This window comes from Leucobacter sp. CX87, from assembly GCF_018682295.1.
Classification (GTDB): Bacteria; Actinomycetota; Actinomycetes; order Actinomycetales; family Microbacteriaceae; genus Cx-87.
Genome location: NZ_JAFIRI010000002.1, coordinates 283,583 through 338,901 on the forward strand (window position 1 = coordinate 283,583; position 55,319 = coordinate 338,901).

A 55,319-nucleotide genomic window follows, 5' to 3' on the forward strand; every position below is an offset into this window, starting at 1 on the left:
CTCCGACGGTGAGGGAGAACTCCCCGACTGGCAGACCGGGGGTGACGTTGATGTACGAGGCTTCGCGTTCAGGCAGCCCGCCCCAGCCCACAGCCGTACCGATGAGGTGACGGACGGGGTCAACCTCGTCCTTCGTTCCGAAACACCGCTCGAGACCAGACAGGCCCCGGCCCAGTTCAAGCAGCGCCTGTCGCGTGGACATCAACGATGCCTCGTCGTAGCTGGGCAGCTCGAAGGGCCGCGCCGAGTTCGATTCGATGCGCAGTTGACGTTGCAGGTCGTTCACGATCGCGACATCTGCCGGGTCCTCCGGATCAACCAGAATGCGCGCCGCAAGCATGACGTACTCGGTATCGAAATCCGCGAGCCCCAGCTCCACCGTCCCCGGGGAGTGGAACACCCGGTTGATGTAGTGGTCCTGGTTGACGACCATGACCGAGACGTACCGGTCACCCGTGTCGGGAATGGTGAGCGTTGCTCCGGCTGAGATGTCCACGACCGCGGCGCTGTACAGCGTGTCGCGGTTCATCCGAACGATCGTCTGCTCGTCGATCGGGGTTGGGGCGAACCCGTGCGCCCAGTTGCCATCGCCGCCGCCCTGGCGAACAATCGCGGCGAACATGCGGTTGCTCTCGACACGCACAAAGTTGTCTACCGAGACTTTCTGGTCATTCATCAGCGCCCCCTTAAACCGGCAATTTTCCTCTCCCCATCTTCTCGACTGCTCTCGCTCGCACCCTCATCACCGATTGATGATTATTGACGCGAGGCCCCACGAACTTTGGCGGCGCACTCGGCGATACCCGGTCCGTGTGTCAGCCTCGAAACGAGACCTCGGCGCTCTCCCACATGGACTGCCGACACGTAGAGAGGCGCAACCGATGCACACACTCGAACCCCAGCTACTCAAGGACGCCTTCCTCTTCGGCTTCCCACTGGTCTTCAACCTCGACCAGGTTCAGCGCTACGTCGAGACGGGAGTTGGCGCGAACCCCTCCGCTCCGTTCAATAGCTTTAGTCACGCACGCTCGCTCGCCGGCCCGGCTGACACGTTTGTGTCGATCAACAACGACACGCTGTACTCAATGGCTCAGCTCGACCTGAGCGTCGGGCCGGTGCTGCTCCACACTCCCGACACGGCTGGACGCTACTTCGTGCTGCAGTTCGTCGACGCCTGGACCAACAACTTTGCCTACGTCGGCCATCGGGCGACCGGTACCGACGCACAGGATTTCCTCCTCGTCCCGCCGGGATGGTCGGGGCAGCCGGTGGACGGCGCGCAGGTCATCCGTTTCCCCACGACGGTCGCGTCGATCGTGGGTCGCTGGGCGTGCCAGGGCGAGGCGGATCTGCCCCAAGTCCATGCGCTACAGGATGCAACGACGCTGACCCAACAGGATCCTGCCGCGGCGCCTGCAGGTATCCCCGCCTCTACGGAAGGGACCCCGGTGAACTTGCAGTTCTGGGAGAAGCTGCGGCTCTGGTCGCAGGCGTTCCCTCCGGCCGAAAGCGATCGCCCGGCGCTCGAATCGTTCGCCACCCTCGGGCTTACCGATCGCGGCGAGAGCCCGTACTTTGCGCTCGGCGAAGACATGCACCGTGCACTGGCCGAGTCGGTTCCTCATGCCCAGGAAGAATTGGCTCAGTTCCTTCGTGCAGGCGGGGTTCCGATGAAAAGCGGGTGGCAGCTGGCATATCACTCGTTCGACTACAACTCGGACTTCTTTGAAATCGGCACGGTGAACTCGCCGCTCTTTACCTCCGTGCCGCCCGACATGAAGTACCAGCTTCGCGCCGGCGCTGCCCTGGGCGGTCTGTGGGGCAACCACTCATATGAGGCGGCATACGCCGCGGTGTACGTCGATGCGAATGGCGAGCAACTCGATGGAGCACACCGCTACACCTTGCGTTTTCTCCCCGCCCCGCCAGCCAAGGCATTCTGGTCGCTCACCATGTATTCGATGCCCGATTTCTTCCTCGTCGAGAACTCGATTCATCGATACTCAATCGGCAGCCAAACGGAAGGCCTGCACTTCGACGAGGACGGTGCGCTCACGATCATCATGAGCCATGAGGCGCCCGCCGACCTGCGTGAGCGTGCGAACTGGCTGCCGACGCCCAGCGGGCCGTTTCGGCCGCTGCTTCGAATGTACGAGCCCGACACCTCGGTCGTGGATGGCGAGTACGAAATCCCGGCAATTCAGCGCCAGGACGAGGCGGAGTGAGTCCGATGACGAAGCTCACCATCGGCACCCGTGTATGGAATTCCAGTCTGCCAGTGCACCTGTTGGCCGAGAAACTCAACCGGCACACCTTCTGGTGCGGCCAGAGCGGCTCGGGGAAAACGTACGCGCTGGGGGTGCTGCTTGAACAGATTCTCGTCCACACAGAGCTCCCGGTGCTCATCCTCGACCCGAACTCCGACTTCGTGCGACTCTCTGAGGTGCGAGTCGACGCCGATCCGAGCGACGCAGAAATGTTGGAGCGTACCGACACCCGCGTTCTCTACTCGACGCGCGACGGTGGCGAGCGATTGCACGCCAGCTACCTCGGGCTTTCGGTGGCGTCACGGGCCGCAGTATTGCAGTTGGATCCGGTCCTCGATGCTGAGGAATACAACGCCCTCTTGCACACCGAGGTCGACCCCCATGTGTTCAAAGACGCGGACTTCCTCAGCGCGCTTCGCGCCTCTGACCACCCCGGGGCGGGGCGGCTCGCCACTCGCGTTGAGAACCTGCAAGTGCTCAACTGGGAGCTCTGGTCGCGCGGCGGCGAGTCGGCCACGGACATCATCCATTCCCGCCCGCGCGCCACGGTGCTCGACCTGGGCGGCTTTACACACCCAGACGAGCCAAAGGTTGCGGCGCTCGCCATGCTCGAGCACCTCTGGGCTACCCGAGAGGATCACCGACCGGTGCTCATCGTGATCGATGAGGCGCACAATCTTTGCCCGCCAGACCCGAGGTCACAGGTCGAGCGCGCGCTCACGCAGCAGCTCATTCAGATCGCCGCTGAGGGCAGGAAGTTTGGCCTCTGGCTGCTGCTCTCCACGCAACGGCCCACGAAGGTGCACCCCAACGTGCTGTCGCAGTGCGACAACCTCTGCGTCATGCGCATGAACGCGCCGAGGGATCTTGCCGAACTTGGCGAGGTGTTCGGGTATGCGCCCGAAGAAACCCTCTCAGCGGCGCAGGGCTTCCTGCAGGGCCAGGCGCTCTTCGCGGGCGGTTTCATTGACGCGCCGACGGTCACGCAGATGGGGCCGCGCATCACCGAAGAGGGTGGTGTGGATGTCCCCGTACCGATGCGTTCCGCCTGAACTCACTCGAGCATTCAGCGGAGCTAGATTCGATACTTGATCGCTTCGCGACGGTTGCTCACGCCGAGCTTGCGGTAAATCGCGCGTTGATGGGTCCTGATGGTGTTGACCGAAACGTGGAGCACTTGCGCGATTTCCTCAGCGGTCATCGTCGTACAGAGATACCCAAAGATGTCTCGTTCACGCGGCGACAGCGCGGATCCCACTATCTGGGGTCCTGCCCCCGGTTGCGCGCTACTTGCCAGGCGTTCAGCGAGGAAGTGCTCATGGGCCGTCCCCCAGGCCGCATGCTTGATGAGGAGCTCGCGCAGCTCTTCACCGTCCGGAGCCTGTCCGTACGGGCGGGAAATCCCTTCGGGCACGGCAATCTCCAGGGAACGCTCCAGGCAACGGTGTGCGTGGGTTCGATCACCGCGTTGCCGTGCAATCGAGGCCGCGATGACCAGCGCGCTCACACGCACGTAGGACGCTTGGTCGGGGCGTTGGATCCGTCCGAGCAGCTGCATTGCCGCCGCTGGTTGATTGAACCGGCGATAGAGATCCGCCATCAGCACGTTCGTGACGGGAATCGCCTGCACCTCAAGGAGCGGCGCCATGAGGGCAAGGGCATGAGCCGAGTCCCCGGAGGCCGCTGCCAGCGTCGCCGCCGCGATAGCGCGGTAGGCCGGCCAGGGAACCCCATGGGCGTTCGTGTCGCTGATGCCGGGGAGCTGCGACTGAGCCTCCGCAATCATCCGGGCATCGCCCGCCGCGGCCGCCGTCAGGCTGAAGTAGACGCGGGCCAAAGCCGTGTATGAGGCGGGGTGACCACCCTGCTGAATCAGGCTTCGGAATTGGTCCTCCGCCCCCGGAAGATCGTCCTGCCAGAAATGCATGAAGCCGCGGGCAACGCGCTCGATGCCGCCGTCGTAGTGCCGCCATTCGGCGGCTGCCCCGCCGTCGGACTCGGCGGTCAACCCCTCGATGAGCTCCTGTGTCGCGTTGAATCGTCCGCTATAGGAGAACGCGAACATCAGGTTTGTCGAGGCTCGACGAGCGAGGATCGGATGCCGGCTTGCGAGGGCGTCCCTCCGCGCCGAGGACAACAGGGCGACAGCCTCGCCGGGATCCCGCCGCAGGCGAAGCTCGGTCCAGCCCAGCAGGAAGAGGAGATAGACGTGCGTTCCTTGGGCAGGCTGATCGGACTGCAACGCCAGTTTCGCCTCGTCTGCCGCGCGCGACAGGGCGTCGTGCTCGCGCGAAAGAAATAGTCGAGCAAATGCGGCCGTGAAACGCAGCTCCTCTGACGAGCTAGCGCCAGACGCCTCGCTCGCGGTTTCTGCCTGTGCCAGCAGTCGGCTCGCGCCGGATGTATCGCCCAGAACATCGAGGCAGCTTGCCCGAATGAAGAGCATTTCGGGGCTTTGCGCCAGGTACTCGGGGAGGCTCAAGCAGCACTCATACAGCGCCGCGGCGCCCGAATCGATCACGACCCGCACCCAGCTGTCTCGGATCACCTGGGCGGCGTGTGCCGGCGAGCCTGCCCGCAGCGCGTGAGCCGCCGCATCCAGCGGCCAGTCCGCCGCAAGGTGCCGTGCCGCCCGGAGGTTGAGGTCGTCTGCGCGCGCCGAGTCCGTCCGCCGCAACACGATTCGGCAATGCCGTGCAAACACCTCGTGCCAACGAAACACCGGGGCGTTGTCGCCATCGATGTAGCGGTCGATGAACAGCCCCAGTTGTACGCTCTCGTGCAAGAGCGCAGCGGCATCGTTTCGTCCCGACAGCACCTGCGCGAGATCAGCGTCGAGCCGCGAGCAAGTGGTCGCGGAAAGCACGAAGTCCACCAGTTCCGGACGCAACCGCTGCAACACCGCCTGCGAGATGTACTCCGCGAGCAGCTCGTCACCAGATTCTGAGCTCGTCTTCCTGGAGTGGAGCGCGAGGCGGACTGCGACCGGCCATCCCCGAGTGTTCGACCACACCTGCTCGGCAGACGTTTCGTCCATGGAGCCGAGCTCGCGAGAAGCGAAAACGGAAATCTCAGATACGCTCATCGCGAGCTCACCCGGGCCTATGGCAACCGCGGTGCCCGTGGCCAGCTCGATCGCACACCAGGCGTCGAGGTCGTGCGTTCCGGCGATGACGAATCGGATCAGCCCTTCCGATCGCCGCAGCAGCGGCCCGAGCACCGCCTCCGCCAGGTTCTTCTGAGCAAAGTGCGCATCGTCGATCACGACGTTCACTACCGTGGCCGATTCACGAATCGCGGCCCCGAGCCGGTCGAGCAGCAGCTCGTCGTCCTCCGCATCGGGCATCACCTCAAACACCGGGCTCAGCGCCGCGCGGCCGCGCGCGACGCGTTGCAGCGCGCTCAACAGGCCAGAAAGCACCTGACTCACGCTCCGGATCTGATCGGTGAGTGTCAACCAGGCGACCGCTTCTTCGCGCTCCCCCGCCCAAGCGGCGAGTGCCGTCGTCTTGCCAGAGCCGGGTGGGGCCGTCACGACGACGAGACCGTGTGTTCGCGCGGCGGATTCCAGCAGGTGGGCAACCCGGGGCCTGGGCAGCACTCCGGGAATGGGTTCAGGAGGGGTGACCAGAAACCACGCAGATGGCGTAAATTGCGTCGCTGAATGGCCCCCCATAGGAACAGATCATAGCCGCGCGGGCGATTGTCGCCCCGGCCCTCATCACCTCTGGATGAATTGACTCCTGGCGGCTGGTCAGGTGAGTGAGGACTCCGGCACGCTGAACGTGCACACTTACTGGCCCTGCTGCCCCGCACGTGCGATCCCAATCGGGAACCTGCGAGACAACGGCGCGGAAGGAATCCGACATATGTACAGACCGCTTTCGGGATTGAACCGGCACAACATCACTCGGGAACTGTTGTCGGGCGTCACGCTGCTCGCGATCTCCGTTCCGCTGAACATTGGGTACGCGCAGATCGCCGGGCTCCCCGCGACGGCAGGCCTCTACGCCCTCGTGATTCCCACCATCGTGTACGCGCTCACGGTGTCTTCGCGGCAGGTCGTTGCCTCGCCTGATGCCGCGGCCGCGGCTCTCGTATTCTCCTCCCTGATGGGTCTGCAAGTAGGCGGAGACAACTTCGCTGCGATGGCGGCGGCACAGGCTATTCTGAGCGGCCTGATGCTCTGGGCGGCCTCCGCGCTCAAGCTCGGCTTCCTCGCCAACTTCCTGTCCAAACCGATCCTGGTGGGGTTCGTCGGCGGCCTCGCCCTCGAGATCCTGCTCAGCCAAGTCGCAAAGATGTTGGGAATCAAGCTCGAGCCGGGCGAGGAGTTCTTCGAAAACCTCGTCGCGTTGTTCGCGAATCTCGGCTCGGTGGATCCGTGGTCTCTCGGCATGAGCGCAGGCGCACTCGCGATCCTGCTCGTTGGAAAGAAGTTGGCGTCAGTGGTGCCCTGGGCACTCGTCGTCCTCGTCCTGACCACGCTAGTCACTGCGCTCTGGGGGCTCGAAGCCCGTGGGGTCGCCGTCCTCGGCGAAGTGACCTCCGGACCGCCCGTTCTCGAGGTCCCCAGGCTCGACCTTGCCACCTGGCTTGCCCTCATCCCTTCGGCGCTCGCCCTCACCCTCATTACGACTGCTGAGGGCCTGCTCGTGTCGAGATCGTACGCCGAAAAGAACCACTACACGACCTCGCCGAACCGAGATCTGTTCGCGTTCGGGGCCGCCAATGTCGCGGCAGGCTTCTCCGGTTCATTCGCCGTCGGGTCATCCACCTCCCGAACCGCGGCGATGGATCAGTTACGCTCACGCACCCAATTGCCGAGTCTGGTGCTAGCGGCCGGCACGCTCCTCCTCCTGCTGTTTGGCACCGCACTGCTCGCGCAAATACCCTCGCCTGCCATTGGAGCGGTCGTGGCGGTCGCCGTCTTCGGCCTGCTCGGTGTCGGGGAGTTTCGCGTGCTCTGGGCGCAATCGAAGTTTGAGTTCGGGATCGGTGCGACCTGCTTTGCCGCCGTGCTCGTGCTCGGCCCGCTCAGCGGCCTGTTCCTGGCCTTTGTACTCGCCCTCGTGAACTTGGCGAGGCGAGCCGCTGCTCCGCCGGTCGACATCCTGATCGCCTCGGCGGACCCTGAGGATTCCCTCCTGAGTTCTGCTTCCAGCGTGCAAGAGACAGCGCCGGGGATCGTCGTGGTTCGATTTGCCGCACCGCTCTTCTTCGCGAATGGGAACGTCCTGGCAACGCGCCTGAACAACATCGCCTCGGAGTTGGGTGGACGACTGCGCACCATTGTGCTCGACATGGAGGCGGTCACCGATGTCGACGTCACTGGCGCCGAGGCGCTTCGCGGTGCCATCAACACCCTCGGCGAGAACGGTGTCGCGCTGGCCTACACCCGGGTTCGGCCAGAGCTTCGCGACCGCCTGGCCCAATTCGAGCTCACCGAGGGGGTCACCCAGTTAGCGACGAACCGCGCCGCGCTCGCGGCCCTCACAAGCGCGACCGACGGGCTCATCAACAACCAATGAAATTGCAGGGGCCAGAGCGAAATCCGTCCCCGCGAGCGTGCCCCCGATGTCACGATTAGTCCAACCCACCCACTATTTGAGGAGCCACCGTGAGCTTTTGGGAATCACTCTGGAACATCATCACCGTGTTCTTTGTCGCATTCTTCTTCATCGCGGCACTCTTCGCCCTGATCGTGATCGTCATGGACCTGGTGCGCGACAAGCAGCTCAACGGCTGGTGGAAGGCGCTCTGGCTCGTATTCCTGATCTTCGTACCGTTCATCACCGCGCTCGTCTACCTGATCGCTCGAGGCGAGGGCATGGCGACGCGTACCGAGAGGGAGGCCCGCAGCAACGAGCAGGCTGCCACGGAGTACATCCGCACGCTCGCCGGCGCTGGGCCCGCGGACGAGATCTCGAAGGCGAAGGCCCTGCTCGATTCAGGCACTATCACTGCAGACGAGTTCACCGCGATCAAGGAAAACGCGCTGCGCATGTAGCTCGCGTCACATCTGCGCGCTCCGTGCGTTTGATAGGCCCGTCTGACGACCCGTCCGGCGGGTCTTTCGTTACGTCTGGATCTCGCTCGCAGCGGCGCTAGCGGGGAACCGATGCAACGCTGACGCGCTGGGCTGTCCCCAACACATCCGCCAGCCGCCGCAGATCTTCCCGCAGTTCTCTGCGCGACCTCACCCACAGGATCGGCTCCGCCAGGCGGGCAATTCCTTTCAGCCGGATCACGACCGATGCGCGCACCCGGGATCCGCGCTCATCGGCCGTCACCACGTACGTGCCCCCGCCGCTCCAGGGGTCGCCGTCCAGCTTCCAGCTGAGCGAGGCGCCGGGCTCGAAGTTCGTAATCACCCAGTGCACCGCGACCGAGTGCGGGCCTGCGACCGTCTTCCCGTGCACCCCGACTCCCGGGCTGTTCGCCCCCAGGTAGCGAGAGGCCTCAACCGACCCCCGCCACTGCAATTCGTTCTGCGTGTGCGAGAGAAACGTGAAGGTCCTGCCGGCCGAGGTCGGCACCGATACGGAATGCGCTGTCTTCATTGACGTCTCCCTTGGCCGAGATCTCCCACGGCGATGCGTGACCTGACCGGCCCCAGCGCAAATCGTAGACAGGGTCCGGCGTTCAGCGCAAGGGTGCGGCGCACCCCAGATCAGGCGGCAGACGAATCCGCCGAGGACGCGAAGAGGTTGAGGCCAAGACCCCGCGAGAGATATGCGATCGCCCGTTGCCCTCGGACGCTCGCCCCCGAGGAATCGAGCGGCGGGGAAAAGGTGCCGATCGCGCCCTTGCCCGGTGAGACGGCCACGATGCCACCGCCGACCCCGGACTTGGCGGGGACGCCGATCTCAAAGAGCCACTCGCCCGAGCGCTCGTACATCCCGGTCGCGGCGAGCACCGCGAGAGTGTCGCGGCAAACCGCGGCCGAGACGACCTGTTCGCCCGTCACCGGATTCACCCCGCCATCCGCGAGCGTCGCGCCCATCACCGCGAGGTCGTGCGCCGTGACGCGCAGCGCACACTGGCGCGTGTAGATGTCGACCATCTCGAGCGGGTCGGCGTCGAGCCTGCCGTACGACTCGAGCAGGTGAGCGATGGCGCGGTTGCGCTGATTCGTGCTCGACTCGGACGCGTACACTTCGCCGTCCAGCTTGAGCTGGCGCCCGGCGAAGGCGGAAAGGCCGGTGCGCACCAGCTCCCACTTCTCGGCCGTCGTGCGGCCCGGAATCAGCGAGGTGGTGACGACGGCACCCGCGTTGACCATCGGGTTCATCGGGTGCCCGTTGTTCAGCTCGATCGCCATCACCGAGTTGAACCCGAGGCCCGTGTTGTTCACGCCGATGCGGTCCTTGACCGCGGCGTGCCCGAGCTCCTCGCAGACCAGCGCATAGACAAACGCCTTCGAGATCGACTGGATCGAGAACTCGTGGAGGGCATCCCCCGTGTCGTGCACCGATCCGTCGGCTCGGCTGACGGAGATCCCAAAGAGCGACGGGTCGGCCGCGGCCAGCGCCGGAATGTAGTTCGCAAGCTCCCCATCGTCGAGGTCGCGGTAGCGCTCGTATGCGTCGATGGTGAGCGCCTCCACCTTGTCCCAGGCGGGCAGGTCGCCAGTGGATACGCGTTGCGCGACACTGGCTGATTCTGACGTGATCATGGTTCTCCCTCGGCGTGGGGCAAGCTTAGCGTCCGGCAGGATCCTGCCCGCGCGGGTGCCACCGCTCGGTGGGCGCTCGCCGATCTCGGCGAGTCGGGCTACAGTTCGTGACATCGACCTTCCACCACAAGGGAGCCTCATGAGAGCAGCAGTCGTCGACCGGTACGGACCACCCGAGCAGGTCAGGATCACCGAACTGCCCACGCCCGAACCCGGCCCGGGCCAGATTCTCGTGCGCGTTGAGGCCGCTGCCGTCACCTCCGGCGACGCTCGCATGCGCGCGGGTCGGTTCCCGCCCGGGTTTGGGCTTCCCGCCCGCCTCGCGATCGGGCTACGCGGCCCCCGGGCGAGCGTCCTGGGCGTGGCCGTGTCGGGCCGAATCGAGCGCGTCGGAGCGGACGTCGCCGGGTTCGCCGCGGGCGACGACGTTGCCGGGATGACCGGCATGCGCCTCGGCGGCCACGCGGAGTTCGTCGCGGTGCCGGCGAAGGCGTTCGCGCCAAAACCCCTGGCCGTCAGCCATCCCGATGCCGCGGGCGCGCTGTTTGGCGGCAGCACTGCGCTGTACTTCCTGCGAGACCGCGCGGGCACGGGCCCCGGGCAGCGGGTGCTCGTGAACGGCGCCTCCGGCGCTGTGGGTTCCGCCGCGGTGCAGCTCGCCGCCTCCTTCGGGGCCGTCGTGACCGCAGTCTCCAGCGCCCGCAATCGCGAGTTCGTGACCCGGCTCGGCGCGCAGCACCACGTCGACTATGCACGCACCCCCTTGGTGTCGCTGGAAGAGCAGTACGACGTCGTGTTCGACGCAGTCGGCAACCTCTCTCGGGCGGACGGCCTGCGCCTACTCGCCCCCGACGGGACATTGGTTCTCGCGGTGGCGAGCCTTGCCGACATGATTCGCTCGCGCGGTCAGGTCGTCACCGGGACCGCGCCGGAACGTGCGGCGGACTTCGCGCTGCTGCTTGAGCTCGTCGCGAATGGACGATTCGATCCGTCCGTCGAGGTGCTCGGCGGCTTGGAAGCCCTCCCTGCGGCCTACCGCCGCATCGACTCGGGCCGGAAGGTCGGCAACCTGGTGATCCTGCCTCAGCAGGACGCAGACCCGAACCGCAGTGCCTAGAGCAGCCCGAGTTCCATCGCGCGAGTGACCGCGCGCGTACGGTCACTGACCGCGAGCTTCTCGAAGACGTGCAAGAGATGGGTCTTCACGGTGGCCTCTCCGATACCGAGCCGCGCCGCGATCTCGGGGTTGCTCAGGCCGGCCGCGACGAGTGCGAGCACCTCGGTCTCGCGCGGCGTCAGCGTCGGCTTCGGCGCCGCATCAAACCGAGCTCGCGCGACCAGCTGGGCGACCATCTCCGGCGCGAGCACGCTGCGCCCGGCCGCGACCGAGCGCACCCCCGCCAGGATCTCGGCCGCCGGCGACGCCTTGAGCAGATAGCCGCTGGCACCCGCCTCGATCGCCGCCAGGATCTGATCGTCCGTCTCGTACGTGGTGAGCACGAGCACCTGCGGGGCGCCCGCCCGCCCATCGGCGATGCGGGCCGTCGCCTCGACGCCGTCAACCCCCGGCATACGGAGGTCCATCAGCACGACGTCGGGTTGGTGTGCTGCGGCGAGCGCCACGGCCTCCGCACCATCGCTCGCCTCTGCCACGACTTCAAGGTCTGACTCGTGGCCGAGCAGCGCCACGATTCCCGCGCGGACTACGGGGTGATCGTCCACGACGAGGATCCGGATCATCACAGGGTCCGTTCCGCGAGCGCCGCCCGTCCGGGCAGCGGGAGGCTCACCCTGAGGAGCGAGCCGCCCCCGGGAGCAGCTCCGAACGACACCATTCCCCCGGCAAGCGCCACTCGCTCGCGCATGCCGTCGAGGCCGAAGCCCGAAGCCGAGTCGCCGGCCGTCCGGCGTTCGCTCACCGGGGCGGGCCCGACACCATCATCGAGTACGGTGAGCAGCACAGCGTCGGGCCCTCCCGCGAGATTCAGGCGCGCGGTGCCAGCTCGCGCGTGCTTGCGCACATTCGCGAGACCTTCCTGGGCGCAGCGCAGCAGCACAACCTCGAGTTCGCGCGGCAGCTCGCTGGGGGTCACGCTCACCGTGACCGTCACTCCCGTCTCGTCCTGGGTGCGTTCCGCGATCCGGCGCAGCGATTCGGCAAGCCCCCGTCCACCGAGCGGGTGCGTGCTCGCGACCAGCGCGCGGGCCTCGGCGAGGGCATCGCGCGCGGTGCGCTCGATCAGCGCGACCGAGCGGGAAGCGGCCGGCGCCGCCTCGGGTCCTTCGCGCAGCTCGACCCCTGCGCGCTCCGCCAGCATCACGAGACCAGTCAGGCTCTGCGTCAAGGTGTCGTGGAGATCGCGCGAGAGGCGCTCCCGCTCCCCCGCCGCGCCTGCCGCGGCGCTGAGCTGCGCCACCTCTTTCTGCGCATGAGTGAGCTGCGCGACCAATTCCTTCGCGGCGGCACCGTCCTCCGCAATTCGGGTAATCCAAGTGCCGAGCGCGATCGAGAACGCGAAGCTGAGCGCCTGTATCCCGGCGACAATCGCGATCGACGCGGTCAGATCGACGCCGGTCGGGCCGAGGCTGACCCACAAACCGACCCCGATTAGCAGCGCGAGCACTGCGCTGCCCGCGACCGCTCGGCCGTAGGTTGGCGAGAGCGTCCAGAGCATGGGATAGAGCAGCGCCTGCAGGCTGGCGAGATTGGGGTCCGCGGCGACGCCGACGGCCGCCAATACGCCGGTGATCGCCAGGAACACGAGGCCGAGCCCCGGCCGCTCCTGCGGAGTGTCCGTGCGGGAGATGAGGCCGCGCCCGAGGAGCAGGTATGCCAGCAGGATCCCGCCCAGCGACGCCGCGCCGAGCACCGCGTGTGTGGGCGTGGGTGTCGACCACACGAGCGCCCCCGCCATCGCGGCCAGGGCCGCGGCCACGACGATGTCCCACCATTTCATCCGCATCACAGAGACAGCCTCCCACGCTGATGGGTCACGAGCGGCGCACCCACCGGAACGTGAGCAAGCTGAGCACCAATCCGATCGCGAGCCAGCCGGAGAGCACGGCCGAGACCACGCCCAGGTCCCAGGCCCCCGACACCTCGGCGACCGCAAAGCTGTCGGGAAGGAACGCAGCCCGCATGCCCTGCGCCATCCACTTCAAAGGAAAGATCGACGCGATGTTCTGCAGCCACTCGGGCAGCATCGAGAACTGCAGGTAGACCCCCGAGATGAACTGCAGGATCAGCACGGGCGGGAGCACGACCGCAACGGCGCTCTTCCCGGTGCGCGGCACTGCGGCGAGCGCGACCCCGAGCAGCGCGCACACCGCGGTGCCGAGCAGGAACACCCACGCAAAGGTCCACCAGTTCGCGGCTGCAGTCGGGAGTTCCACGCCGAAGGCGAAGCGGGCGACGAGCAAGAGCAGGGCCGCCTGCGCGAGCCCCGTGACAAACACCTGACCAAATTTTCCGATGAAGTAGCTCACGGGCGAGAGCGGGGTGCCGCCGAGGCGGGCAAGCCGGCCGTCGCTTTTCTCCATCGCGATATCGACGGCGAGGTTCTGGGTGCCGCTGAGCAGCATGCCGGCCGCGAGCATGCCCGTGAGGTAGTAGGTGGCGACACTGATGCCACCGCTCCCGTCGGGGTTCGTGCCGATGTTGCCCTGCGAGCTGAATGCCGCACTGAAGATGACCAGCATCATCACGGGGAAGAGGAAGGTGAAGAACACCGTGTCGCCCGCGCGGAAGTACCCCCGGAGCTCGAACAGCGCCAGCCGCAGCCCGGTGGGTAGGATCCCGGGAAGCACCCCTCTCGTGCGCTGGACGACGGGAGCTGAGATATCTGCGGCACTCATGCGGCATTTCCTTCCAACTGCGTGGCGCGGTCCTCGCCGATGAGGTCGAGGTAGATGTCTTCGAGGCTTGGTCGAATGACCTCAAGCTCGGGCGGCTCACCGCCGTGCGTTTCGACCAGGCGCGCGACCAACTCGCCGGGATGTTGGGTGCGCTCGTCGTGCTCCTGCCCTTCGGGACCGCGCCAGCGCACCCGGGGCACGCGGGCGAGCGGCCCGCCGATCCGGTCCACGGTGTCGATTGCGACGAGGCGTCCGCCCGAGATCACGCCGGCGCGATCCGCGAGCCGGGCCGCCTCCTCGAGGTAGTGGGTGGTGAGCAGGATAGTGGTGCCGTCCGCCTTGAGCGATTCAATGAGCCCCCAGAACTGGTGCCGTGCCTCGGGGTCGAACCCGGTGGTGGGCTCGTCCAGGAAGAGCACTTCGGGGTTGCCCACGATGCCGAGGGCGACGTCAACGCGGCGCTGCTGTCCGCCCGAGAGTTTGGTCACGCGCACGTCTCGGCGCTCGGCCAGGCCGACGGCCTCGATCACCACGTCCGAGTCGCGGGGGTTCGGGTACAACGCGGCATAGTGCCGCACGAGCTCGGCGACCGTGTACGGTCCCGTGTCGCCGCTCGTCTGCGTCACGATCCCGATGCGTGCTCGCCAGGCTCGCCCCGCCGCGACCGGGTCGTTCCCGAGCACGTGCACGCTGCCGCTGCTCGGACGAACCACCCCGGTCAGGATCCCGATCGTGGTGGACTTTCCGGCGCCATTCGGGCCGAGCAACGCAAAGGTCTCGCCCGTGGGAATCTCCAACGAGACCTCGTCGAGCACCGTGCGCGCGCCGTATCGTTTGGAGAGCCCGATTGCCTCAATCGCGGCGCCCCCTGGGGCAGTGTGTGCGGTCATGACACCAGTCTCGCCCCGTCACGGAAGAATTGGCAGCCGTCAGCCCACTGATCTTTCCCTCCACCGGTCGGTGGAGGCGGTCGTTGCCTAGGACGCCTCGAAAATCGCGGGCTTCGCTTCGGACACAGTTCCGCTCAGGCGGATGCCGAGCAGCCGCAACACCTCGAAGTACCGGGCGTTCGCCTGCTTGCCCTTTCCGAGTTCGAGCTCGGACAGCCAGCGCTGGCTGACGCCCAGCCTGTCGGCGAGATCCTGCTGGCTCGCTCCATATCGCTCGCGCACGGAGCGCACCAGACGCCCGACGTCTTCCGGAGCGGTGATCGGTGATTCCATCTGGTCCCCCTGTGCACGAATTCGTAGTCACAGCCTACGCGGCGATGGGTGCGGGACCGCCATCCTCCCAGGCAAATTCCCCGCCTGCATCAATACGCTGGGACCACCAACGAAGCTCTGGAGGATCCATGAAGTGCCCTACTGATTCAGCGACACTCGTCATGAGCGAGCGCAGCGGCGTCGAAATCGATTACTGCCCCGAGTGCCGGGGAGTATGGCTCGACCGCGGCGAGCTCGACAAGATCATCGATCGCGCCGAGGCAGAGTTTGCCGCGCGCACCCCCGCGGCCGCCGCCCCGGCTGCTCCGGCTGCTCCGGCTGCTCCCCCCGCGCCGCCCGCGCACGCAGCGCCGAGCTACCCGGACCCCCGCTACGCACAGCAGCAGCCGCAGTACGACAACCGCGGCTACGACAACCGCGGGTACAACCGGCCGAAGAAGAAGGAAAGCTGGCTCAGCGAGCTGTTCGACTAAGCCACCCGTCGTCAGCAGGGGCCGATCGCGAAGTTTCGCGCCCCTGCTGATTCCGGCAGCGGGAATGAAAAGTGCCACCATTCCTGCGGGTATGGCTCGAAGCCAGCGGCGAGCATCGCCTCGCGCAACCGGGTGCGATTCTCGAACTGGGCAGCGTCGAGACCCTCCGCCTCGTAGTGAGAGCGCAGATCGAAGAGGTCGAACTCGCCGCCCATGTCGAGCGGTACACCCGTGGCCGAGTCGATGAGGGTGAGGTCGACCGTGCCGCCGAGCGAGTGCTTTGAACGCTCGGCGATGTAACCGAGCTCGAAGAGCTGCGACTTCTCGAACGTCGGGTAGTACTCGGCCTGCGTCGCGTCGTCGTCTGTCTGCGCCCAGTCCATGAAGAACTGCACGGCGCGAGTTGGGCGATACGCGTCGAAAACGAGCAGCTCGAGCCCTTGACCGGCGAGCGACGACTGCACGGCCGCGAGCGCCTCGGCCGCGTCATCGCGCAGCACCGCGGCCGATTCCGATTCGTACCCGTCGATGACCTCGCCGGTGAAGTTGGCGCGGGTGGCGTAGCGCAGCTCGACCGCGATGCTCGGGTCGACGTCGCGGACGTAGTCAAAGCCCTCGGGAAGCAGCGGGCAACTTGCGCCAGTCACCGCGTCCGCGCTGCCCTCGGCCGCCTCAGGCGCGACCCCCGAACGGGCCTGCGTACATCCGACAAGCAGCACCAGTGCCGCGGCGGCGAGTGACGCCGTCACTGCGATCCGCTTCGCGTAGTTCACGCGGTCCCCCAACTTCCCAGCCTGAATCGTCTGCGACAGTCGCCGAGCGATCGATTGACGCCATTCTGGCGCATACCGAGTGCTCGCGCGAAACACCGACTGAAGAGGTGGGAAAACTGGCTCAGCGAGCTGTTCGACGAGGCAGTTCCGGGGCGATGGCAGCGTGCACGTTGCCGTCGCCCCGCACCTGCGACATGATCGCGAGCGTTTGCCCGTCGGGGTCGCGGAAGAACGCCATCCACTCCTCGACGCCCGTCTCGTGCTGGTAAATGAGGTGCGGCGCCCCGATGAAACTCACGCCGCGCTCGGTGAGCAAGGCGTAGGTCGCATGAATGTCGTCCACGCGGAAGTAGATGACCGATTCCCCGCGCACATCGGTTTCGCGCTCGCCCGCGGAGAGAAACAGCCGCAAGCCGCCGAGGTCGAAAAACGCCAGCTCGCCGAATCGATACAGCAGCGCAAAGCCGAGCACGTCGGAGTACCACTCCACCGCAGCCTCGATGTCACTTACTCGCCGGGAAATTTGCCCGACCGGCCCCATCGTGAACTGATTCATCGCGACCTCGCAATCTGACTCGATACCAAGGTAGCCGCGCAAGCCGAATAAGGCCTCCGTGTTCGGCTATCTACCCTGAGCGGTGCGCTCCTTGCTCCAGCTCACCAGAGGGTGCAGCAGCGAGATGAGCGCGCGACCCGAGTCCGTCAGCACGTAGCTGATCATTACCGGCGTCGTAGGTTGAACGTCGCGCAGGATCAGCCCCTCGGCCTCGAGCTCCTTCAAGCGCGCCGAGAGCAGCCGGTCCGAGATCCCCTCGACTCTGGAGTGATACTCCGAGAATCGACGTGCGCCGCGCGCCCCTGCGAGCAGGATCGCTGCGTTCCACTTCCTGCCGGCAAGTTCAACCGTCGACTGAAACCTTCGGCATTCCTCCTCGTCGATCATGGAGATGTTGCTGGAGCTCAATACGTTTCCTAACTATTAGTTAGCAGCTTACACTCGGTTCGCGAAAAGTGCACGCACCCTGAATGCTGGTGTGTACCGCCTCGGCACCCCGCCAGGCAACACACGAAAGGCTCGCAATGCAGGTCACCCTCGGCATCCTCGGCGCCGGCCGCGTCGGTTCCGCGATTGCGCGCACCGCTCTTTCCGCAGGGTTCGACGTCGCCATCGCGGCCTCCGGTCCAGCCTCGGAAATCGAGCTCATCGCGGAACTGGTTACCCCGGGCGCCCGGGCCATGAATGCTGCTGAGGCCGCGGAATTCGCCGACGTCGTGGTCGTGGCCGTCCCACTACACAAGTTCCGTTCCGTCGACCCCGAGGTGCTGCGCGGAAAGGTCGTCATTGACACCATGAACTACTGGGAACCGATCGATGGCCACATTGAGGAGTTCGCCTCTGCCGGCCTGGGCAGCAGCGCGGTCATTCACGACCACTTCGCGGGCGCACGCCTCGTGAAGACGCTCAACCACATCGGCTATCACGACCTCGAACTCGATGCCCGCGACGCAGGGCACCCCGAACGCCGGGCACTCGGTATCGCCGGGGACGACGCAGAAGCGGTGGCGTTGGTCGCGCAGGTGATCGACCGATTCGGATTCGACCCCGTTTCCACCGGCCCACTCGCGAGCGGCACCCTGCTCGAACCGGGTACGACCATCTTTGGCGGCCACCATACCGCCGCCGAGCTGCGCGCAGAGGCCACACGCGGCTGTGAGACTCACGAACCCGCCGACGCCAGCCGGCAATAATCACCCATTCCCTCACCACATCACCAGGAGTTACCCATGCAAATTGGCGCGTACAGTTTCGGCGACACCCCGCTCTACGACAACGGCAACCCTCGCTCCACCGCGGAAGGCATCAGCAACCTCTTTGAGGCCATCACCCACGCAGACCGCGTCGGGCTCGAGTACTTCGCAGTCGGCGAGCATCACACCCAAAGCATGCCGGCGTCGTCCCCCGGCACGGTCATCGCCGCAGCGGCCGCAGTGACAAAGCAGATCGTCCTGGGGTCCGGTGCGAGCATCATCAGCACCGACGATCCGGTGCGAGTGTTTCAGCAGTTCGCGACGGCGGACGCGATCTCGGGCGGCGGACGCATCGAGATCACCGCTGGCCGCGGCTCGTCCGTCGAGACGTTCCCGCTGTTCGGGTACGACCTGCGCGACTACGACCAGCTCTACGCCGAGAAGCTCGACCTCCTCATGACCATCAACGACAGCGCGAGCGAGACCGTGACCTGGTCGGGGACAGTCCGCCCCGACATTCCGGGGCTCGCGGTCGTCCCGCGGCCGGTCTGCGGCAAGCTCCCGATCTGGCTCGCCACCGGCGGGAACGCCGCCTCCTCCGTGCGCGCCGGCAAGCTCGGCTTGCCCGTCTCGTACGGCATCATCGGCGGCGAGCCCCACCGCTTCGCGCCGCTCGCGAACCTCTACCGCAAGGCCGCAGAGCAGGCCGGGCACACCGGAGACAACATCAAGGTCTCGGTGGGCGCGCTCGGGCTCATCGCCCCGACCAAGCAGGAAGCGCTCGATCGCTTCTACCCGGGATGGCACAACCTCACCGTCGAAATGGGCAAGCTTCGCGGCTGGGCGCCGCCACGTCGGCCAGAGTTCGAGGCGCAGACGGGGCCGCTCGGCGGGTTCTACGTCGGATCCCCCGACGAGATCGCCGATCGCATTGCGCAACTGCATGGTCACCTGGGGCACGTGCGCCACTTCCTCCAGATGGACATCGGCGGGCTGCCCCAGGAGCACTTCCTCGAGTCACTCACCCTGCTCGCCACCGAGGTGGCGCCCCGCGTGAAGCGACTGCTCGCGGCGAAATAACGCCTGAACTCAAGCACGCTCTGGCTGGGGCACCCCTAGACCTACGTCCTGTCTTTGGGCGAGCGGCCGAGCGGCGGTGCACCGGGCACGCTCGCTGTGCTTAGCTGGTCTCGCACTTGCCGGCGCCAGCCTCGCGGCGCCGCGCGCAGGGTGCTCTGCGACCCAGGGGGGCGAGCGAATGCGAAGGATTGGCGCGCAACACCGAGGGCGACCGCCCATGCGTCGATCGCTCGACCGCTCGCTCATCGCGCTCGCGTGCGCGGGGGCGCTCTTGGTCCTCGTCTTAGTGGCGGTGACTCCGACGGACTTGCCGCTCGCCCCGTTTGTATTGTTTCCGCTCACGGTCGCGGTGTATCTGGGCGCCGGCCTGCTCGCGTGGCACGGACGCCCTGGCAGCTTGATGGGTCCGCTCATCCTGCTATCCGGTGCCGCCGTACTCCTAGTCGGATTCGGGAACTCCGCGCTTCCCGCGCTCGCGGCGGCTGGCGCCCTTGCCGCGACCCTGCCGCTCGCCACGTTCATTCACCTCCTGCTCGCGTTCCCCACCGGTCGGCTGCGCACCCGCGCGGCGCGGGCCACCACCGCACTGGCCTACGCCACCGCCACCGTGCTGCAGGTGCCACCGCTGGGTCATTCGATGCAGGCGGCGGCGGGCGCCGTCGTCTTCTCTGCCACCGCCCTGCTGCTCATCGTGCGCCTGCGCGCAGCCAGCGGGGCCGAACGCCGTGTCCTCATCCCGCTCTTTTCATACGGACTCATCGCGATCATGCTGCTCGTCGTGTCCGCTCAGTTGTTCCCCCTGCTGCTCGGTTGGCAGCGCGACCAGGTGGGTGTCTTCCAGCTCGTCGTCTTCACGGCGCTGCCCGTGGCATTTTCGCTCGCCGTGCTGCGCGGCGGAGTCGCCCGCACCGGCGAGGTCGAAGAGCTCGGCGAGTGGCTCGAATCCGCGATGACGAACCAACCGGGAATCGCCGCCGCGCTCGCGCGAACCCTGGGTGACCCCTCGCTCACCGTCTGGTTCTGGGCGCCGCACCTCGACGCGTACGTCGACGCTCACGGCGCCCAGGTTGCCGACCCGCACGGGGACGATCGGCGGGGAATCGAGATTGTCCAGCTTGACGGTCGTCACATCGGCGCCATCAGCTTCGACCGCGCGCTGTCGTCCGAGCCGGAACTCATGAGCACCGCGAGCAGGGTCGTCGCGCTCGCACTTGACCGCGAACGGCTCACCGCCCTGTTGCACGCGAGCCGCACCGACCTCCAGCGTTCTCGGGAACGCCTCGTCGAGGTGGCAGACACCGAGCGTCGGAGGATCGCGCAGGATCTCCATGACGGTCTCCAATCCGAGCTCGTCTTGCTCGGCATCGAGGCCCAGCAGATGGCGCACGCGGCCGCGGCCGACACCGACCTTGCCGAGCGCGCCGTTCGGCTGCGGCGCGATATCGATCGCTCGGCCGCCGGCCTCCGCAGCCTGGTGCACGCCGTCATGCCCGCGCCCCTCATTCAGCGCGGTCTTTCGGCCGCTGCCGAGGACCTCGTGGATCGCATGCCGATCCCCACCGAACTGCACCTCGCTGTCGCCGACGGGGAACTCTCGGCGGCCACCGAGAGCACCGCATATTTCGTGGTCGCCGAAGCGCTCACCAACGCGGTCAAGCACTCGGCGGCGAGTTCCATCCGTGTGGCGCTCGAGCGCTCCGGCTCCACCCTGTGTATCGAGGTACGCGATGACGGAGTGGGCGGCGCGCACACCGGCACCGGTGCCGGGCTCACGGGAATGGCCGAGCGCATCGACGTGCTCGGAGGGGTCATGCGCATCACCAGCGTGCCGGGCGAGGGCACCACGATTCGGGCGGAGGTACCGAGTGATTGAGACGCCGAAGGACGCACCGCTGCGCATTGTGCTCGGCGAGGATGAGGTACTGCTGCGCCGCGGACTCGAGCTCGTGCTGAACCAGGCGGGCATGGTGGTGGTGGGCTCAGTCGGCAACGCAACCGACCTCGAACAAGCCGTCGCCGGCCTCTCGCCCGACCTGGTCATCACCGACATCCGCATGCCGCCCACGTTCACCGACGAGGGCTTGATCGCGGCTCGCAGGATCCGCTCACGCTTCCCGGGCCTCGCGGTCATGGTGCTCTCGCAGCACGTGCAGCGGCGCTACGCGCTCGAACTCCTCGGCCAGGCTGAGCCCGGCGATGCCGGAACGCAATCGGCCGGCGGCGTGGGCTATCTCCTCAAACAGCGCGTCGCTGACGTCGACGGTTTCATTGCAGATCTGCGCGAAGTCGCCTCGGGAGGAACCGCGATCGATCCCGAGGTCGTCGCGGTGATGGTGGCACGCGCCCGGATCGCCGACTCGGCCGTCGGATCGCTCACGCCGCGCCAACGGGAGGTCTTCGCGCTCGTCGCGGAGGGTCGCAGCAACGGTGCGATCGCCGCCCGCCTCTTCATCAGCGAAAAGGCGGTCGTGCAACACATCTCGCGCATCTACGACGCGCTGTCACTCCCGGTCGCCCCCGACGCCCACCGGCGCGTGCTGGCGGTCTTGAAGTACCTCAACCGCGATTCCAGGCACTACACGAAGACGAACGACAGCAACACGCCGACGGTGACCGCGACCCCTACATAGACCAGGTTCGGCAATTGGAACGAGTGGTCAAACACGAACTTGCCCATCTTGGTCGTGCCGGTTTGGTCAAATGCGACGGTCGCGACCTGGCTGCCGTTCGCCGGCAGGGTGTACATGCCCATCGCGGACGGCCACAGCCCCACCAGCAGTGCGGGCGGCAGACCGATCGTGATACCGATCGGGACTATCGCGTTGGTCGCGCTCGACTGGCTCGTCGTCAGCATCGCCACGACGAAGAGTGCGAGCGCAAAGAGCAGCGCGCCCAGGAAGGCTGAGGAGCCCGAGACCACCGAGCCCAGCCCGTCGACGATGAGCTTCTGGTTCGCGGCAACGAAGGTGTTCGCGAGCCAGGCGATGCCGAACAGCGCGATCGCGCCGACCATGCCGGCGGGGAACGTCGCCTGCTTGGGCACGTCCGCGGCCTTGACCTTGCAGAACACGAAGATGAGCGCGGCGATCACGCCCATCGTCACCTCGATGATCACCGTGACGCTCAGCCGCGTGGGGTCGCCGTCGGCGTCGGTGCCGATGACGGGGCGCAGGCCCTCGAACAGGCCGAACATGACGATCACGCCGACGCCGATGAGGAAGAGCGAGGCGGACATGACTGCGGTGCGCGGCAGCTTGGTCTCGCCGACATTGGTTGCGGGTGGCTTGATCTGCCCGTCCGCCAGCCGGCGCTGGAACTCGGGATCGTCCTCGAGGTTCTTCCCGTGCTTGAGCATGACGAGCGCGGCCATGAAGAGTCCGGCGATCGAGGCCGGCCACATGATGAGGAGCAGCCGACCGAGATCGACACCCTGCGGCGCCAGCAGCACCACCATTGAGGCGGTGGCGGCAGAGACCGGCGAGCACAGGATCCCGACCTGCGAGGCGACCGCCGACACCGCGAGCGCCCGCTCCGGCCGAATCTTCTGCTGGTACGAGACGTCGTAGATCACCGGCAGCAGCGGGTAGAAGATGTTGCCGGTGCCCGCGCCGACCGTAAAGAGGAACGACATTGCGGGTGCGAGGAAGACCACCGAACGCGGCCGCTTCCGAATCACCTTCGCGGCGACCGACACCATCCACTCGATCCCGCCCGCCGCCTGCATCACGGAGGCCGCCGTAATCACGGTGATGACGATGAACACGGCGTCCACCGGGGCGCTTCCCGGGGCCGATCCGAAGCCGAACACGAGCACGGCGACGCCGACGAGCCCCCAGACACCGAGCCCAATGCCGCTCGTGCGCGTGCCCATGTAGATCGCCGCAACAACCACGACGAGCTGGGCGAGCATCACCCACACGTTGTCATTCATGAGGAGGGCCCAGTCTGCACGGGTGCGGACGCGGTCAGCACCGTGAGCGGGAGGGGCGTTTCGACGATGCGGCCATCCACGGCCTCGACTCGCAGCGCGAGGCCGCCCTCAACCGGGCTGATCGCCGTTTGGAATACACCATTCTCGAAGTGCACGGATTGCAGGTTGCCGACCGCGTAGCCCGTGCCGAGCTCGCCACTGAGCAGCGCCGCGTGAAAGAGCGGCTGGCGCTGATCCTCCGCGTCGTAGTGCGGGCAGAAACTGCCGGGCAAGAGGCCAAGCCCCTCGGGCAACACCTGCAGGGTCGGCCCGTAGCTGTCGGTCGTTCCACCCTCAAACCAGCAGATCCCGCCGGCGCTCCCGCCAGTAAACACCACGTTCGAGGACGGATCCTGCCACATCTCGCGCAGGATCGCGTCGAGGCCCTGCCGCTTCCACACATCGAGCATGTTGGCGGTGTTGCCGCCGCCGACGTGAATGACGTCGAAGCCCCGAACGTACGACGCGAGGTCGTCCACCGTGCGGTGAAAGAGCGGGAGGTGGTGCGGGGCGCAGCGGTCCGAATCATACGTCGCGTAGAAGCTCACGATGTATGACGCGTCGTCACCCGTCGCGGTGCCGACGAAGAGCACCCGCGGCCGTTTCTTGCCGGTCAACCCGAGTATGAAGTCGTGCGTGGGGTCATTTCCCCGCTGCATCATGGCCTTGCCCGCCCCGGTCGCCACTACGTGTGCCATCGCTGCCCCTTTGCCGCTCGCTCTGGATTCACACGCTATCCGAGCAAGAGGAGAGTGTCGACCAATTTTCGGGTGAACTTCCCTACGCGGGCGTCTCAAGAGGCTCGGCGAGCGCGAGCAGCGCCGACCGGCCGAGGGTCAGGGCGGCGGGGGTCACATACGGGCTCCCGGCTGCGAGCGCGAGGCCCTCTGCGGCGTAACGAATCACCAACACGCGCTCGGTGGACAAACCGTCGGCCGCAAAAGCGGCATTCCACAGCGCCGCGTCCCGCTCGAAGATGTCTTGCACCTCGGCGGCGTTCCCGAACACCGCGATGAGCCCGGTCGGGCTGTAGACCGAGCTGAGGTAGTCGCTGTCTCCGGTAAGCGCACGGACATAGCCACGGGTGAATTGCCCGGCGCGTACCTCACCGAGGTCGATGTGTGCGCGCACCTCCTCCCACATCCGCACGGCGCAGTGTTCCATCACGCCGTAGACCAGCGCGTCTCGGCTCGGGAAGTGGTGCATGAGCCCACCCTTGGCGACCCCGGCACCCTCCGCGATCTCTGCGAGGCTGACCCCGGCCCCGCGCTCCGAGAACAACCGTTCGGCTGCCTCAAGGATCGCGCGACGGGTGCGTTCTTTGTCGCGAGTAGCGATGGGGTCAGTGCGCGACATTCACGGCCGATTCTGCCCCGCGCGGCGACGGGATGACTCGCCAGGCGACCACCGCGGCAACGATGAGCAGTGCCGCGGCAACGTACGACGTGGTCTGCACGGCGACCGTAAACGCGTGCTGGGCGTGTTCGATGACCGTGGCGTTGTCGACCGTCGCCATCGCCACCGCCAACGATTCCTCCACCGCCTTCGTAGTCGCGGCATCGGTGTCGGCGGGAAGCGCGAGGTTCGAGCGATAGATCGCCAGCTGGACCGAGCCGAGCACGGCGATGCCCAGCGCGGCACCCAGCTCGTAGGCCGTTTCGGCAATCGAAGCCGCGGCCCCCGCGCGGGCCTCCGGCACCGAGGACACCACGGCGTCGGTCGACAGCGTCATCGCGATGCCGATGCCGAGCCCGACCACTGCAAGGAAGATACCGAGACCCCAATAGCTCGGCATCGTTATCGTGAGGCCGATGCCGGCGAGCCCGATGCCGCCCAGCGCCAGTCCGAGCCCGATCGAGCGCCCCCGGCCCATCCACGCCACCAGGAACCCAATGAACAGCACGACGACCATCGAGGCGATCGTCGAGGGCAGCTCGGCAATCCCGGCGAGCAGCGGCCCGAACTCGCGCACCAACTGCAGATATTGCGAGAAGAAGAAGAGCAGCCCCATGAACGCGAAGATGGCGAGCCCGTTCGCCGCAACCGATCCGGCGAATGCGGGCATGCGGAACAGCGTGAGGTCGAGCAGGGGGTGCGCGAGCCGCAGCTGTCGGCGAATGAACACCCAACCGGCCACCAGCCCGAGTAGCGCGGTGCCCACCACCACGAGGTCGAAGCCGTCGCTCACCCAGTGCTTGATGGCGAACACGAGCGGAATGATCGCCAAAATAGACAGGGCGGAAGACAGCAGGTCAATGGGAGCCTTCGCGTCCCCCCGCGACTCGGGGATCAGGATCGGCCCGGCGACGAGCACGAGCACCATGATCGGCACGTTGATGAGGAAGACAGACCCCCACCAGAAGTGTTCGAGCAGCACGCCGCCGACCAACGGTCCGAGGGCGGCACCGGCGGTGGCACCCATCGACCAAATGGCGATGGCCCTGGTGCGCTGCTTCGCGTCGACGAACATTGCTCGCACGAGCGAGAGCGTCGAGGGCATCAGCGTCGCGCCTGCGACGCCGAGCAGCGCCCGCGCGGCGATGAGCATCTCGGCACTCGGGGCGAACGCGGCGAGCACCGAGGCGACGCCGAACGCCGCGGAGCCGATCAGCAGGAGCTTCTTGCGACCAATGCGGTCAGCGACGTTGCCCATGGTGATGAGTAAGCCAGCGAGCGCGAAGGAGTAAATGTCGCCGATCCAGAGCAACTGCGAGGCCGTCGGCTCGAGGTCCACGGTCATCGAAGGCACAGCGAGGTAGAGCACCGTGCCGTCGACCGTCAACAGGACGACGACCAGTACGAGCACCCCGAGGGCAGCCCATTGACGGCGGCCGGCGCGGGCGGGCGGTGCGGATGATTCGGGGTGTGCCATGCGCACCAGCCTACCGACCAGACGGTTTGTTCAACAAGCCGACTGGTCGGTTTCATCTATGTCGCCCCGACGAGTGTGATCCGGCGCAGGATCGACGAAATCTCTCACCGGACGCTCACGCAGACCCTGTGCAGCCCCCGAAGTAGACGGCGCCCAGCCCACGCACCACTTCGGCTGCTACCGTGGGGCGCTGGCACTCGCTGGCCTTAGGGAAGACTTCTCGTTGACCGCCCGGCGTTCCGCCCCGCCACGATTCCGTCGCCTCCTCTGAGTTACTCAGAGGATTGCTCATGCACCCGTCCACCCCCATTTCCGTCGTACCCACTCTCCCCCGCGGCAGCCGCGCCATCGTCTACTGCGACGGGCTCTTCGGCGAGCAGGACGGCAAGACCGCCAACGGCCTCGTCCGCCACTCCGAGAAGTACGAGATCTTGAGCGTCATCGACCGCACGCAGGCTGGCGTCGACGCCGGCATGCTGCTCGATGGCGAGCCCAACGGCATCCCCGTGCTCGCGAGCCTGGACGACGCGATCGCGCACGCCGGCAGCGTCCCCGACTACCTCATCTGCGGGCTCGCCCCGGCCGACGGGCTACTCTCGAACGCCCAGCGCATCGTGCTGCTCGACGGCATTGATCGCGGCATGCACATCATCAACGGCCTGCACGAGTTCCTCAACGACGACGCCGAGTTCGTCGCCGCGAGCCTCACCGCTGGCGTCACGATCACCGACATCCGGCAGCCGAAGGCCAAGAAAGACCTGCAGATGTTTACCGGCAGGATCTTTGACGTGACCTGCCCCCGCATCGCCGTCCTCGGCACCGACGGCGCGGTTGGCAAGCGCACCACCGCCACGCTGCTCGTGCAGGCGCTCAATGAGCGCGGTATCAAAGCGGTCATGGTGGGCACCGGCCAGACGACGCTCATCCAGGGCGGGAAGTACGGGGTCGCCCTCGACGCCATCATCCCTCAGTTCTGCTCGGGCGAGGTCGAGAACCAAGTCGTGCTCGCATTCGAGAACGAGCACCCCGACGTCATCGTGGTCGAGGGCCAAGGGGCGCTCAGCCACCCGGCCTACCTGAGTTCCACCGCGATCCTGCGCGGCAGCCGCCCGCAGGGAGTCGTCGTGCAGCACGCGCCCACGCGCGAGTTCCTCGGCGACTACCCGGCGATCAGGACGCCCACTGTGGCGAGCGAGATCGCCCTGATTGAGGCGTTCGCCGACACCAAAGTGATCGGCGTCACCATCAACCACGAGGGCATGACCGACGTCGAGATCGGCGCGGCCATCGACCAGCACGAGATCGAGCTCGGCCTGCCCGCGACCGACCCGCTCACCCGGCCGCTCGACCGGCTCGTAGATATGGTGCTGCGCGCGTTCCCGACGATCGAGGCGCCGCTCGCCTCGGCCACCCGGTGAACGCCCCACGCCTGAACATCAATCTCACCACGATCACGCACAACGCTCGGGTACTCGTCGGCTTGCTCGCCCCCAAGGGCATTCAGATCGCCGGCATCTCGAAGGCCGTGTGCGGCTCCCCCGACGTCGCCGAGGCCATGCTGCGTGGCGGGGCAGCCCGCATCGGCGACTCGCGCGTTGAGAACCTGACCCGGCTGCGGGTGGCGGGCGTCACGGCGCCGCTCACGTTGGTCCGCTCACCCATGCTGAGCCAGGTTGAGCAGACGGTATTACACGCGAGCACCAGCTTGAACACCGAGCCTGCGGTGCTTGACGCGCTCTCTGAGGCTGCCGTGCGGCTCGGCGTGACGCACGGGGTGATCCTCATGGTCGAACTCGGCGACCTGCGCGAGGGCATCGCGGCCGACGACGTCGTGGCGGCCGCGCGGGCGGTCGAGCACAGCCCCGGGCTGACGCTCGAGGGGCTCGGAACGAACCTGGCCTGCCATAGCGGGGTCGTGCCCGATCAACGCAAGATGGACGAGCTCTCGCGGCTCGCGGACAGCGTCGAGGCCGCCGTCGGCCACCCGCTCTCTGTTATCTCTGGCGGCAACTCGGCGAACCTCGAGTGGGCACTTTCGACCTCAGACACCGGCCGCATCACCGAGCTGCGGCTCGGAGAGGCGATCCTGCTGGGGACGGAGCCGCTGCAACGCAGCCCCATCGCGGGCCTGCAAACCGGCGCATTCACCCTCGTGGGCGAGGTTATTGAGGCGAAGCTGAAGCCCGTGCAGCCATGGGGCGAGATCTCCGCGGCCGCGTTCTCGCACCGCACCCCGCCCGTGGGCAACGGGTTCATCCGTCAGGCCATCGTCGCGCTCGGCCGCCAAGACACCGATCTCGCTGGCCTCATCCCACCGGCCGGCATCACTATGATCGGCATGAGCAGCGACCACCTCGTCGTCGACCTCGGCGACCAGGATGTGTCGGTGGGAGACGAGCTCACGTTTGGGCTCGATTACAGCGCGCTCATGGTCGCGGCGACCTCGCCGTTCGTCGCCACGCGGGCGTTCGCGAACTAAGCGCTCTCGCGCACGGCCTCGGGCAGAGGCTGTGCGCGCTCCCACATCTGCAGCAGCAGCGCCTCGTCCACGCCCTCAATCGCGTGCGAGTCGTCCTCGAGCTGCGGGTTGATGCCCCGCACTTCTTGGTGCATCTGCTCCATCCGTCGATCGAGCTGGCCGGCGATATCGGCGGTCTGCGTCAGGCTCGCGGCGAGGTGGTCGGGCACCGAGCCGTTGTACTTGTAGTGAATCTTGTGTTCCAGGCTCGCCCAGAAATCCATGGCGATCGTGCGAATCTGCACCTCAACGGTCACCGGCACCGGACCCGACGTGAGAAATACCGGAATCTGGATGATGGCGTGCAAGCTCTGGTATCCATTGGCCTTCGGGCTCTTGATGTAGTCCTTGATCTTCAGCACCTGGACGTCGGACTGCGACGTCAGCGTCTCGAGCACCCGGTAGGTGTCCGAGATAAAGCTGCAGGTGATCCGGATCCCGGCGATATCGGTGATGCCGGCGCGGATCGACTCGGTCGTCATCTCGAGGTCGCGCCGCAACGCCTTCTCCAAGATGCTCGCGGTCGACTTGATGCGCGACCCGACGTGCTCGATGGGGTTGTACTGGTGCAGGTGCAGAAACTCGCGCTGCAGGATCGACACTTTCGTCAGCACCTCGTCGATCCCGAACTGGTGCTCCATCTGCAACCGCAGGAAGTCCTCGCGCATCTTCCGCGCAAAAACGAGCCGCTCCTGGTTCGGCGAACCGCTCACAAAGCTTCGAGGCAATTGCGCGGTGGGAGAACTCATACGAGGCGATCCAGACGGTTGGTCGAGCACGAAACCTCAGTCTGTCGAACGAGTCTCTGAGGGATCTGAGTGTGCGTCAGATCATCGCGCAAACACCAGCGTGCCCGCCAGGTACGTCGCCAGCACAACGGTGTCGGCGAGCTCCGCGGGGCTGACCTCGTGCGGGTCGCGGTCCACGACGATGAGGTCGGCGTACTTGCCGACCTCGATGCTGCCAATGTGATCTTCCGACTGCAGCTGCCAGGCGGCGTTGACGGTGTGGGCGCGCAGGGCGTCGTCGAGCGAGACCCCCGCGGCGCCGTCCAGGCGTCGGCCCGTGTTGCTCAGGCGGGTCATTGCGACCGACATGTTGCGGAACGGCTCGAGCGGCGTGACCGTCCCGTCGTTGTGGAAGGTCGCTCGCATGCCCGCGGCAAACGCTGACTCGGCATCGGCCCAGCGGGCGCCGGGCTCACCGAACAACTCATCGACGAGCACGTCGCCCCAGTAGTGCACATGGTCCACGAAGACGCTCGCGGTGACGCCCAGGGCCGCCGCGCGCGCGAACTGCGCTGGGGTCATGGCGCCCACGTGCTCGAGGCGGAAACGGTGGTCGTTCAGCCCCAGCTCGGCGATGACCGTCTCCCAGGCGTTCAGCACGCTGTCGATCGCGAGGTCCCCGTGCGCGTGGCAGGCCAGCTGCCACCCCTCGGCCGCGTAGGCGCGCGAGATGTCGGTGATCTGCTGCTGGTCGTAGTTTGCCGCGCCATGGTGGCCGGGTTCGAGGCCCATCGACGCGGTCGTCTCGTTCGTGAGGTACGGGAACGTCGTCGCGATGTTACCCACCCACGGCGAGCCGTCGGCCCAGGTCTTGATGCCGATCTGGCGCACCATGTCGTCGCCATTCTCGCGCGGCACCGAGCCGCTGCCGCCGGGGTGCGACATCTCGTACCCGCGGATGCGCGCGGTCAGCTCGTGCTGCTGTCTGACGGCGGCGATCAGCGGTCCCTGCGCGGGGTTCCAGGACAGGTCGCCCATCGTGGTGACGCCCACCGCGCTAGCACGGCGCAGCTCGGCGGCGACGAGTTCGCCGAACTCGGCGTTCGCGTTCGCGAGCAACGGGTCAATCACGCTGAGCACGGCCCCCATCTCGAGGGCGACGCCGGCGAGCTCACCCTGCACGTCGCGCGCGTACGAAGCGCCGGCAGGATCGGGAGTGTCGCGGTCAATGCCGGCGAGCATCGCGGCCGCGCTGTTGAAGAAGGCGCTGTGCCCCGAGTTGTGCAGGATCACGATGGGGACGTCGCCCGCGAGCTCGTCGAGGCTCGTGCGGCTCGGGTCGACGAGGCCGCGCTGCAAGAGCGGGTCCCAGCCGCTCGCAACGACGCCGGCCGGCCGAGTGGCGATGCCCTGGCGGATGCGACGCATGACCTCGTCCGCGGTCGGCACGATGACGGGACGAATGTCGATGACGTGCTCGCTCAGCACGACGGCGCTCGAGGTGGGGTGGCCGTGGGGCTCGATGAGACCGGGCATGAGCACGTGGTCTCCGAGTTCGACGACCTCCGCGCCTGCCGGCAGCCCGACTCGCAGCTCGTCCGGTTCACCGACGGCCGCGATCCTGCCGCTCTCGACCAGCACCGCGCCCGCGCGCGGGCGCGCCTCGTCAAGCGTCAGGATGTTCCCGATAAACAGCGTTGCCGACATGCCGATCTCCCACCGTGGCGCATCTGCGCACCACTCCGTCAGCCAGTGTGGCACAGGCCAATCGGGGCGTGGCCGCTATGCGGGAACGGCGGATCGCTCCGGGGAGTCGGTCGCGTGGTCGTACTCGGTACGCGCGACGGCGACGTTCGGCAGGTGCTCCATCGCCCATTGCTCGAGGGCACGCAGCGGGGCACGCAGCGTCTGCCCGGCTTCGGTGAGCTCGTACTCGACCCGCGGCGGCACCTCCGGGTAGAGCGTCCGCTTCACCAGCCCGTCCCGCTCGAGCGCACGCAGCGTCTGGGTGAGCATCTTCTGGGAGACGCCGTCGACGTGCCGCGCGATCTGCCCAAATCGCATGGGGCCGTCAGCTAGGGTGCCGACGATCAGCACCGTCCAGCGGTCGCCGATGCGATCCAGCAGTCGCCGCGACGGGCAGTTCCGGTCGTACGGGTTCGCGGCCAGCTCAGTCATCGTGTCCTCTCGCGCACCAAATCGGTAGTTACTTACCGAAAGGTGCCTACTTCCCAAGTGCGCCTTACTCTCCTATCGTAACTATTGCGGGCCCGAAATACGAGCCCGAGAGCGAAGGAAGATCCCATGACTCGAATTACCGTCCTCGGCGGCACCGGCTACGCAGGTTCGAATATCGTCCGCGAGGCGGCGTCACGCGGCCACCAGGTCACCGCCATCTCGCGCAGCGTGCCCGAGCAGCAGATCCCCGGAGTCACCTACGTCGCGGCCGACGTGCTCGATCCCGCGACCCTCGACCAGGCCGTCGCTGGCGCCGATGTCGTCGTTGAGGCCCTCTCCCCGCGCGGCGCGCTCGAGGGCAAGCTGCAAAGCATCGTGCGCGACCTCGCGGCTGTGGCACAAAGCGCCGGCGCGCGCCTCGGCGTCGTTGGCGGCGCAGGATCCCTGCTCGTCGCGCCGGGCGGCCCCGCCCTCGCAAACACGCCTGATTTCCCGGACGCGTTCAAGGGTGAGGCGGGCGAGATGGCGGCCGCGCTTGAGGATCTGCGCGCCTCGGACGACGCGCTCGACTGGTTCTTCGTGAGCCCGGCGGCCTCGTTTGGCGCCTGGGCTCCGGGCGAGCACACCGGGACATTCCGCCTCGGCGGCGACGTCCTGCTCACGGACGAGGCGGGAAACTCGACGATCTCGGGCGCTGACCTCGCGCACGCGTTCGTCGACGAGATCGAGCGCCCGGCGCACCGGCGCACGCGCTTCACCGTCGCCTACTAGCGAGCGCCTGACTGGCGGCGGCGAGCCCTAATCTCCGGCGGGCCGCTTCCGCAGCTGCTTCGTCGCCGAGCGCTGCGTCTTCGCGGCTAGGTGGCGGCGAGCCGAGCCGCGCGTCGGCTTGGTCGGTCGCCGCTGGGCAGGGTCCGGCGCGAGCGCCGCCCGCACGAGCTCAGTGAGCTTCTCCAGCGCGATCTCTCGGTTGCGCAGCTGCGAGCGCTGCTCGGAAGCGGTCACGGTGATCGTCCCCGCGACGAGGCGCCGCCCCAACCGCCCGGTCAGGCGTTCCCGTTGCGCATCGGTCAGCGCAGCCGAACGTTCGACGTTCCACATGACCTCCACCCTGCTGTCGGACGTGTTGACGTGCTGGCCGCCCGGGCCCGACGAGCGCGAGAATCTCCAACCAAGTTCCGACTCCGGAACCGTCAGCGCGGGCGTCACCTCCAAGTCCATGCGTCCAGGGTCCCACGAAAGCGGTGCGAGACGCACGCTCCACGTGCACCGGCTCGCCGTCTTGCGCGCTGAGGCGTGCGAGCGGAATGATGAACGGACCGAGAATTGCGATTCGAGCGGCAACGAACACCAAAGGGGCACATCATGGGGGCAGAACACGCGCACGAAAACCTTTCGGGCTGGAAACGATTCTGGAATCGTGGCGGGTGGTGGAAGGCCTTGCTTGCCGCGGCCGTCTACCTCGCGTTCTATGTGTCTCTCTCGTTCCCGATCAGCGCCTGGTTTGGCCAGTACGTCGATGCCGAGAATATTTTGGCGACGCCGGCGAGCATTTTCATTGGCCTCGCACTCCCGATCCTGATCGGCGCCATCGTACTTCTCTGCTTCATTGGGTCGCTCGGCTGGTTCCGCGAGATTTTCGGCCGCCAGCCCATAGCCGGGCGTTGGTGGATGTGGATTGCCGTCGCGCTGCTCGTCATCCCGATCGGGCTCCGCGTCGCTGCCACGAACTGGTCCGAGTACTCGGTCGGGGTGATCCTGACGATGCTGGCAACTGGACTGTGCATCGGCATCGCAGAAGAGCTCATCACCCGCGGCATCGCCGTCAACCTGTTGCGCCGAGCGGGTCACGGCGAACGGACGGTCATGGTGCTGTCTTCCCTGATCTTCGCCCTGATGCACACCGTCAACGCGTTTACCCAGCCGCTCCTCAACGTCGCGATCACCGTGGCCTACACGTTCGGGATGGGCGTGATGCTGTACCTCGTGCTGCGGGTGACGGGGAACATTATCTGGCCCATCCTGTTGCACGCCGCGACCGACCCCACGACGTTCCTCGCCACCGGAGGCCTTGACGCCTCGGGCGCAACTTCCGGATCCGAGTCGCTGATCTCACTCGCGGGAGTCTTCAACTACGTCTATTTCGCGGTCGCGATTGTCGCGATCTTCCTTGTGAAGGGGAAGGCCTCGCTGCCGTCAGAGCCGTTCGGTCGTCCGGTCAACACGGCAGGACAGAAGCGCTAAGCGAGCCCGATCGCGAGCAGGATCACGCCGAGCGCCGGGAAGACTCCCTGCGTCAGTGCGGCGCGCGCCTTGCTCGGGCTCGACACGAGCAGTACGAGCGCGGCTGCCGCCATCGAGCCGGCCCCGACAAACACCAGCGTCGCACCGACTGCGGTGTGGCCAAGCGCGAACAGCACGATCCCTAGGGCCACGGCGATCGCGAGAAACAGGTTATAGAAGCCCTGGTTGAACGCGAGATCCTTCGTCGCGCGCGCCTCGTCCTCGGTCGTGCCGAAGGTGGCGCGCACGCGCGTGCTCGTCCAGGCGATCGATTCCATGTAGAAGATGTAGACGTGCAGCAACGCGGCGAGGCCAGCGAGTACGAGTCCTGCGATCACCATGATGGGCCTCCTGTGAACTGTGGCGCTCAGGTATTCCGGCGCCTCGACGCGAGCCTAGACCATGGGTTTTGGCGCGTCGGCTAAGTCGACGACGTCCGCGGAGAAGACCCGCACGAGGTCATCGGCTGACACCTTGGCTCCGACGCCCGGAGCTCCCGCACCCAACAGGATGTCCTGACCTGCCAGGCTCTCATCCAGGATCACCGGCCACGCCGTGCTGGCGCCGAGCGGAGTGATCGTGCCGCGCCGATAACCGGTGGCGGCAAAGGCAGCGTCGGCGTCGGGCAGCGACAGCCGGTTCACCCCGAGGTGGGCGCGAAGCCTCGCCCAGTTGAACTGGGCGTCGAGCGGGGTCAACACGAACACGAAGGTGTCGCCGCGCTGCACCACAATGGTCTTCACGATCGGAGCGCCGTCAAAGTCCGCCCCGGTCGGGCGGCCGGAGCCCTCCCGCGTGAGAAATTCAACGTTCAGTCCGCGTGCCGCGGCGTCCGTCGCCGCGCGCTCGACTTCTGCGGGGGTGTTCTGCGTCATCATGGCTCGCCTTCTTCAGCGACTCGTTCGCCGCCTACCCGCAGTACAACAGCGGCGGCGTCCCGGTTATTTCCGACGAGTCACCAGCATGCAATACTCGGAAATCAATGGAACCAGGGGGCGCCGAGGCAGGAACGGCGTGGTCTCAGAGAGGAAACGATGCGCGAGAAGCCGATGCTCTGGCCCGCCGGAATTCGCATGGCGTGTGCTGCGTTGGTGGGCGGTCTCCTCATCGCGCTTACTGCCTGCGCTTCCGGTGACGGGGTGAAGCGGTCGTTCTCACAACAGTTTGCGGGCGACCCTGCGGTCCTGAGCGTTGACCTCTCGAGCGCCGACAACATGCCATTCACGGGCGGCGTCGGCGGCACGGTCACCCTCAGGGACGGGCTCAGCGACGCAGCGATTCGCGACTTCGCTGAGCGAGTCGGCGAGTTTGCCACGCAACACGCGGGCGACGGGGCCGGTTCCCGCGTGCGCATCGACCTCGTCATGAGCGACTGGGCGTTTCCGGTTCTGGCCGCACCCCAGGCAAATGACGCGCTCCTGACGCTCCTCTCTGAGTTGCGCGCCGATCAACGCGTGGACGCCGCAACGCTCAGCTCGAAGCAATATCAAGCCGACGTCACTCATGTCACCCTGGTTGCCGCGACCCCGGCGGAAATACCCGCGCTGATCATCGACGCGCCCGCCGCCTTCGCCGCCGCGGGCATGAGCCCTCCAATGACGCTCAAATCCCCCGCCGACGAACCCGCCCCCATCGAGGTGTCCGGCCACATGGGGCCCTGGGCGGACGCAGCATTTCGCGCCTACGACGCACTCCGCGCCGAGATCCCGCTCACGTCGTTCCGCGCCGAAGCAGATGCCGTCACCGTCACGCTCGCTCACGAGGTCGACCTCGACCGCGCGCGGGCGCTCACCCAGGCAGCCCTCGGCTCAACCTCGGCAGAGGTGTTCTTCCAGAGCGACCTCGTCACGCTGTTCCCCGGCGCCCGTGGCGACCAAGCGAGATCCCTGTTGGCGCAGGTGGGTCCCGACGCACTCGCAGGCGTCGTGTCGGTATGGACGAACGACCAGAGCGCGACCCTGACCCTGGATTCGACCGCGTACCTCGCAGAGCTGGCGCGAGCGATCTCCGATCCCCAGAGCTCGATCGCGCTCGATCAAGTCACCCTCGCCGTAGGCCAGGGGGACGAGCAGACATTCAGCCTGCAGGCGACCCCGGGAGACCTCGAGGCCTCGACCCGAACTGCGTTGGCTCTCGCGAACCAGGACCACGTCACGAGACTGCGGCTGGAACCCGGGAACTCGTTCGACGTCGGGCTCGACTCCCCCGCCGACCTCGCCAGTTACGCCGCGCCACTCAAATCGCTCTCCGCCTTCGACGAGCGACTGTGCTTCGACTGGACGACGAGCACATTCTGCGTCGAGACCGCCCCCATCATCGACCCCGATTCGATCCGCGGCAGCGGCGCACAGGCTGGTCGGTCCTTCGTCGAGGCGTGGAACGCTGCAGGGTAAGCGTCAGTTCGCGCTCCTCCGAGCCCGAGCCCGTAGTTGCAGCGCGGCCCCAAACCCGAGCAGCAGGAATCCGCCCGCCGAGAACAGGGCGACGCGTGATGCGTCTGCAAGCCCGTCAGAAAGCGCCTGCGCGACCGCCGGTCCCGACTCTCCCAGCTTGCCCGTCGTCCCTTCCCCGCGAATCTGCGCGATCGTGCCTCCCGCACTGAGCTCGGTCGCCTCCACAATCTGAGACGCGCTTTCCGATGGCAGACCAGCTACCGCGTCCATGCGTGCGGGCAGCGCCGTCGCGAGGCCCGCGGCGAGCACCGCCCCGATCAGCGCAGTGCCGAGGGCCGAACCGATTTGGCGCACGGTACTCTGCGTCGCCGATCCCTGGCCCGACTCATCCGGCGGAATATCCGCGAGCACAGTGCCCGTGAGCTGGGCGGACGCAAGCCCCAGACCCACCCCATAGATAACGAGCACAATGGCCAGGATCCAGGGAGAGATGCCCGCACCGAGCAGCAGCGCCGTCAAGGCAACGCCCACCACCTCGATACCGAGGCCGAGCAGCACGACGTTGGGCGCACCCATCCGCTCGGACAGATGCCGGGCCGAGGCGCCCGACAGAAACGCGCCGACGCCCATCGCCGCGAGCACGAGCCCCGCCCCGAGCGTGGTGAGCCCCATCGCGTTCACGATGAAGAGCGGGAGCACGAAGAGCAGGCCGAACTCGCCGATCGCGACGCAGAGCGCGGTGAGGTTGCCCCAGGTGAAGGTCGGGACGGTGAACAGTTGGAGGTCAAGAATCGCCGATCGACCATTCTTCGCGCGACGGCGCTCCCAGAGTATGAACAGCACGATGCCGATGATCCCGATGATGCCGGCGATCGGCACCGGCGAAAGCGGAGCCGTCTGCGGCCACACCCAACCGAAAACCTTGAAGTCCGCGATCGGGGCCCACCAGCCAAGCGAGCGCCCCTCGATCATCGCGAATACCAATCCGCCAAAGCCGATGACACTGAGCAAGAGCCCGTCCACGTCAAGACCGCGAGCGGTGATGACGGCCCGGGTCTCGTCGACCGTGAGAAGCGCCCCGACAAGCAGGATCGCGCCGATCGGCAGGTTCACGATGAAGATCCACTGCCAGCTGAACGCGGTGGTCAGCCAGCCGCCGAGTAATGGACCGAAGGCTGCCATGCCCGAGATCACCGCGCCCCAGACACCGAACGCGACGGCGCGGTCGCGTCCGCGGAAGGTGGCGTTGACCGTCGAGAGCGTCGTGGGCAAAATCAGCGCGCCACCCACGCCCTGCACGACCCGGGCCAAGATCAGGGATCCTGCCGTGCCCGAAAGCGCCGCCAACAGGCTGCCCGCCATGAAGACCAGGATCCCGACCACGAGCATGCGGCGACGCCCGAGCCGGTCGCCCAGGCGACCAGCCGTGAGCAGCAACGCCGCAAAGACAACCGAGTAGATGCCGTTCACCCATTGGGCGTCGCTGAGATCAAGCTGCAACTCGTCGATCAGCACGGGCAGGGCGACGCCCACGATGGTGCCGTCGAGCACGATCATCGACAACGCCCCAGCGAGTACACCGAGCCCGATCCAGCGACGGCGACCCGAGTGCGTTTCGGCCTCTGCGCCTGACGAGACTCCCACATTGTCGGTCATGCCAACCCCCCAACGCCCCGGAGGGAATGCCGAGGCTTTCCGCGCCCAGTTTAGGAGTATCGAAAGTCTGGTCGGTATCAACCAAAGGGTTGACTCATGCCGACATTCGTCCCCAAAGTCCGTCCTGACACGGCCTTCCCAGTAACGTAAGCACCCCGACGAGAATATTTGGAGGCTGCAATGAGCGGTGTGATCTGGACCAGCGTGCTCATGTTTGTCCTCACAATCGTGTTCTTGGTCGTGCTCTCGAGCTTCGCCTCCCGCGTGCTCGGGGTGCGCATCGGCCTCGGCAGGCTGCTCCTCGCTGGCGCACTGGGCCTCGGGCTCGAGGTAGGCTTCGAGTCCCGATTCGTCTGGGGCCAAGAGGACAGTACCCTGGCTCTCCTGCCGCTCCAGATCGGCATCATTTTCCTCGTCTCGATCGCCACGCTGGTGATTGCCGAGCTCCTGGTGCCCACGGGTTCCATCCCTCGCCCCGACCAGTGGCTGCCGTCGCTCAAGGCGCGCGTTGCGCGGACACGGCGGTACACCGAGATCTCCCGAATCGCCTTGCGCAGCGGCCTGATCCCGTTCCGGCCCAACTCCGAGCGCACCGCCGCGGGCAGCGCCGAGCGCACGAAACAGGCGCGTGCGCTGCGGAGTGCCCTCGAGAGCGCCGGTGGCGCGTTCGTGAAGCTCGGGCAGCTCCTCTCAACCCGCACCGATCTGCTGCCTCCCGAGTTCCTCGCGGAGCTCTCGCAGTTGCAGCAGCGGGTACCCCCTGCCGAATGGACCGAGGTCAAAGCGCTGCTTGAGGAGGAGCTCGGCGGCCCGGTCGACAGGTTCTTCGCCGAGTTCAACGAGACGCCCCTCGCCGCGGCGTCAATCGGCCAGGTCCACCGCGCGACCCTGCTGACCGGCGAGGCCGTCGCGGTCAAGGTGCAGCGGCCCCGGATCACGCCGCTCGTCGAGCGCGACCTCGACATCACGCTGCGCCTCGCCGCCCAGCTCGAGCGCACGACCAGCTGGGGGCGCGACCTCGGCGTTCAGGCGCTCGTCGAGAACTTCGCCGAGAGCCTGCGTGAAGAACTCGACTACCGCGTTGAGGCGAGCAACATCTCGGCCATGGCGATCACGCAGGCGAAGCACCCCGAGGGCGAACGCGTCGGGATTCCCCGCCACTACCCCGCGCTGTGCACCGGGAAGGTCTTTGTGATGGAGCTGGTCGTGGGCGAGACCCTGAGCGACCCTCGCGCGTTCACCGAACACCCAGAGGCGGAGCGCATCGAGCAGGCGAACCGCCTGCTCCGCTCCACGCTCACGCAGATCATCGAGGACGGCGTCTTTCACTCCGACCTCCACCCGGGCAACATCATTCTCCGCGGCGACGGCGAGATCGTCCTGCTCGACTTTGGTTCGATCGGCCGCCTCGACTCCGAGCTACGCGCACAGATCGGCGAGGTCCTGCTTGCGTTCTACCGCGGCGATTCGGGCGCCTTCGCTGACGCGTTGCTCGGCTTCGTCGAACTGCCCGATGAAATTGACGAGACGGCACTCAGGCGTCAACTCGGCGTGTTCGTCGCGACGAAGCTCGGCCCGGGCTCGGCCATCGACGTGACGGTGTTCCAAGAGATGATGCGGCTGTTGACTACGAACCGGATCGCGGTGCCCGCCGAGCTCGCGACCGCGTTCCGCGCGATCGCCACCCTCGAGGGAACGCTTCGCCATCTGAGCCCGGATTTCGACATGCTCAGTGAGGCCAGCGGCTATGCAGCGGACCGGGTCACACGAGGGTTCTCCCCCAAGGCAGTGTTCACCTCGTTCAGCGACGAGCTCGCCTCGATCCTGCCGATCGCGCGCCGCCTGCCCAAGCGCCTCGACCAGCTCACCGGGACGATTGCTGACGGCCGCCTCAAGATCAACATGCGTTTGTTCGCCGATCGGCGAGATCGCGACCTGGTCCGCAGCCTCGTCAACCTGATCGCGGCGAGCTTCTTGGCGGCGGCGTTCGGCATCATGGCGGCGATGATGCTCGTGAGTACCAGTGGGCCGGAGGTTACGGAGGGCATGACCCTCTTTCAGGTCTTCGGCTATCTCCTCGTCGTGCTCTCGGGAATTCTCACCCTGCGCGTACTCTTTGACCTGTTCAGGATCCGCCCGCGGGAGTAAAGTCCGAGCATGGCCCAGAATCAGAACACCCACGGACACGGCGGATTTAGCGCCGCTGAGGTCGCTGCGATGAAGGCTCACGCCGCCGAACTGCGTGCCGAAAGTAAGGCAGGCGCGAAGCGCGCCGACGGGCTCGAGGCGCTGCTCGACAGCATCGCGAAGATGACGCCGGAGGATCGCGTGCTCGCCGAGTGCGTGCACTTGGCGGTCACCCGGAACGCCCCTGACCTCGTGCCCAAGACCTGGTACGGCATGCCCGCGTACGCGAACGCGGACGGCAAGGTCGTGCTCGCGTTCAAGAACTCGGGCAAGTTCAATTCCCGGTATTCCACGATCGAGTTCCAGGAGGCCGCCCGCCTCGACGACGGCGACATCTGGGCCGTATCGTTCGCACTCGAGGAATGGACACCGGCCGTTGAGGAGAAGGTCACCGAGCTCGTGCGGAAGTCGGTCTCCTAAAGCAAGCCTTCGAGACGCGCCTGCATCTCCCAGTAGCTGGTCGCCGCGCGGGGCAGCGAACCGTCCCGAAGCTCTCCCACCGAGGCGACCGCCGCGTCGACTGCAGCGCGATACGGTAAGGACCCTGAACTCACCCGGCGCACCCCCAGTGCACCCAGCTGGGCGAGCGTGAGCGCCGGGTGCGCGAGGACGTTGAGCGGCAGCCGAACCCCGTCAGCGATCAGCCGAATGTCCGCTGCGTCCAAGACGCCGGGCACGAAGACCCCGTCGGCTCCGGCCTCCTCGTACATGCGGGCGCGCCGCAGCACCGCGTCCACCGTCGAGTCCTCACCGAACCACAGGTTGTCCACGCGTGCGTTGACGAATATGCCCGGGCTTCGCCGCTTGACGGCGAAAATCTTCGCCGTCAAGATCGCCGGGTCGACCAGATGCCCGTGCGCGCTGTCCTCGAGATTGATTCCGGCGACGCCCCAGTCGGCAAGCTCCTGCACCAGCTGCGCCACCTCCTCGGGGTCATCGGAATGCCCGTCCTCGAGGTCCAGGGTGACGCATACAGGTAGTCGGCACAGCTGCTCCGCGAGTGCAATGGTGGCCGCCCGACTTGCCCCTGCGCCGTCGGGATTTCCTGCACTGGCCGCGACCCCGAAGCTCGTGGTGCCGATAGCGGGATACCCTGCTGCGGCGAACGCGAGCGCGGAGCCCAGGTCCCAGGCGTTGGGCAGCAGCAGCGGCTTGCCGGTGCGGTGGAGCCCCCGAAAGGTTGCCATGATCATTCCCATCCTGCGTCGAGCGAATAGGTGAATCACCTCCAGGATAGTTTCGGGCGGCGAAATTTGGCCGGGAGTTTCGCGTCTGCCCCTGCACGCTGTGCATGGAGATTTCCCCTTGCGCTCTCGGTACTTGGTGTTACTATCTAGTGGTAGTCAGTAACACCAAGTAGCGAGAAATGGGGCGTCATGGGCAAGCAAATGACCGAGATGCTCAAGGGCACGCTCGAGGGGATCGTCCTGGCGATCCTGGCCGTTCAGCCGGCCTACGGGTATGACATCACCGCAAGGCTCCGCGAGCAGGGCTTCGCCGAGATCGCCGAGGGCACGGTCTACGCGCTGCTCGTGCGGATCGAACAGCGCGGCTTCGTAGACGTGGCGAAGGTCCCCTCCGAAAAGGGTCCGCCACGCAAGGTGTACTCCCTCAACGCGGCGGGCAGGGAGTACCTCAGCGAATTCTGGGGCACCTGGAGTTTCCTCGCCGAGCGCATCGAACAGCTTCACCGAGACATCGAACAGACACAGAACGAAGGAGAATGACCATGGCCGCCAAGTGGATCGAGACCCTCACCGGGTCCCTCGAACAAAAGAAGCAGTACAAGCAGTACAAGGCACGCCTCGAAGCCCTCCCCGAGCCGTACCGCGCCGCCGCGAAGGCGTTCGAGCGGTACTTCATGTACTTCGGCGGCGTCACCGACGGCGACACGCTCGTCACCATGTTTGGCGATTTCGCCGACCTCTGGGAGCGCGCGTCCATCGACGGCACCTCAGTCCGGGCCCTGGTGGGCGACGACCCTGTCGAGTTCGCCGAGGACTTCGCCCGGTCGTACAACGGAAAGCAGTGGATCGACAAAGAACGCACGCGCCTGACCGACGCCATCGATCGGGCCGCCTGCGAGGCCTAAGCGCCTCGAGAACGGAGATTTCACCATGGCCACCACCCGAGCGCCCGCGATTCAGACACAGGGCATCACCAAGTCCTTCGGCACGGTCGAAGTCCTCCGCGGCGTCGACCTCGAGGTCCAAGCGGGAAGCATCGTCGCGCTGCTCGGGTCGAATGGTGCGGGCAAAACCACGCTCGTCAGGATCCTGTCGACCCTGCTGCGAGCCGACGCGGGCACCGCAACGGTGCACGGGTTCGACGTCGCGGCGGCGCCCGGCGACGTTCGACAATCGATCAGCCTGACCGGCCAGTTCGCGGCGGTCGACGAGGTACTCACCGGGCGCGAGAACCTGATCCTGATTGCCAAACTGCGTCACCTCGCACAGCCGGGCGCGATCGCCGACCAGCTGCTCGCCCAGTTCTCGCTCACCGAGGCGGGAGACCGCAAGGCAGCGACCTACTCGGGCGGTATGCGCCGCCGGCTCGACATCGCCATGAGCCTGATCGGCAATCCGCCGATCATCTTCCTCGACGAACCGACCACAGGACTCGACCCCCAGGCACGCATCGAGGTGTGGCAGACCGTGCGTCAGCTCGCCGAGGGCGGTACCACCGTGCTCCTCACCACGCAGTACCTCGATGAGGCGGAGCAGCTCGCCGACCGGATCGCGATCCTGCACGAGGGCACGATCATCCAAAACGGCACCCTCGCGGAGCTCAAGCAGCTGCTCCCGGCCGCGAAGGTCGAGTATGTGGAAAAACAACCGTCGCTCGAGGACGTGTTCCTCGCCCTCGTCGGAGACACCGGCGAGACGGTCGACGACCCCGCACGAAAGGAAGACCGATGACCAGCCACGTCCTGGGCGACACCGGCGTCCTGACCGGCCGCTCGCTGCGGCACATCCTCCGCAGCCCCGACACCATCATCACGACCGCGGTCACCCCGATCGCGCTCATGCTGCTCTTCGTCTACGTCCTCGGCGGGGCGATCAAGACCGGCTCCGACCAGTCGTATATCAACTACATGCTGCCCGGGATCCTGCTCATCACGATCGCGTCCGGCGTCGCGTACACCGCGTACCGACTCTTCCTCGACTTGCAGGGCGGGATCTTCGAGCGCTTCCAGTCGATGCCGATTGCCCGCTCGAGCGTGCTGTGGGCACACGTACTGACGTCACTCGTGGCGAATATCGTCTCGATCGTGATCGTTGTCGGGGTCGCGCTGCTGATGGGCTTTCGATCCGGGGCATCAGTCGGCGCCTGGCTCGCGGTCGCCGGAATCCTGGTGCTGTTTACCCTCGCACTGACCTGGCTCGCCGTGATCGCCGGACTCTCAGCGAAGACGGTCGACGGCGCGAGCGCGTTCAGCTACCCGCTCATCTTCCTGCCGTTCATCAGTTCGGCGTTCGTGCCCACCAGCTCGATGCCCGGTCCAGTCGCCTGGTTTGCCGAACACCAGCCGGTGACCTCGATCGTGGACACGATCCGCGCACTCTTCGCCGAGCAGCCCGTCGGCAGCGAGTTCTGGATCGCCCTCGCCTGGCTGGTCGGCATCCTCATCGCCGCCTACGCCTACGCGATTGTGATCTATCGCCGCAAGCTCAGCTAGCCTCGGTCCCGACAGTGGGACGTGAGGCCCGGCCTACCAGCCCGTCCACCTCGGGCGTGACCGCGGAGAGCACGTTCGCCGTGTCGATGATGAGGTCACGCATCGCCCGCGCCGCCCGCCCGAGCGGCACGTCACCGCGATGGGCGAGACTCACGGTGCGGGTCAGGCCGTCGGCTCGCAGGCGCACCGAGCGCAGCGACGGCCGGTCCGCGAGCACCATGGCGGGAACGACCGCGACGCCGAGCCCGCGCTCGACGCAGCGCAGCACCGCATCCATTTCCGAGCCCTCCAGCACAATCTGCGGGACGAGCCCCGCGTCGCCAAACGCCCGCATGGTGGCCGCGCGCACGTCGTAGCTCTCGTGGAAGGTGATCTGCGGCAGCTTCGCGAGCTGCGCGAGCGTCAGGGAAGTCCGGGATCCGAAGAGCGGGCTCTGCGCCGCCGAGATCACGACGAGTTCCTCGGTGAGCAGCGGAATACGCTCGAGGCCGGAGGACTCACCGCCGCCCTCGTCCGAGGTGGTGATGAGCGCGAGATCGAGCGCACCCTCGGCGAGGCCCTCGAGCAGGCCGTGCGAGCCGCCCTCGGTGAGGTGTAGTTGAATCCCGGGGTATGCGGTGTGGAATGCGGCGAGCGCCTCCGCGACCAAACTGATGCACAGCGTCGGGGTCGCGCCGAGACGCACTCGCCCGCGCTTGAGCCCCGCGAGCTCCTGCATCTCGTGGCGCACGGTCTCCGCGTCCGCGAGCATTCTCTTCGCGAGCGGCAGCAGCGACTCACCGGCGGCGGTAAGCGAGACGTTGCCCCGGATTCTGTGGAACAGCTCCGCGCCGAGTCCCTGTTCGAGCGTCGCGATCTGCCTGCTGAGCGACGGCTGAGCGAGGTGCAGGTTGGCCGCTGCCCGAGTGAAATGCCCGGTCCGGGCCACTTCCACGAAACTCCGCAACTGTTCCAAGTTCATGTTCATAGCGTACCGCTATCGAAATGACTCATATCATTCATTGGACTAATCAAGTCGCCGATTTTAGCGTTGAGCGCATGACCTCCTCATTCCCCCACGAACGCCAACTCTCCACCACCGTCCTCGTCATCGGCACCGGCGGCTCAGGCCTGCGCGCCGCCATCGAACTCGCAGAGCTCGGCACCGACGTGCTCGCGATCGGCAAGCGCCCGCGGCACGACGCGCACACCTCCCTCGCCGCGGGCGGCATCAACGCGGCCCTCGCCACGATGGACGAGGAAGACTCGTGGCAGCAGCACGCGGCCGACACGCTCAAGGAGAGCTACCTGCTCGCGAACCCCCACACGGTCGAGATCGTGACCCGCGGCGCCGCCGAGGGCATCCATGACCTCGAGCGCTACGGCATGCCGTTCGCGCGCGAGGCCGACGGCCGCATCTCGCAGCGCTTTTTCGGCGCACACACGTTCCGCCGCACCGCGTTCGCGGGCGACTACACGGGGCTCGAGATCCAGCGCACCCTGGTGAACCGCGCCGCCGCGCTGAACATCCCCATCCTCGACGAGGTCTACATCACCCGTCTGCTCGTGCAGGACGGCCGCGTCTGTGGCGCCTACGGCTTCGAGATCAACACCGGCACCCGCATCCTCATCCACGCCGACGCCGTGATCCTGGCCGCGGGCGGGCACAACCGAATCTGGCGGCGCACCTCGTCCCGTCGCGACGAGAACACCGGCGACTCGTTCCGCCTCGCGGTCGACGCGGGCGCCCGGCTGCGCGACCCCGAGCTCGTGCAGTTCCACCCGTCGGGCATCATCGAACCCGAGAACGCTGCGGGCACCCTCATCTCGGAGGCGGCGCGCGGCGAGGGCGGCATCTTGACCAACGCGCTCGGCGAGCGCTTCATGGAGCGCTACGACCCCGAGCGCATGGAGCTCTCGACCCGCGACCGGGTGGCGCTGGCGGCGTACACCGAGATTGCGGAGGGGCGCGGCACCGCGAACGGCGGCGTCTGGCTCGACGTGTCGCATCTGCCGCGCGCGGTCATCATGGAGCGGCTGCCACGGGTCTACCAGACCATGATGGAGCTGCAAATGCGCGACATCACCCGCGAGCCGATCGAGATCGCGCCCACCGCGCACTACTCGATGGGCGGGGTGTGGGTGCGGCCGGAAGATCACAGCACCGACGTCGACGGCCTGTATGCGATCGGAGAGGCGTCGAGCGGCCTGCACGGCGCAAACCGCCTCGGCGGCAACTCGCTCATCGAACTGCTGGTCTTCGGCAGGATCGTGGCGCGGGCGGCCCGCGAATACTCGGCGGCGCTTGCCGCCCAGCCCCGCTCGCGCGAGAGCCTCGCGACCGCGCGCGCCGAGATCGACGATCTGCTGGCCGCGGAAGGCCACGAGAATGTGCGGGCGCTGCAGCGCGAGATCCGCAACATGATGACCGAGCACGCGGGCGTCGTGCGCGACGAGGCCGGGCTGCGCGAGGGACTCACGAAGCTTGACAGCATCGAGGAGCGCATAGCCCGGGTGGGCATCCACCCCGACATCGCTGGCTTCCAGGATCTCGCCCACGCGTTCGACCTCAAAGCCTCGGCGCTCGCGGCGAGGGCCACGCTCGAGGCCGCGCTCGAACGGCGCGAGACCCGCGGTTGCCACAACCGGAGCGACTTCCCCGAGACGGACCCGGCGCTCACCGTGAACCTCGTCTGGTCGCCGAGCACGGGCGTCACCCGCGAGGCGATCCCGCCGATCTCGGAAGAGATCGCGGCGTTGATGGTGGAGGTGTCGACGGTCGGGAAGCTCGTGGAGTAGGAAGCTACGCCTCGTCGGACGGTGGCCTGGGTCGATACACCCAGGTCACCATCACGACCGAGATGATCATCAGCAAGAACCACGCGATAATCTTCTGCGGCGAGACGAGCTCCCAGCCGGCCTCCTGATTCGGGTACAGCCAGGCTCCGGCCCAGGTGGCGATGTTTTCGGCGAGCCAGATCACCAGCGCGACCCCGGCAAACACGACGAGCACGGGCACCTTCAACGTGACCCGCCAGATCCGGAAGTACATGATCGTGCGACCCCACAAGAGCAGCACGAGCCCGAGCAGGATCCAGCGCGCATCGAATATGAAGTGGTGCGCGAAGAAGTTGACGTAGATCAGGGTCGCGACGACGGTGGTCACCCAGATCGGCGGGTAGCGGCTGAAGCGCAGGTCGTGCAGCCGGTAGACGCGCACCATGTACGAGCCGACGGCCGCGTACATGAATCCGCTGAACAGGGGAACGGCGCCGATCCTGAGCACGCCCTCTGCGCCATAGGTCCACGAGCCAGCGTCGGTCTTAAACAGCTCCATCGCGGTGCCGGTGAGGTGGAACAAAACGATGACCCAGAGCTCGCGGCCGCTCTCGAGTTTGCAGACAAGCATCCCGATTTGAATCAGGATCGCCGCGATAGTGAGGGCGTCGTTGCGGGCAAGCGCAGCGTCGTCCGGGTACCAGAGCCTCGCGGCGACGATCACGAGAAGCAGCAACGCCCCGAAAATGCATGCCCACCCCTGTTTGAGCAGGAACACGGCGCACTCGATGGCCACGGCGCGGCGCCCCGATGCGGGGTTTCGTGCGAGAACACGGTTCGCCGTCCGGTCAATCGCCGCCTCGAGCGGCGTGAGCGTGCGGTGAGCCCCGGTCATTCTCCGAGAGTAGTGGGCGCAGCCTGACCTCGCTGGCGGTAGCGTGTGTCCCACGACCACTCTGGAGGCACCACTTGAGCACTTTGGCACAGCACGCCGTGATTCACGACGCCGTCGTCCTCATCACGGGCGCGGCCCGCGGCATGGGCGAAATCTACGCACGCATGGCCGTCGCGCAGGGCGCCCGGGCGGTGGCGATCTGGGACGTCGACGAGGCTGCGGCGAGCGCGCTTGCGGCCAGCCTCGACCGCGCATCGTGCACGGTGCGGCCCTTCGTGGTCGACGTGTCCAAGCTCGAGGACGTGCGCCGAGGGGTCGCCGAAACGCGCGAACAGCTCGGCGAGGTCGACGTGCTCATCAACAACGCGGGCATCGTGAAGGGTGGCCCGTTCTGGGAGCACGACCCAGAGCGCGACATCGAACGCACAATGCAGGTGAACGCGCTCGCGCCCATGTGGCTGACGCACGAGCTGCTGCCGTCGATGATGCTGAATCGTTCGCGCCCGAAGCGCATCTTGAACATCGCATCGGCCGCCGGCACGATCGCGAACCCGAACATGAGTGTGTACGCGGCCTCGAAGTGGGCACTGCTTGGCTGGAGCGAGTCGCTGCGCCTCGAGCTCACCCAGGCCGGGTGCACGCACGTTGCAGTGACGACGTTCTGCCCGAGCTTCGTCTCGACCGGCATGTTCGAGGGGGCGCGGGGCCCGCTGCTCACCCCCATCATGACGCCCCGCCAGGCGACGAGCGCAGCGTGGCGCGGCATGCTCGCGGGTACCCCCGTCGTGACCAAGCCGTGGACGGTCAAGCTCGCGATGGCGATGCGCGGGGTCCTGCCGACCCGCGCGTGGGACGCGATCGCCGGCCGCGTCTTCCATGTGTACTCGTCGATGGACAAGTTCACCGGCCGAGGCGGCAGCGGGCCAAACTCCTAGCGCGCGGCAGCCTCCTGTGGTGTGTGCGCCAAGCCTGCCGGCTGACCTGCGACCCCGAGGAAGCGGATGAACACCGAGATCCAGCCGAAGATGAGCGCAAAGACGATGATTTCGAGCGCCGTCAGCCCGAAGTAGCCGACGACGAACAGCAACACCGAAACCACGACGCTTGCGAGAAAGACCCAAGCGGAGATGAAGTAGGCGCGCGGCATGCCGCGAAGCACCTTGGGGCCAAGGACGAGCATGCCGAAGAACATGACTGCCATGCCGCTTGCGAACGTGTTGTGCACGATGAGGCTGACGTTCACCGGCACAATGCCGACGCCCGCGAGCATGAGGCCCATCACGATGAACATCCGCGAGATCACTTTGGCGCTGTTCTGTTGTGCGAGCACTCCCCGCTCGACGAGTACCTGCAGGTCGTGGGAGAGGTAGACAGCGAACGTGGTGAGCAGTAGTCCGCCCACTACGAGCGTGCCGTTAAACACGAGGCTCGAGATGCTCCAGAACGTGCCGAGCTCACTGAAGTGGAGCTTCCACCATTGAGGGTCGGGGGTGGTCACCATCGCCGTAAACGTGCCCATCGTGACGAAGGCCATGAGCAGCGTCGACATGCGCTGCGTGTTCACGAGCACAATCGAGAGGTACGTCACGTAGGCGCTGAGCCCCACGAACAACGCGGTGAGCGCCGTCGCCCAGAAGGGATCAATCAAGAGGCCAACGAACCCCTTGCTCAGCACGAGAAAGGCCGCCAGCACCGAAATCACGGTGAGGACGACGTGCACCGACACGACGGCCACCGCGTTGACCGAGAACGTGAACGGTCGAAGGCTCAGCCGCCATTCCTGTCCCGGCGAGTACCGCATCCGCCAGTAGCCCACCCCTGTGGTGACGCCGACGGCCACGCCAGCGGCAATCGCGACGATATTACCGAGCGACCAGTCCCCGTGCAGCGGCATCGGCGGGAAGGCGAGGCCCACCACGAGTCCAATCACGGCCCCGATGGCCCCCGCGAGCAGCGCTGCATAGATCGCCTGCGACTCAACACTGACCGATCGCTGCGGCGCAAGGACGGCGATGAGCTGCTCCGCTGCGGCGCGGGGCTCAGCCATGGACTCGCTGCGAAGGACGTTCATTGATACTCATGTTCTCAGGATGGCAGAGGGTGATCGCCGGGCGCTATGCCCGCGCCCGGTAGCTGCGCACGGTCGCCCATGCCTTCTGGACCGCCGACATCACGGGCGGGCCGAGCACCATGCCCAGCACCCCGGCGACAACGCCACCGACGATGGTCGAGAGCAGCACCATGACGGGATGCAGGTTCAGCGACGACCCGAGCGCCCACGAGCTCACTGCGCTCTGCACCACGCCGTTTGAGACGAGCAGGCTGAGCGCGACGATCAGCGCGGCTGGCGCGCCCCCAAACCCGAAGGCGATCAGCACGGCGAATGCTCCGGTGATCCACGCGCCGACGTACGGCACGAAGGACAGGAAGAAATAGAGGATGATCATCGGGATGACGAGCGGGATCCCGAGCAACAGCAGCGGGATGACGAAGATCGGGCCCGTGATGAGTGCCGTAACCGCGGTGCCGCTGAAGTACCCGCGCAGCGACTGACGGACGTTGACGTCAATCTGGGTGAGAAGTTCCCGGTCTTGCCCGGTGATCCGAGCAACCCACTCTGGGAAGATCTGGCCATCGCGCAGCACGAAGAAAAGGAAGTACACCGCAAAGAACGTCCCAATGCCGAACGACACCGCTCCGAAGATGGCTCCCGTCGCGAGCCCCATCGCCCCGCGCCCCGCGATCCCGGCGTACTCGCTGCCGGCCTTGCGTAGCTGGTCGATCCAGGCGGGGTTGAGGTCGAGCGAGCGCGCCCAGTCCATCAGCTGGTTCCAGCCGCTCATCACTTGTTGTGTGATCTCGGGCAGCTGCTGGATGAAGCCCCGCACGACCACCACGGCCACGACGGTAGCCAGCGCGGTCGCCACGAGCAACACGATCGCTGCCGCCAGCGTGCGCGGCACCCGCCGCCCGACAAGCCACGTCACGACGGGCTCGAACACGGTGCCGAGAATCACGGCGATCACGAGGGGCGTCAGGATCCCGCTCAGCGCGCTGATACCGCCGGCCACGACGACGACCAACAGGATCACTCCGACGGCCGACCAGCTGGCCACGCCGAGCTGGCGCAAGCGCCCGAACCCGGACCCTGCTGGGTGGTCATCCCCTGCCATGCGCCCCGCGGTGCCGTTCGCCGTATTCATTGCGCTCCCAGTCTTTGGGGCCGGTGCGGCCCGCCTCAGGTCTCCAGTGCGCTTCGCAGGATCCCGTCGATGCACGTTCTCCCAGCGTAGAGGCAGACCAGTCCTTCCGCGGCCGGTCGGGGCCCGAAAATTTGCGCGATCCAGCGAAGCTGCGCTATCTCGGAGAACGCGCCGGCGTCTGCAGCGCAGCGCTCAGCAGTTCGCGTGCCGCGTGCGTGGGCGGCTGTTTTCCTTGCCTCCACACCGCGCCCAACTGTCGCTGAAAGGCGACGCGATCGACGCTCACCCGAACCAGGCGCGACTCGTGAATGAACCTCTCGGCCGGACGCGTGCTGATGACCGCGGGTGCGACGTTCGCTGCAGCGGCCTCGAGTACGGCGAAGTTGCTGGGCAATTCCAGCGCCGGCCCAGCGAACTGGGAGGGCTCAACACCGTGTTGCAGGAGTGTCGCTAGCAGCACCGATCGGCACCCTGAGCCCACTTCGCGTGTCACCAGAGGCGTCTCTGCGAGGGTCCACGGGCTGATGCGGCGAAGCGTCGCCCAGGGATGCTCCGGTGCGACATAGACGCCGAGTTCGTCCTGTGCGAGAAACGCATAGCTCAGCCCTGGCGGCGGCTCGCTCCCCTCGACGAAACCGATATCCGCTTCGGAAGCGAAGACGCGTCGCACCACTTCACGCGTGTTTGTGGACTGGGACTTGATCGAACGGGGGTCGTTGCCGTTCTGCACGAACGTCATGATCCACTGGGGCAGGAAGTGCTCGGCGATCGTGAGGCTTGCGGCAACGGAGACGGCGGTCCCGGGCGCCACAAATGCTTCCCACGCCTCGTCCATCTCGGCCGCCGCGCGCAGCACCGGCTGAGCGAGGGCGAGCAGCGCTGCTCCATCCCCCGTCAGGTGCGAGGAACGGGCGGCTCGTACGACGAGCTCTCTTCCGAGACGGTGCTCGAGCCGGCGCACCCTGAGCGACGCCGCCTGCTGGGTGATCCCCAGCTCGCCAGCGGCAAGAGTGATCGAGCCGGTTCGCGCGATCGATTCGAGCAGCTCGAGGGCGCGCAGGTCGGGCAGCTGAGGACTGAACACTTCAGCATTCTACGCACAACCATGCGTTGTGACACGGCAACCCGTGGTTCGTTGTGGGGGCGGCGCATTCGGCCATAGCGTTGATCTCAGGGCACAGGCGGCACGCGCTTCCCGTCGCCTCTCCCCCCAGCCTTTCGTTCGAGTGGCACCCCGCGCAACCTTGAGGAACACTCGTGGCCGATACTGAACAGTTACCCATCCCTACCACCGCTGCTCGCGGTACTTGGGCGGCGGCGTTCTGGGCACGCATTCGCCCGACTCAACCAGCGCTCCCGTGGCACGCCATCCTCGCAGCTGCCGTCGCTGGCGGTGTGACCATCGCTCTCCTGGGCGAGGCAGGCAACCTCGCCGGCACCCCCATCCTGATCGCCGCGTTCGGCTCATCGTGCGTGCTCATCTTTCTCGTGCCGGACGGCCCGCTCTCGCGGCCGCTCAACGTGGTTGGCGGGCACTTCCTTGCGGCGCTTTGCGGTCTCATCGTGCAGACTTTCCTCCCCGTGACCTGGTGGAGTCTCGGCCTTGCGGTCGGCCTCGCGATGGCTGCGATGGCGACCGCGCGCGTGATCCACCCGCCCGCCGGAGGAACCCCGATCGCGCTGATGCTCGGCGGGGAGGGATGGGACTATCTGTTCACCCCGGTACTTGCTGGAGCACTCGCGCTGAGCGCCTGCGCGTTGATCTACCGGTTCTTCCTCGCGCGCTTCAGCCGCGCGAACCAGGCTCCGGCAGACGTCGCGAAGGATCCTGCCGCAGATGTCCTCGCCAATTGACAGCCATCCGTGACAGCATGTGACCCACATCGGCCCGCGCCCACTTGGGTAGCGCCCCAGAGAATTGTCCAGGTACCCCATGGCTCGCTCCTCGAAGACGTTCCTCGCCCAGCTGAGCGAGCCGAAACCGCCGACGTCGCGCGGTCGCACGATTCTGCGCGTCATCCTGGGGGCATTTCTCGTCTTCGCCGGCATCGGCCACCTCACCTTTGGCCGCGGGGAGTTTCAGGCGCAGGTCCCCGATTCGTTGCCGCTCAGCGCCGACCAGGTCGTCGTCGCCTCAGGGGTCGTCGAGATCACCCTGGGCGGGGCGCTCGCGCTGCTCGCCAAACGCCGAGTCCCCGTCGGTTGGGCGGTGGCTCTGCTCTTCATCGCCGTGTTTCCCGGGAACATTTCACAATGGCTGAATGCGCGCGACGGCTTTGGGCTCGACACCGACACGAAGCGCTTCGTCCGACTGTTCTTCCAGCCCGTACTCGTGCTCGCCGCGCTCTGGTCCACCGGCGCCTGGCGCGATCGCCCGCGCCGGAAGCGCTAACTCAGAGCCCGAGCTGATCGAGGCGCGACTCAAATCGCACCTGCATGTCCTCTGGGTCCGCATCGGTTGATTCGGTCCAGATCGCGTCAAGCTCACGCTGTACCGCTTCCCCCAGCGCGGCGTACTTCGAGTCCCAGTCGGTGATCGGCGTCCAGTACCCCATCACTGTGTACTGTGTTGCGGGTAACGCGAGTTCTTTCCGCAGATACTTGCGCACATCGCGCAGCGCGACGGTTTCCCCGGCCACCCAGATATATCCCTCGTCGAGGGGCAGTCGATCGTCGACAATGCTGCGCACGATCTGACCGAGAGCACTCGGGCCATGGCCGTTCCCGCCGATCACCCAGGTCACCTCGACGCCTTCGCCGACGGGAAAGTCGATCCTGTCACGCTCGTCGGCGATCTCGATGACTGCCCGCGTGCGGACCCCCGCCGCGGCGTCTGCCGCGATCCGGGCGACGGCGGGCAGCCCGGTGAGATCCGAGGCCAACACCTGCCAGGTGGTGCCCGAAGGCGGGCTATAGAGGCCGGTGGGCGAGTTCAGCCCGAGGACGTGGCCGGGTCGCGCGCCCAGTGCCCACGGGCCTGCAACGCCGGCGTCGTGGGTCACGAAGTCGATATCGAGCTCGCCCGTTCCGGGGCGCACACCGCTGATTGTGTACGTGCGCATGGGAGCTTCCGGGGCGCCGTCAGGGGTCACCCACCAGTCGTCCTGGGGCACAGGCAGCGAGACGTCGGCGGGGTCGTCGCCGTGCGGAAAGAACACGCGCACGTACTCGTCGCCGACGTCGGTGCTCAGGAAGTCGGCGACCCCGGGACCGCCGAGCGTAATGCGCACCAGCGATGGCGTCAGCGGGGTGGCCAGGGTCACGATGCCGCGGTGAATCTTCACGGTGTCTCCGGTTCTGTGTCTGGCGACCGACGGGGTGTGGGCCGGTCGCGTTGTGGGTCAATGGTCGATGTGCGGCTCGGCGCGGTTCCCTCCTGCGCCAGCCAAAAGCCCCGATAGGAGCCGTCGGTCCGGACGAGCTCGGCGTGGGTGCCGCGCTGGGCGACCTCACCCGCCGCGAACACGACGATCTGATCGGCGGTGCGGGCCTGTTCCAGTCGATGCGCGATGAGCACAACGGTGCGATTCTGCCGAAGCGCCCCGATCGCAGCCTCAACCGCGGCACGGTGTTGCAGGCCGACATCGGCCGTCGCCTCGTCCAAGACGACGACCGGCGGGTCGACGAGGAGCGCCCGGGCGACGGCCACCTGCTGGATGCGGCCCTCGTCCAGCGGCACGCCGGTCTCGGGGCGATCCGCGAGGGCCCAGTCGGCGCCCACCGCAGTCAGCGCCGCAGCGATCTCCGCGTCGCTCGCCTCGGGGGCGGCCAGCCGCATGTTGTCCGATACGGTGCCGCGGAAGTGGTGCAGCTCTTGCGAGAGATAGTAGGGGCTGATCGCGTCGTCGATACGCAGCTCACCGGCGCTCGGCGGGAAGTGCCCCGCGACGAGCCGCGCGAGGGTGCTTTTCCCTGACCCAGATTCGCCCACGAGCGCCGTCGTGGTGCGGGGCTCCACCCGAAGGGTGACCTCGCTCACCCCTCGTCCTGTCGTCGGGTATCGGAAGCTCACTCCGCGCAGCTCGATAGCGGCGCCTGCATCGCCTGGGCGGGCCAGGCGCGGGGCGGTTGTCGGCACCGCTGACGCGAGATCGATCACCCCGACGAGCCGAGCGAGACCAATCGAGGCGCGCTGGATGTCGTCGAGGCCGAAGATGAGCTGACCGATAGGGCCGAACAGTCGATGGAAGACGAGCGCGGCCGTCGTCACCATGCCGACGCTGATGGCTCCGCCAGCGTGCAACACGAATCCCGCCAGCAGGATCCCGATGAGTCCAAACGCCTCGCCCCCGTTGATCCAGCGAAAGAGCCGGTTGCGCAGCCGGACGCCCTCGATCTGCACATCGATCGACTCAAGCGCCCGCGAACGCACTCGATCGAGGGCGTGGTCCTGCTCGTTGAGCGCGGTGAGGGTCTCGCGGCCCTCGACCGCATCAATCACGGCCTGGCTGCGGGCGGCCTCACGCACCCGGATTTGGGCAAACACGATGCGCGAGCGACGCAGAAATGCCCGAGTGCCGAGCACGTAGAACGGCAGGCACGCGATGCCCGCGAGCGCCAGCCAGGGGTTGAGCGACATCAGCGCAGCAAGCGACACCGCGATTGCAAACCCTGCCGAGAGGATGGTCGGGGCGACGTTTCCTCCGGCCTCCGCGACCGCGTCGACGTCGCCCGTGACGCGCGAGATGAGGTCGGAGCTCTCGCCGTCGTCGATCGTCGAGACCGGGAGGCGCATGGCGGCAGAGAACACGTCTTCTCGTAGGCTCGCGAGGACGTCCTGCACGAGCGCGGTGAGCACCCGAGCCGCCCACAGCGCGACCACGGCGGCCCCGATCGCGCCCGCCGCGAGCGCGGCGATCCAGGCAGCGACGACGGGCAGGCCCGCGCCGCTCGAGACCGCGT

Annotated in this window: 56 protein-coding genes (2 of these 56 running past the window's edge); 25 read left to right on the plus strand and 31 right to left on the minus strand. The window is 66.9% G+C overall.

Features of this window, described 5'->3' with window-relative positions:
• A protein-coding gene (locus KOE53_RS04330; protein WP_188057520.1) for a DUF1254 domain-containing protein crosses the window boundary here: on the minus strand, positions 1–676 show its 5' portion. 278 nt of this gene lie to the left of the window's left edge; the window shows 676 of its 954 coding nt (coding positions 1–676); the start codon lies at positions 674–676; the stop codon falls past the left edge of the window.
• Between the two features lie 205 nt (positions 677–881).
• Between KOE53_RS04330 and KOE53_RS04335 the strand changes: the two genes are divergently transcribed.
• Complete coding sequence (locus KOE53_RS04335) at positions 882–2,225, plus strand: DUF1254 domain-containing protein (protein ID WP_188057521.1); 1,344 nt, start codon at positions 882–884, stop codon at positions 2,223–2,225.
• Between the two features lie 5 nt (positions 2,226–2,230).
• Positions 2,231–3,319, plus strand: a complete 1,089-nt coding sequence (locus tag KOE53_RS04340; RefSeq protein WP_188057522.1) for an ATP-binding protein — start codon at positions 2,231–2,233, stop codon at positions 3,317–3,319.
• 23 nt (positions 3,320–3,342) lie between these two features.
• Here the strand turns inward: KOE53_RS04340 and KOE53_RS04345 are convergent, their stop codons facing one another.
• On the minus strand, positions 3,343–5,943 hold the full coding sequence (locus KOE53_RS04345; RefSeq protein WP_251364119.1) for a winged helix-turn-helix domain-containing protein: 2,601 nt from the start codon (positions 5,941–5,943) through the stop codon (positions 3,343–3,345).
• Positions 5,944–6,136: 193 nt separating this feature from the next.
• Here KOE53_RS04345 and KOE53_RS04350 point away from each other — a divergent pair, with 193 nt between their 5' ends.
• On the plus strand, positions 6,137–7,798 hold the full coding sequence (locus KOE53_RS04350; protein WP_188057524.1) for a SulP family inorganic anion transporter: 1,662 nt from the start codon (positions 6,137–6,139) through the stop codon (positions 7,796–7,798).
• 89 nt (positions 7,799–7,887) lie between these two features.
• Positions 7,888–8,277 carry an SHOCT domain-containing protein gene (locus KOE53_RS04355; RefSeq protein ID WP_188057525.1) on the plus strand — a complete coding sequence of 130 codons (390 nt, stop codon included), beginning with the start codon at positions 7,888–7,890 and terminating at the stop codon, positions 8,275–8,277.
• A 97-nt stretch (positions 8,278–8,374) separates the two neighbouring features.
• Here KOE53_RS04355 and KOE53_RS04360 read toward each other — a convergent pair whose 3' ends face one another.
• Complete coding sequence (locus KOE53_RS04360; RefSeq protein WP_188057526.1) at positions 8,375–8,830, minus strand: SRPBCC family protein; 456 nt, start codon at positions 8,828–8,830, stop codon at positions 8,375–8,377.
• A 110-nt stretch (positions 8,831–8,940) separates the two neighbouring features.
• Entirely contained in the window at positions 8,941–9,945 is a 1,005-nt protein-coding gene (gene glsA / locus KOE53_RS04365) for a glutaminase A (protein ID WP_188044320.1), read from the minus strand.
• A 139-nt stretch (positions 9,946–10,084) separates the two neighbouring features.
• Between glsA and KOE53_RS04370 the strand changes: the two genes are divergently transcribed.
• Complete coding sequence (locus KOE53_RS04370; protein ID WP_188057527.1) at positions 10,085–11,062, plus strand: NAD(P)-dependent alcohol dehydrogenase; 978 nt, start codon at positions 10,085–10,087, stop codon at positions 11,060–11,062.
• On the opposite strand, the gene KOE53_RS04375 is transcribed toward KOE53_RS04370, so the two are convergent.
• The 5 genes from KOE53_RS04375 to KOE53_RS04395 all read right to left on the minus strand — a co-directional run bounded on the left by KOE53_RS04375 (position 11,059) and on the right by KOE53_RS04395 (position 15,023).
• Positions 11,059–11,685 (minus strand): response regulator, encoded by a 627-nt coding sequence (locus tag KOE53_RS04375; protein ID WP_188057528.1) that lies wholly within the window; start codon positions 11,683–11,685, stop codon positions 11,059–11,061. The genes KOE53_RS04370 and KOE53_RS04375 overlap by 4 nt on opposite strands.
• Positions 11,685–12,908, minus strand: coding sequence for a sensor histidine kinase (locus tag KOE53_RS04380; protein ID WP_251364152.1), 1,224 nt, complete (start codon positions 12,906–12,908; stop codon positions 11,685–11,687). Before KOE53_RS04380 ends, KOE53_RS04375 begins: the two co-directional genes overlap by 1 nt.
• Positions 12,909–12,936: 28 nt before the next feature.
• A complete protein-coding gene (locus KOE53_RS04385) occupies positions 12,937–13,800 on the minus strand; it encodes an ABC transporter permease (RefSeq protein WP_188057530.1) in 864 nt (287 codons plus the stop codon).
• Complete coding sequence (locus tag KOE53_RS04390) at positions 13,797–14,690, minus strand: ABC transporter ATP-binding protein (RefSeq protein ID WP_188057531.1); 894 nt, start codon at positions 14,688–14,690, stop codon at positions 13,797–13,799. The genes KOE53_RS04385 and KOE53_RS04390 overlap by 4 nt, the downstream gene beginning before the upstream one ends.
• Before the next feature lie 87 nt (positions 14,691–14,777).
• Positions 14,778–15,023: a helix-turn-helix domain-containing protein gene (locus tag KOE53_RS04395; RefSeq protein ID WP_188057532.1), complete on the minus strand. Its 246-nt coding sequence runs from the start codon at positions 15,021–15,023 to the stop codon at positions 14,778–14,780.
• A 128-nt stretch (positions 15,024–15,151) separates the two neighbouring features.
• Here KOE53_RS04395 and KOE53_RS04400 point away from each other — a divergent pair, with 128 nt between their 5' ends.
• Positions 15,152–15,496 carry a TFIIB-type zinc ribbon-containing protein gene (locus tag KOE53_RS04400; RefSeq protein WP_188057533.1) on the plus strand — a complete coding sequence of 115 codons (345 nt, stop codon included), beginning with the start codon at positions 15,152–15,154 and terminating at the stop codon, positions 15,494–15,496.
• An 11-nt stretch (positions 15,497–15,507) separates the two neighbouring features.
• On the opposite strand, the gene KOE53_RS04405 is transcribed toward KOE53_RS04400, so the two are convergent.
• The 3 genes from KOE53_RS04405 to KOE53_RS04415 form a co-directional block, all read right to left on the minus strand.
• On the minus strand, positions 15,508–16,269 hold the full coding sequence (locus KOE53_RS04405) for a M15 family metallopeptidase (RefSeq protein ID WP_215401659.1): 762 nt from the start codon (positions 16,267–16,269) through the stop codon (positions 15,508–15,510).
• 121 nt (positions 16,270–16,390) lie between these two features.
• Entirely contained in the window at positions 16,391–16,825 is a 435-nt protein-coding gene (locus KOE53_RS04410) for a VOC family protein (RefSeq protein ID WP_188057534.1), read from the minus strand.
• Positions 16,826–16,891: 66 nt separating this feature from the next.
• Positions 16,892–17,233, minus strand: coding sequence for a winged helix-turn-helix transcriptional regulator (locus KOE53_RS04415; RefSeq protein WP_251364121.1), 342 nt, complete (start codon positions 17,231–17,233; stop codon positions 16,892–16,894).
• 62 nt (positions 17,234–17,295) lie between these two features.
• Here KOE53_RS04415 and KOE53_RS04420 point away from each other — a divergent pair, with 62 nt between their 5' ends.
• The 4 genes from KOE53_RS04420 (at position 17,296) to KOE53_RS04435 (ending at position 21,728) form a co-directional block, all read left to right on the plus strand.
• Positions 17,296–18,018 carry an NADPH-dependent F420 reductase gene (locus tag KOE53_RS04420; protein ID WP_188057535.1) on the plus strand — a complete coding sequence of 241 codons (723 nt, stop codon included), beginning with the start codon at positions 17,296–17,298 and terminating at the stop codon, positions 18,016–18,018.
• 36 nt (positions 18,019–18,054) lie between these two features.
• Entirely contained in the window at positions 18,055–19,098 is a 1,044-nt protein-coding gene (locus tag KOE53_RS04425) for an LLM class flavin-dependent oxidoreductase (RefSeq protein ID WP_188057536.1), read from the plus strand.
• Between the two features lie 217 nt (positions 19,099–19,315).
• Positions 19,316–20,971 (plus strand): sensor histidine kinase, encoded by a 1,656-nt coding sequence (locus tag KOE53_RS04430; protein WP_188057537.1) that lies wholly within the window; start codon positions 19,316–19,318, stop codon positions 20,969–20,971.
• Positions 20,964–21,728, plus strand: a complete 765-nt coding sequence (locus KOE53_RS04435) for a response regulator (protein ID WP_502825452.1) — start codon at positions 20,964–20,966, stop codon at positions 21,726–21,728. The genes KOE53_RS04430 and KOE53_RS04435 overlap by 8 nt, the downstream gene beginning before the upstream one ends.
• On the opposite strand, the gene KOE53_RS04440 is transcribed toward KOE53_RS04435, so the two are convergent.
• The 4 genes from KOE53_RS04440 to KOE53_RS04455 form a co-directional block, all read right to left on the minus strand.
• A complete protein-coding gene (locus tag KOE53_RS04440) occupies positions 21,674–23,029 on the minus strand; it encodes an anaerobic C4-dicarboxylate transporter family protein (protein ID WP_188057538.1) in 1,356 nt (451 codons plus the stop codon). The two genes, KOE53_RS04435 and KOE53_RS04440, sit on opposite strands and share 55 nt — an antisense overlap.
• Complete coding sequence (locus KOE53_RS04445) at positions 23,026–23,766, minus strand: Type 1 glutamine amidotransferase-like domain-containing protein (RefSeq protein WP_188057539.1); 741 nt, start codon at positions 23,764–23,766, stop codon at positions 23,026–23,028. Before KOE53_RS04445 ends, KOE53_RS04440 begins: the two co-directional genes overlap by 4 nt.
• Before the next feature lie 82 nt (positions 23,767–23,848).
• Complete coding sequence (locus tag KOE53_RS04450; RefSeq protein ID WP_188057540.1) at positions 23,849–24,424, minus strand: TetR/AcrR family transcriptional regulator; 576 nt, start codon at positions 24,422–24,424, stop codon at positions 23,849–23,851.
• A complete protein-coding gene (locus KOE53_RS04455) occupies positions 24,411–25,940 on the minus strand; it encodes an MFS transporter (RefSeq protein WP_188057541.1) in 1,530 nt (509 codons plus the stop codon). Before KOE53_RS04455 ends, KOE53_RS04450 begins: the two co-directional genes overlap by 14 nt.
• A gap of 290 nt (positions 25,941–26,230) precedes the next feature.
• Here KOE53_RS04455 and KOE53_RS04460 point away from each other — a divergent pair, with 290 nt between their 5' ends.
• Together KOE53_RS04460 and KOE53_RS04465 are read left to right on the plus strand one after the other, a co-directional pair.
• Positions 26,231–27,358: an N-acetyltransferase DgcN family protein gene (locus KOE53_RS04460; RefSeq protein ID WP_188057542.1), complete on the plus strand. Its 1,128-nt coding sequence runs from the start codon at positions 26,231–26,233 to the stop codon at positions 27,356–27,358.
• A complete protein-coding gene (locus KOE53_RS04465; protein WP_188057543.1) occupies positions 27,355–28,419 on the plus strand; it encodes an alanine/ornithine racemase family PLP-dependent enzyme in 1,065 nt (354 codons plus the stop codon). Before KOE53_RS04460 ends, KOE53_RS04465 begins: the two co-directional genes overlap by 4 nt.
• On the opposite strand, the gene KOE53_RS04470 is transcribed toward KOE53_RS04465, so the two are convergent.
• The 3 genes from KOE53_RS04470 to KOE53_RS04480 form a co-directional block, all read right to left on the minus strand.
• Positions 28,416–29,207 carry a GTP pyrophosphokinase gene (locus tag KOE53_RS04470; protein WP_188057544.1) on the minus strand — a complete coding sequence of 264 codons (792 nt, stop codon included), beginning with the start codon at positions 29,205–29,207 and terminating at the stop codon, positions 28,416–28,418. The two genes, KOE53_RS04465 and KOE53_RS04470, sit on opposite strands and share 4 nt — an antisense overlap.
• A gap of 81 nt (positions 29,208–29,288) precedes the next feature.
• The gene (locus KOE53_RS04475) at positions 29,289–30,893 is read right to left on the minus strand and encodes an amidohydrolase (RefSeq protein WP_188057545.1); all 1,605 of its coding nucleotides are present in this window, start codon (positions 30,891–30,893) and stop codon (positions 29,289–29,291) included.
• A gap of 75 nt (positions 30,894–30,968) precedes the next feature.
• Entirely contained in the window at positions 30,969–31,364 is a 396-nt protein-coding gene (locus KOE53_RS04480; protein ID WP_188057546.1) for a winged helix-turn-helix transcriptional regulator, read from the minus strand.
• 126 nt (positions 31,365–31,490) lie between these two features.
• On the opposite strand from KOE53_RS04480, the gene KOE53_RS04485 reads away from it, so the two are divergent.
• Positions 31,491–32,135, plus strand: a complete 645-nt coding sequence (locus KOE53_RS04485) for an NAD(P)-dependent oxidoreductase (RefSeq protein WP_188057547.1) — start codon at positions 31,491–31,493, stop codon at positions 32,133–32,135.
• A gap of 27 nt (positions 32,136–32,162) precedes the next feature.
• Here KOE53_RS04485 and arfB read toward each other — a convergent pair whose 3' ends face one another.
• Complete coding sequence (gene arfB / locus KOE53_RS04490) at positions 32,163–32,585, minus strand: alternative ribosome rescue aminoacyl-tRNA hydrolase ArfB (protein ID WP_188057548.1); 423 nt, start codon at positions 32,583–32,585, stop codon at positions 32,163–32,165.
• 144 nt (positions 32,586–32,729) lie between these two features.
• On the opposite strand from arfB, the gene KOE53_RS04495 reads away from it, so the two are divergent.
• Positions 32,730–33,608: a CPBP family intramembrane glutamic endopeptidase gene (locus KOE53_RS04495; RefSeq protein ID WP_188057549.1), complete on the plus strand. Its 879-nt coding sequence runs from the start codon at positions 32,730–32,732 to the stop codon at positions 33,606–33,608.
• Here the strand turns inward: KOE53_RS04495 and KOE53_RS04500 are convergent.
• Positions 33,605–33,988, minus strand: a complete 384-nt coding sequence (locus KOE53_RS04500) for a DUF1304 domain-containing protein (RefSeq protein ID WP_188057550.1) — start codon at positions 33,986–33,988, stop codon at positions 33,605–33,607. The genes KOE53_RS04495 and KOE53_RS04500 overlap by 4 nt on opposite strands.
• 54 nt (positions 33,989–34,042) lie before the next feature.
• Positions 34,043–34,525: an aminoacyl-tRNA deacylase gene (locus KOE53_RS04505; protein ID WP_188057551.1), complete on the minus strand. Its 483-nt coding sequence runs from the start codon at positions 34,523–34,525 to the stop codon at positions 34,043–34,045.
• A 156-nt stretch (positions 34,526–34,681) separates the two neighbouring features.
• On the opposite strand from KOE53_RS04505, the gene KOE53_RS04510 reads away from it, so the two are divergent.
• Complete coding sequence (locus KOE53_RS04510) at positions 34,682–36,040, plus strand: hypothetical protein (RefSeq protein ID WP_188057552.1); 1,359 nt, start codon at positions 34,682–34,684, stop codon at positions 36,038–36,040.
• 3 nt (positions 36,041–36,043) lie between these two features.
• On the opposite strand, the gene KOE53_RS04515 is transcribed toward KOE53_RS04510, so the two are convergent.
• Positions 36,044–37,696 carry a DHA2 family efflux MFS transporter permease subunit gene (locus KOE53_RS04515; protein ID WP_188057553.1) on the minus strand — a complete coding sequence of 551 codons (1,653 nt, stop codon included), beginning with the start codon at positions 37,694–37,696 and terminating at the stop codon, positions 36,044–36,046.
• A 180-nt stretch (positions 37,697–37,876) separates the two neighbouring features.
• Between KOE53_RS04515 and KOE53_RS04520 the strand changes: the two genes are divergently transcribed.
• Both KOE53_RS04520 and KOE53_RS04525 read left to right on the plus strand, forming a co-directional pair.
• The gene (locus KOE53_RS04520) at positions 37,877–39,844 is read left to right on the plus strand and encodes an ABC1 kinase family protein (RefSeq protein ID WP_188057554.1); all 1,968 of its coding nucleotides are present in this window, start codon (positions 37,877–37,879) and stop codon (positions 39,842–39,844) included.
• 9 nt (positions 39,845–39,853) lie between these two features.
• The gene (locus tag KOE53_RS04525; protein ID WP_188057555.1) at positions 39,854–40,303 is read left to right on the plus strand and encodes an iron chaperone; all 450 of its coding nucleotides are present in this window, start codon (positions 39,854–39,856) and stop codon (positions 40,301–40,303) included.
• On the opposite strand, the gene KOE53_RS04530 is transcribed toward KOE53_RS04525, so the two are convergent.
• A complete protein-coding gene (locus tag KOE53_RS04530; RefSeq protein WP_188057556.1) occupies positions 40,300–41,070 on the minus strand; it encodes an isocitrate lyase/PEP mutase family protein in 771 nt (256 codons plus the stop codon). The genes KOE53_RS04525 and KOE53_RS04530 overlap by 4 nt on opposite strands.
• 189 nt (positions 41,071–41,259) lie before the next feature.
• Between KOE53_RS04530 and KOE53_RS04535 the strand changes: the two genes are divergently transcribed.
• From KOE53_RS04535 to KOE53_RS04550, 4 genes are read left to right on the plus strand one after another with little or no spacing between them, the layout of a single operon-like run.
• Positions 41,260–41,610: a PadR family transcriptional regulator gene (locus KOE53_RS04535; RefSeq protein ID WP_188057557.1), complete on the plus strand. Its 351-nt coding sequence runs from the start codon at positions 41,260–41,262 to the stop codon at positions 41,608–41,610.
• 2 nt (positions 41,611–41,612) lie between these two features.
• Entirely contained in the window at positions 41,613–41,975 is a 363-nt protein-coding gene (locus KOE53_RS04540; RefSeq protein ID WP_188057558.1) for a DUF1048 domain-containing protein, read from the plus strand.
• A gap of 25 nt (positions 41,976–42,000) precedes the next feature.
• Positions 42,001–42,801, plus strand: a complete 801-nt coding sequence (locus tag KOE53_RS04545) for an ABC transporter ATP-binding protein (RefSeq protein WP_188057559.1) — start codon at positions 42,001–42,003, stop codon at positions 42,799–42,801.
• Positions 42,798–43,562 carry an ABC transporter permease gene (locus tag KOE53_RS04550; protein ID WP_188057560.1) on the plus strand — a complete coding sequence of 255 codons (765 nt, stop codon included), beginning with the start codon at positions 42,798–42,800 and terminating at the stop codon, positions 43,560–43,562. The genes KOE53_RS04545 and KOE53_RS04550 overlap by 4 nt, the downstream gene beginning before the upstream one ends.
• Here KOE53_RS04550 and KOE53_RS04555 read toward each other — a convergent pair.
• Positions 43,555–44,523, minus strand: coding sequence for a LysR family transcriptional regulator (locus KOE53_RS04555; protein WP_188057561.1), 969 nt, complete (start codon positions 44,521–44,523; stop codon positions 43,555–43,557). The genes KOE53_RS04550 and KOE53_RS04555 overlap by 8 nt on opposite strands.
• A gap of 77 nt (positions 44,524–44,600) precedes the next feature.
• On the opposite strand from KOE53_RS04555, the gene KOE53_RS04560 reads away from it, so the two are divergent.
• On the plus strand, positions 44,601–46,340 hold the full coding sequence (locus KOE53_RS04560; protein WP_188057562.1) for an L-aspartate oxidase: 1,740 nt from the start codon (positions 44,601–44,603) through the stop codon (positions 46,338–46,340).
• Positions 46,341–46,344: 4 nt separating this feature from the next.
• On the opposite strand, the gene KOE53_RS04565 is transcribed toward KOE53_RS04560, so the two are convergent.
• Complete coding sequence (locus tag KOE53_RS04565) at positions 46,345–47,214, minus strand: DUF817 domain-containing protein (protein ID WP_188057563.1); 870 nt, start codon at positions 47,212–47,214, stop codon at positions 46,345–46,347.
• Between the two features lie 143 nt (positions 47,215–47,357).
• On the opposite strand from KOE53_RS04565, the gene KOE53_RS04570 reads away from it, so the two are divergent.
• Entirely contained in the window at positions 47,358–48,149 is a 792-nt protein-coding gene (locus tag KOE53_RS04570) for an SDR family NAD(P)-dependent oxidoreductase (RefSeq protein ID WP_188057652.1), read from the plus strand.
• Here the strand turns inward: KOE53_RS04570 and KOE53_RS04575 are convergent.
• The 3 genes from KOE53_RS04575 to KOE53_RS04585 form a co-directional block, all read right to left on the minus strand.
• Positions 48,146–49,285 (minus strand): DUF998 domain-containing protein, encoded by a 1,140-nt coding sequence (locus tag KOE53_RS04575; protein WP_251364122.1) that lies wholly within the window; start codon positions 49,283–49,285, stop codon positions 48,146–48,148. The two genes, KOE53_RS04570 and KOE53_RS04575, sit on opposite strands and share 4 nt — an antisense overlap.
• A 43-nt stretch (positions 49,286–49,328) precedes the next feature.
• Positions 49,329–50,417, minus strand: a complete 1,089-nt coding sequence (locus KOE53_RS04580; protein ID WP_251364123.1) for an AI-2E family transporter — start codon at positions 50,415–50,417, stop codon at positions 49,329–49,331.
• A gap of 154 nt (positions 50,418–50,571) precedes the next feature.
• On the minus strand, positions 50,572–51,501 hold the full coding sequence (locus KOE53_RS04585; RefSeq protein ID WP_188057564.1) for a LysR family transcriptional regulator: 930 nt from the start codon (positions 51,499–51,501) through the stop codon (positions 50,572–50,574).
• Between the two features lie 173 nt (positions 51,502–51,674).
• On the opposite strand from KOE53_RS04585, the gene KOE53_RS04590 reads away from it, so the two are divergent.
• Both KOE53_RS04590 and KOE53_RS04595 read left to right on the plus strand, forming a co-directional pair.
• On the plus strand, positions 51,675–52,271 hold the full coding sequence (locus tag KOE53_RS04590; RefSeq protein ID WP_353055578.1) for an HPP family protein: 597 nt from the start codon (positions 51,675–51,677) through the stop codon (positions 52,269–52,271).
• 79 nt (positions 52,272–52,350) lie between these two features.
• On the plus strand, positions 52,351–52,809 hold the full coding sequence (locus KOE53_RS04595; RefSeq protein WP_188057565.1) for a DoxX family protein: 459 nt from the start codon (positions 52,351–52,353) through the stop codon (positions 52,807–52,809).
• Between the two features lies 1 nt (position 52,810).
• On the opposite strand, the gene KOE53_RS04600 is transcribed toward KOE53_RS04595, so the two are convergent.
• On the minus strand, positions 52,811–53,701 hold the full coding sequence (locus KOE53_RS04600; RefSeq protein ID WP_188057566.1) for a siderophore-interacting protein: 891 nt from the start codon (positions 53,699–53,701) through the stop codon (positions 52,811–52,813).
• Positions 53,698–55,319: the 3' portion of an ABC transporter ATP-binding protein gene (locus tag KOE53_RS04605; RefSeq protein WP_188057567.1), read on the minus strand. The gene runs 175 nt beyond the window's last position; only the last 1,622 of its 1,797 coding nucleotides appear in the window; its start codon lies beyond the right edge, outside the window; its stop codon occupies positions 53,698–53,700. The genes KOE53_RS04600 and KOE53_RS04605 overlap by 4 nt, the downstream gene beginning before the upstream one ends.

Coding starts and splice junctions, on each gene's coding strand:
- KOE53_RS04335 (WP_188057521.1), top strand. CDS start 882: ATGCACACACTCGAACCCCAGCTACTCAAGGACGCCTTCCTCTTCGGC.
- KOE53_RS04340 (WP_188057522.1), top strand. CDS start 2,231: ATGACGAAGCTCACCATCGGCACCCGTGTATGGAATTCCAGTCTGCCA.
- KOE53_RS04345 (WP_251364119.1), bottom strand. CDS start 5,943: ATGGGGGGCCATTCAGCGACGCAATTTACGCCATCTGCGTGGTTTCTG.
- KOE53_RS04350 (WP_188057524.1), top strand. CDS start 6,137: ATGTACAGACCGCTTTCGGGATTGAACCGGCACAACATCACTCGGGAA.
- KOE53_RS04360 (WP_188057526.1), bottom strand. CDS start 8,830: ATGAAGACAGCGCATTCCGTATCGGTGCCGACCTCGGCCGGCAGGACC.
- glsA (WP_188044320.1), bottom strand. CDS start 9,945: ATGATCACGTCAGAATCAGCCAGTGTCGCGCAACGCGTATCCACTGGC.
- KOE53_RS04370 (WP_188057527.1), top strand. CDS start 10,085: ATGAGAGCAGCAGTCGTCGACCGGTACGGACCACCCGAGCAGGTCAGG.
- KOE53_RS04375 (WP_188057528.1), bottom strand. CDS start 11,685: ATGATCCGGATCCTCGTCGTGGACGATCACCCCGTAGTCCGCGCGGGA.
- KOE53_RS04380 (WP_251364152.1), bottom strand. CDS start 12,908: ATGCGGATGAAATGGTGGGACATCGTCGTGGCCGCGGCCCTGGCCGCG.
- KOE53_RS04385 (WP_188057530.1), bottom strand. CDS start 13,800: ATGAGTGCCGCAGATATCTCAGCTCCCGTCGTCCAGCGCACGAGAGGG.
- KOE53_RS04390 (WP_188057531.1), bottom strand. CDS start 14,690: ATGACCGCACACACTGCCCCAGGGGGCGCCGCGATTGAGGCAATCGGG.
- KOE53_RS04395 (WP_188057532.1), bottom strand. CDS start 15,023: ATGGAATCACCGATCACCGCTCCGGAAGACGTCGGGCGTCTGGTGCGC.
- KOE53_RS04400 (WP_188057533.1), top strand. CDS start 15,152: ATGAAGTGCCCTACTGATTCAGCGACACTCGTCATGAGCGAGCGCAGC.
- KOE53_RS04410 (WP_188057534.1), bottom strand. CDS start 16,825: ATGAATCAGTTCACGATGGGGCCGGTCGGGCAAATTTCCCGGCGAGTA.
- KOE53_RS04420 (WP_188057535.1), top strand. CDS start 17,296: ATGCTGGTGTGTACCGCCTCGGCACCCCGCCAGGCAACACACGAAAGG.
- KOE53_RS04425 (WP_188057536.1), top strand. CDS start 18,055: ATGCAAATTGGCGCGTACAGTTTCGGCGACACCCCGCTCTACGACAAC.
- KOE53_RS04430 (WP_188057537.1), top strand. CDS start 19,316: ATGCGTCGATCGCTCGACCGCTCGCTCATCGCGCTCGCGTGCGCGGGG.
- KOE53_RS04440 (WP_188057538.1), bottom strand. CDS start 23,029: ATGAATGACAACGTGTGGGTGATGCTCGCCCAGCTCGTCGTGGTTGTT.
- KOE53_RS04445 (WP_188057539.1), bottom strand. CDS start 23,766: ATGGCACACGTAGTGGCGACCGGGGCGGGCAAGGCCATGATGCAGCGG.
- KOE53_RS04450 (WP_188057540.1), bottom strand. CDS start 24,424: ATGTCGCGCACTGACCCCATCGCTACTCGCGACAAAGAACGCACCCGT.
- KOE53_RS04455 (WP_188057541.1), bottom strand. CDS start 25,940: ATGGCACACCCCGAATCATCCGCACCGCCCGCCCGCGCCGGCCGCCGT.
- KOE53_RS04460 (WP_188057542.1), top strand. CDS start 26,231: ATGCACCCGTCCACCCCCATTTCCGTCGTACCCACTCTCCCCCGCGGC.
- KOE53_RS04470 (WP_188057544.1), bottom strand. CDS start 29,207: ATGAGTTCTCCCACCGCGCAATTGCCTCGAAGCTTTGTGAGCGGTTCG.
- KOE53_RS04475 (WP_188057545.1), bottom strand. CDS start 30,893: ATGTCGGCAACGCTGTTTATCGGGAACATCCTGACGCTTGACGAGGCG.
- KOE53_RS04480 (WP_188057546.1), bottom strand. CDS start 31,364: ATGACTGAGCTGGCCGCGAACCCGTACGACCGGAACTGCCCGTCGCGG.
- KOE53_RS04485 (WP_188057547.1), top strand. CDS start 31,491: ATGACTCGAATTACCGTCCTCGGCGGCACCGGCTACGCAGGTTCGAAT.
- arfB (WP_188057548.1), bottom strand. CDS start 32,585: ATGGACTTGGAGGTGACGCCCGCGCTGACGGTTCCGGAGTCGGAACTT.
- KOE53_RS04495 (WP_188057549.1), top strand. CDS start 32,730: ATGGGGGCAGAACACGCGCACGAAAACCTTTCGGGCTGGAAACGATTC.
- KOE53_RS04500 (WP_188057550.1), bottom strand. CDS start 33,988: ATGGTGATCGCAGGACTCGTACTCGCTGGCCTCGCCGCGTTGCTGCAC.
- KOE53_RS04505 (WP_188057551.1), bottom strand. CDS start 34,525: ATGATGACGCAGAACACCCCCGCAGAAGTCGAGCGCGCGGCGACGGAC.
- KOE53_RS04510 (WP_188057552.1), top strand. CDS start 34,682: ATGCGCGAGAAGCCGATGCTCTGGCCCGCCGGAATTCGCATGGCGTGT.
- KOE53_RS04515 (WP_188057553.1), bottom strand. CDS start 37,696: ATGACCGACAATGTGGGAGTCTCGTCAGGCGCAGAGGCCGAAACGCAC.
- KOE53_RS04520 (WP_188057554.1), top strand. CDS start 37,877: ATGAGCGGTGTGATCTGGACCAGCGTGCTCATGTTTGTCCTCACAATC.
- KOE53_RS04525 (WP_188057555.1), top strand. CDS start 39,854: ATGGCCCAGAATCAGAACACCCACGGACACGGCGGATTTAGCGCCGCT.
- KOE53_RS04530 (WP_188057556.1), bottom strand. CDS start 41,070: ATGGCAACCTTTCGGGGGCTCCACCGCACCGGCAAGCCGCTGCTGCTG.
- KOE53_RS04535 (WP_188057557.1), top strand. CDS start 41,260: ATGGGCAAGCAAATGACCGAGATGCTCAAGGGCACGCTCGAGGGGATC.
- KOE53_RS04540 (WP_188057558.1), top strand. CDS start 41,613: ATGGCCGCCAAGTGGATCGAGACCCTCACCGGGTCCCTCGAACAAAAG.
- KOE53_RS04545 (WP_188057559.1), top strand. CDS start 42,001: ATGGCCACCACCCGAGCGCCCGCGATTCAGACACAGGGCATCACCAAG.
- KOE53_RS04550 (WP_188057560.1), top strand. CDS start 42,798: ATGACCAGCCACGTCCTGGGCGACACCGGCGTCCTGACCGGCCGCTCG.
- KOE53_RS04555 (WP_188057561.1), bottom strand. CDS start 44,523: ATGAACTTGGAACAGTTGCGGAGTTTCGTGGAAGTGGCCCGGACCGGG.
- KOE53_RS04560 (WP_188057562.1), top strand. CDS start 44,601: ATGACCTCCTCATTCCCCCACGAACGCCAACTCTCCACCACCGTCCTC.
- KOE53_RS04565 (WP_188057563.1), bottom strand. CDS start 47,214: ATGACCGGGGCTCACCGCACGCTCACGCCGCTCGAGGCGGCGATTGAC.
- KOE53_RS04570 (WP_188057652.1), top strand. CDS start 47,358: ATGGGCGAAATCTACGCACGCATGGCCGTCGCGCAGGGCGCCCGGGCG.
- KOE53_RS04575 (WP_251364122.1), bottom strand. CDS start 49,285: ATGAACGTCCTTCGCAGCGAGTCCATGGCTGAGCCCCGCGCCGCAGCG.
- KOE53_RS04580 (WP_251364123.1), bottom strand. CDS start 50,417: ATGAATACGGCGAACGGCACCGCGGGGCGCATGGCAGGGGATGACCAC.
- KOE53_RS04595 (WP_188057565.1), top strand. CDS start 52,351: ATGGCTCGCTCCTCGAAGACGTTCCTCGCCCAGCTGAGCGAGCCGAAA.